52 protein-coding genes and 1 pseudogene (2 of these 53 only partly in view) are annotated in these 55,749 nt (G+C 66.8%); 21 read left to right on the forward strand and 32 right to left on the reverse strand.

Features of this window, described 5'->3' with window-relative positions; genetic code table 11:
- The 12 genes and pseudogenes from DSD28_RS19360 to DSD28_RS19415 form a co-directional block, all read right to left on the reverse strand.
- Positions 1-758 carry the 5' portion of a putative 2-aminoethylphosphonate ABC transporter ATP-binding protein gene (locus DSD28_RS19360; RefSeq protein ID WP_119258076.1) on the reverse strand. The gene continues 331 nt to the left of window position 1, outside the view, so the window shows 758 of its 1,089 coding nt (coding positions 1-758); it begins with the start codon at positions 756-758; its stop codon lies off the left edge, out of view.
- A 178-nt stretch (positions 759-936) separates the two neighbouring features.
- Positions 937-1,956: a putative 2-aminoethylphosphonate ABC transporter substrate-binding protein gene (locus tag DSD28_RS19365; RefSeq protein ID WP_119258077.1), complete on the reverse strand. Its 1,020-nt coding sequence runs from the start codon at positions 1,954-1,956 to the stop codon at positions 937-939.
- Between the two features lie 81 nt (positions 1,957-2,037).
- Positions 2,038-2,964, reverse strand: a complete 927-nt coding sequence (locus DSD28_RS19370) for a LysR family transcriptional regulator (protein ID WP_119258078.1) — start codon at positions 2,962-2,964, stop codon at positions 2,038-2,040.
- Positions 2,965-3,040: 76 nt separating this feature from the next.
- Positions 3,041-3,535, reverse strand: coding sequence for a group III truncated hemoglobin (locus DSD28_RS19375; protein ID WP_119258079.1), 495 nt, complete (start codon positions 3,533-3,535; stop codon positions 3,041-3,043).
- The gene (locus DSD28_RS19380) at positions 3,532-4,317 is read right to left on the reverse strand and encodes a DUF2189 domain-containing protein (protein ID WP_119258080.1); all 786 of its coding nucleotides are present in this window, start codon (positions 4,315-4,317) and stop codon (positions 3,532-3,534) included. The genes DSD28_RS19375 and DSD28_RS19380 overlap by 4 nt, the downstream gene beginning before the upstream one ends.
- Positions 4,318-4,331: 14 nt before the next feature.
- Positions 4,332-4,529, reverse strand: coding sequence for a hypothetical protein (locus tag DSD28_RS19385; RefSeq protein WP_119258081.1), 198 nt, complete (start codon positions 4,527-4,529; stop codon positions 4,332-4,334).
- The gene (ccoP, locus tag DSD28_RS19390) at positions 4,526-5,404 is read right to left on the reverse strand and encodes a cytochrome-c oxidase, cbb3-type subunit III (RefSeq protein ID WP_119258082.1); all 879 of its coding nucleotides are present in this window, start codon (positions 5,402-5,404) and stop codon (positions 4,526-4,528) included. The genes DSD28_RS19385 and ccoP overlap by 4 nt, the downstream gene beginning before the upstream one ends.
- A gap of 3 nt (positions 5,405-5,407) precedes the next feature.
- The gene (locus DSD28_RS19395) at positions 5,408-5,578 is read right to left on the reverse strand and encodes a cbb3-type cytochrome c oxidase subunit 3 (RefSeq protein WP_119258083.1); all 171 of its coding nucleotides are present in this window, start codon (positions 5,576-5,578) and stop codon (positions 5,408-5,410) included.
- 1 nt (position 5,579) lies between these two features.
- The gene (gene ccoO / locus DSD28_RS19400) at positions 5,580-6,314 is read right to left on the reverse strand and encodes a cytochrome-c oxidase, cbb3-type subunit II (RefSeq protein WP_119258084.1); all 735 of its coding nucleotides are present in this window, start codon (positions 6,312-6,314) and stop codon (positions 5,580-5,582) included.
- A 2-nt stretch (positions 6,315-6,316) separates the two neighbouring features.
- On the reverse strand, positions 6,317-7,960 hold the full coding sequence (gene ccoN / locus DSD28_RS19405) for a cytochrome-c oxidase, cbb3-type subunit I (protein ID WP_119258085.1): 1,644 nt from the start codon (positions 7,958-7,960) through the stop codon (positions 6,317-6,319).
- A 242-nt stretch (positions 7,961-8,202) separates the two neighbouring features.
- Positions 8,203-8,424, reverse strand: a pseudogene (locus DSD28_RS26440) (Rrf2 family transcriptional regulator); the annotation flags it as partial.
- 152 nt (positions 8,425-8,576) lie between these two features.
- Positions 8,577-9,683 (reverse strand): hypothetical protein, encoded by a 1,107-nt coding sequence (locus tag DSD28_RS19415; RefSeq protein ID WP_119258222.1) that lies wholly within the window; start codon positions 9,681-9,683, stop codon positions 8,577-8,579.
- Between DSD28_RS19415 and DSD28_RS26005 the strand changes: the two genes are divergently transcribed.
- The 10 genes from DSD28_RS26005 (at position 9,682) to DSD28_RS19460 (ending at position 21,262) form a co-directional block, all read left to right on the forward strand.
- Entirely contained in the window at positions 9,682-9,858 is a 177-nt protein-coding gene (locus DSD28_RS26005) for a hypothetical protein (protein WP_162911471.1), read from the forward strand. The genes DSD28_RS19415 and DSD28_RS26005 overlap by 2 nt on opposite strands.
- Entirely contained in the window at positions 9,855-10,679 is an 825-nt protein-coding gene (locus DSD28_RS19420; protein ID WP_119258223.1) for a hypothetical protein, read from the forward strand. The genes DSD28_RS26005 and DSD28_RS19420 overlap by 4 nt, the downstream gene beginning before the upstream one ends.
- A 139-nt stretch (positions 10,680-10,818) precedes the next feature.
- Positions 10,819-12,975 (forward strand): NosR/NirI family protein, encoded by a 2,157-nt coding sequence (locus DSD28_RS19425; protein WP_119258086.1) that lies wholly within the window; start codon positions 10,819-10,821, stop codon positions 12,973-12,975.
- Between the two features lie 19 nt (positions 12,976-12,994).
- A complete protein-coding gene (gene nosZ / locus DSD28_RS19430) occupies positions 12,995-14,923 on the forward strand; it encodes a TAT-dependent nitrous-oxide reductase (RefSeq protein WP_119258087.1) in 1,929 nt (642 codons plus the stop codon).
- 3 nt (positions 14,924-14,926) lie between these two features.
- The gene (locus DSD28_RS19435) at positions 14,927-16,255 is read left to right on the forward strand and encodes a nitrous oxide reductase family maturation protein NosD (protein WP_119258088.1); all 1,329 of its coding nucleotides are present in this window, start codon (positions 14,927-14,929) and stop codon (positions 16,253-16,255) included.
- Entirely contained in the window at positions 16,221-17,120 is a 900-nt protein-coding gene (locus tag DSD28_RS19440) for an ABC transporter ATP-binding protein (protein WP_119258089.1), read from the forward strand. The genes DSD28_RS19435 and DSD28_RS19440 overlap by 35 nt, the downstream gene beginning before the upstream one ends.
- Entirely contained in the window at positions 17,117-17,938 is an 822-nt protein-coding gene (locus DSD28_RS19445; RefSeq protein ID WP_119258090.1) for an ABC transporter permease, read from the forward strand. Before DSD28_RS19440 ends, DSD28_RS19445 begins: the two co-directional genes overlap by 4 nt.
- Entirely contained in the window at positions 17,935-18,516 is a 582-nt protein-coding gene (locus tag DSD28_RS19450; RefSeq protein WP_119258091.1) for a nitrous oxide reductase accessory protein NosL, read from the forward strand. Before DSD28_RS19445 ends, DSD28_RS19450 begins: the two co-directional genes overlap by 4 nt.
- Before the next feature lie 4 nt (positions 18,517-18,520).
- Positions 18,521-19,438, forward strand: a complete 918-nt coding sequence (locus DSD28_RS19455) for an FAD:protein FMN transferase (protein ID WP_205536220.1) — start codon at positions 18,521-18,523, stop codon at positions 19,436-19,438.
- A gap of 315 nt (positions 19,439-19,753) precedes the next feature.
- Entirely contained in the window at positions 19,754-21,262 is a 1,509-nt protein-coding gene (locus DSD28_RS19460) for a methyl-accepting chemotaxis protein (RefSeq protein WP_119258092.1), read from the forward strand.
- A gap of 22 nt (positions 21,263-21,284) precedes the next feature.
- Here the strand turns inward: DSD28_RS19460 and DSD28_RS19465 are convergent, their stop codons facing one another.
- On the reverse strand, positions 21,285-22,100 hold the full coding sequence (locus tag DSD28_RS19465) for a hypothetical protein (RefSeq protein ID WP_432430872.1): 816 nt from the start codon (positions 22,098-22,100) through the stop codon (positions 21,285-21,287).
- An 11-nt stretch (positions 22,101-22,111) separates the two neighbouring features.
- Entirely contained in the window at positions 22,112-23,563 is a 1,452-nt protein-coding gene (locus DSD28_RS19470; protein WP_348627933.1) for a metal-dependent hydrolase family protein, read from the reverse strand.
- Between the two features lie 204 nt (positions 23,564-23,767).
- Here DSD28_RS19470 and DSD28_RS19475 point away from each other — a divergent pair, with 204 nt between their 5' ends.
- A complete protein-coding gene (locus DSD28_RS19475; protein ID WP_245424882.1) occupies positions 23,768-24,031 on the forward strand; it encodes a hypothetical protein in 264 nt (87 codons plus the stop codon).
- Between the two features lie 2 nt (positions 24,032-24,033).
- Positions 24,034-24,726 carry a DUF899 domain-containing protein gene (locus tag DSD28_RS19480; protein ID WP_119258095.1) on the forward strand — a complete coding sequence of 231 codons (693 nt, stop codon included), beginning with the start codon at positions 24,034-24,036 and terminating at the stop codon, positions 24,724-24,726.
- A gap of 49 nt (positions 24,727-24,775) precedes the next feature.
- Here DSD28_RS19480 and DSD28_RS19485 read toward each other — a convergent pair whose 3' ends face one another.
- From DSD28_RS19485 to DSD28_RS19495, 3 genes are read right to left on the reverse strand one after another with little or no spacing between them, the layout of a single operon-like run.
- Positions 24,776-25,642: a sulfurtransferase gene (locus DSD28_RS19485; protein ID WP_119258096.1), complete on the reverse strand. Its 867-nt coding sequence runs from the start codon at positions 25,640-25,642 to the stop codon at positions 24,776-24,778.
- A gap of 15 nt (positions 25,643-25,657) precedes the next feature.
- The gene (locus DSD28_RS19490) at positions 25,658-27,376 is read right to left on the reverse strand and encodes an NADPH-dependent assimilatory sulfite reductase hemoprotein subunit (protein WP_119258097.1); all 1,719 of its coding nucleotides are present in this window, start codon (positions 27,374-27,376) and stop codon (positions 25,658-25,660) included.
- Between the two features lie 10 nt (positions 27,377-27,386).
- Positions 27,387-29,180: an assimilatory sulfite reductase (NADPH) flavoprotein subunit gene (locus DSD28_RS19495; RefSeq protein WP_119258098.1), complete on the reverse strand. Its 1,794-nt coding sequence runs from the start codon at positions 29,178-29,180 to the stop codon at positions 27,387-27,389.
- A 481-nt stretch (positions 29,181-29,661) separates the two neighbouring features.
- On the opposite strand from DSD28_RS19495, the gene DSD28_RS19500 reads away from it, so the two are divergent.
- The 4 genes from DSD28_RS19500 (at position 29,662) to dhaL (ending at position 34,937) form a co-directional block, all read left to right on the forward strand.
- Positions 29,662-30,609, forward strand: a complete 948-nt coding sequence (locus tag DSD28_RS19500) for a substrate-binding domain-containing protein (protein WP_119258099.1) — start codon at positions 29,662-29,664, stop codon at positions 30,607-30,609.
- Between the two features lie 77 nt (positions 30,610-30,686).
- On the forward strand, positions 30,687-32,186 hold the full coding sequence (locus DSD28_RS19505; RefSeq protein WP_119258100.1) for a sugar ABC transporter ATP-binding protein: 1,500 nt from the start codon (positions 30,687-30,689) through the stop codon (positions 32,184-32,186).
- The gene (locus DSD28_RS19510) at positions 32,176-33,138 is read left to right on the forward strand and encodes an ABC transporter permease (RefSeq protein WP_119258101.1); all 963 of its coding nucleotides are present in this window, start codon (positions 32,176-32,178) and stop codon (positions 33,136-33,138) included. Before DSD28_RS19505 ends, DSD28_RS19510 begins: the two co-directional genes overlap by 11 nt.
- Before the next feature lie 35 nt (positions 33,139-33,173).
- On the forward strand, positions 33,174-34,937 hold the full coding sequence (dhaL, locus tag DSD28_RS19515) for a dihydroxyacetone kinase subunit DhaL (protein ID WP_119258102.1): 1,764 nt from the start codon (positions 33,174-33,176) through the stop codon (positions 34,935-34,937).
- 6 nt (positions 34,938-34,943) lie between these two features.
- On the opposite strand, the gene DSD28_RS19520 is transcribed toward dhaL, so the two are convergent.
- The 15 genes from DSD28_RS19520 to DSD28_RS19590 all read right to left on the reverse strand — a co-directional run bounded on the left by DSD28_RS19520 (position 34,944) and on the right by DSD28_RS19590 (position 51,755).
- Positions 34,944-35,900: a sugar-binding transcriptional regulator gene (locus DSD28_RS19520; protein ID WP_119258103.1), complete on the reverse strand. Its 957-nt coding sequence runs from the start codon at positions 35,898-35,900 to the stop codon at positions 34,944-34,946.
- Between the two features lie 79 nt (positions 35,901-35,979).
- Positions 35,980-37,317 carry an NAD(P)/FAD-dependent oxidoreductase gene (locus tag DSD28_RS19525; protein ID WP_119258104.1) on the reverse strand — a complete coding sequence of 446 codons (1,338 nt, stop codon included), beginning with the start codon at positions 37,315-37,317 and terminating at the stop codon, positions 35,980-35,982.
- 64 nt (positions 37,318-37,381) lie between these two features.
- Complete coding sequence (locus tag DSD28_RS19530) at positions 37,382-38,593, reverse strand: MFS transporter (RefSeq protein WP_119258226.1); 1,212 nt, start codon at positions 38,591-38,593, stop codon at positions 37,382-37,384.
- Between the two features lie 186 nt (positions 38,594-38,779).
- Complete coding sequence (locus DSD28_RS19535) at positions 38,780-38,983, reverse strand: cold-shock protein (protein WP_119258105.1); 204 nt, start codon at positions 38,981-38,983, stop codon at positions 38,780-38,782.
- Positions 38,984-39,085: 102 nt separating this feature from the next.
- Positions 39,086-40,246 carry an acetylornithine deacetylase gene (gene argE / locus DSD28_RS19540; RefSeq protein WP_119258106.1) on the reverse strand — a complete coding sequence of 387 codons (1,161 nt, stop codon included), beginning with the start codon at positions 40,244-40,246 and terminating at the stop codon, positions 39,086-39,088.
- Positions 40,247-40,496: 250 nt separating this feature from the next.
- Positions 40,497-41,174 (reverse strand): DUF1028 domain-containing protein, encoded by a 678-nt coding sequence (locus DSD28_RS19545; RefSeq protein WP_119258107.1) that lies wholly within the window; start codon positions 41,172-41,174, stop codon positions 40,497-40,499.
- Between the two features lie 11 nt (positions 41,175-41,185).
- Positions 41,186-41,608 carry a RidA family protein gene (locus tag DSD28_RS19550; protein ID WP_119258108.1) on the reverse strand — a complete coding sequence of 141 codons (423 nt, stop codon included), beginning with the start codon at positions 41,606-41,608 and terminating at the stop codon, positions 41,186-41,188.
- A 58-nt stretch (positions 41,609-41,666) separates the two neighbouring features.
- A complete protein-coding gene (locus DSD28_RS19555; RefSeq protein WP_119258109.1) occupies positions 41,667-42,683 on the reverse strand; it encodes an extracellular solute-binding protein in 1,017 nt (338 codons plus the stop codon).
- A 33-nt stretch (positions 42,684-42,716) separates the two neighbouring features.
- Entirely contained in the window at positions 42,717-43,526 is an 810-nt protein-coding gene (locus DSD28_RS19560) for an ABC transporter permease (RefSeq protein ID WP_119258110.1), read from the reverse strand.
- Positions 43,523-44,452, reverse strand: coding sequence for an ABC transporter permease (locus DSD28_RS19565; RefSeq protein WP_119258111.1), 930 nt, complete (start codon positions 44,450-44,452; stop codon positions 43,523-43,525). Before DSD28_RS19565 ends, DSD28_RS19560 begins: the two co-directional genes overlap by 4 nt.
- Positions 44,449-45,522: an ABC transporter ATP-binding protein gene (locus tag DSD28_RS19570; RefSeq protein ID WP_119258112.1), complete on the reverse strand. Its 1,074-nt coding sequence runs from the start codon at positions 45,520-45,522 to the stop codon at positions 44,449-44,451. The genes DSD28_RS19565 and DSD28_RS19570 overlap by 4 nt, the downstream gene beginning before the upstream one ends.
- Positions 45,523-45,532: 10 nt before the next feature.
- Positions 45,533-47,614, reverse strand: coding sequence for an FAD-dependent oxidoreductase (locus tag DSD28_RS19575; protein ID WP_119258113.1), 2,082 nt, complete (start codon positions 47,612-47,614; stop codon positions 45,533-45,535).
- A gap of 288 nt (positions 47,615-47,902) precedes the next feature.
- Positions 47,903-49,384 (reverse strand): aldehyde dehydrogenase, encoded by a 1,482-nt coding sequence (locus DSD28_RS19580; RefSeq protein ID WP_119258114.1) that lies wholly within the window; start codon positions 49,382-49,384, stop codon positions 47,903-47,905.
- Entirely contained in the window at positions 49,381-50,340 is a 960-nt protein-coding gene (locus tag DSD28_RS19585) for a LysR family transcriptional regulator (RefSeq protein WP_119258115.1), read from the reverse strand. The genes DSD28_RS19580 and DSD28_RS19585 overlap by 4 nt, the downstream gene beginning before the upstream one ends.
- A 158-nt stretch (positions 50,341-50,498) precedes the next feature.
- Complete coding sequence (locus DSD28_RS19590; RefSeq protein ID WP_119258116.1) at positions 50,499-51,755, reverse strand: flavin-containing monooxygenase; 1,257 nt, start codon at positions 51,753-51,755, stop codon at positions 50,499-50,501.
- A gap of 247 nt (positions 51,756-52,002) precedes the next feature.
- Between DSD28_RS19590 and DSD28_RS19595 the strand changes: the two genes are divergently transcribed.
- The 5 genes from DSD28_RS19595 to DSD28_RS19615 all read left to right on the forward strand — a co-directional run.
- Entirely contained in the window at positions 52,003-53,004 is a 1,002-nt protein-coding gene (locus DSD28_RS19595; protein WP_119258117.1) for a LacI family DNA-binding transcriptional regulator, read from the forward strand.
- A 128-nt stretch (positions 53,005-53,132) separates the two neighbouring features.
- Positions 53,133-54,167 (forward strand): sterol desaturase family protein, encoded by a 1,035-nt coding sequence (locus DSD28_RS19600; protein WP_119258118.1) that lies wholly within the window; start codon positions 53,133-53,135, stop codon positions 54,165-54,167.
- Complete coding sequence (locus tag DSD28_RS19605) at positions 54,164-54,475, forward strand: MocE family 2Fe-2S type ferredoxin (protein ID WP_119258119.1); 312 nt, start codon at positions 54,164-54,166, stop codon at positions 54,473-54,475. The genes DSD28_RS19600 and DSD28_RS19605 overlap by 4 nt, the downstream gene beginning before the upstream one ends.
- A gap of 77 nt (positions 54,476-54,552) precedes the next feature.
- The gene (locus DSD28_RS19610; protein ID WP_119258120.1) at positions 54,553-55,497 is read left to right on the forward strand and encodes a substrate-binding domain-containing protein; all 945 of its coding nucleotides are present in this window, start codon (positions 54,553-54,555) and stop codon (positions 55,495-55,497) included.
- Between the two features lie 56 nt (positions 55,498-55,553).
- On the forward strand, positions 55,554-55,749 hold the 5' end (the start) of the coding sequence (locus tag DSD28_RS19615; protein ID WP_119258121.1) for an NAD(P)/FAD-dependent oxidoreductase. The gene runs 1,010 nt beyond the window's last position; the window shows 196 of its 1,206 coding nt (coding positions 1-196); it begins with the start codon at positions 55,554-55,556; the stop codon falls past the right edge of the window.

Genomic DNA, 55,749 nt, shown 5'->3' on the forward strand with positions numbered 1-55,749 from the left:
ACGATCTCGGCGGGGATGAAGTTCATCTCGCCGACGAAATCGGCGACGAAGGCGCTGGCCGGGTTCTGGTAGATCTCCTCGGGCGTGCCGACCTGCTCGATCTGGCCGCCGCTCATGACGACGATGCGGTCGGCCATGGTCAGCGCCTCGTGCTGGTCGTGCGTGACCATGATGGTGGTGACGCCGAGATTGCGCTGGAGGTCCTTCATCTCGCGGCGCAGGTGGTTGCGGACCTTGGCGTCGAGCGCGGAAAGCGGCTCGTCGAGGAGGAGGAGCTTCGGCTCGGTCGCCAGTGCGCGGGCGAGCGCCACGCGCTGCTGCTGGCCGCCGGAAAGCTTCGTCGGATGTTTCCTGCCCTGGTCGGGCAGGCCGACGGTGTCGAGCAGCGAAGCGACGCGCCTGTCCATCTCGGCGCGCTTCAGGCCGCGCCCGACGAGGCCATAGGCGACGTTCTGGTTGACCGTGAGATTGGGGAACAACGCATAGGACTGGAAGACGATGCCGAAATCGCGCTGAGAGGGCGGCAGGGCCGAGACGTCGCGGCCGTTCATGAAGATCTGCCCTTCGCTCTGGATGTCGAGGCCGGCAATGGCGCGCAAAAGCGTGGTCTTGCCGCAGCCGGACGGGCCGAGGAAGCAGATGAACTCGCCCGGCCAGATATCGAGCGAGACGTCCCGCAGCGCGGAGAAATCGCCGAAGGATTTCGTGACGTGGTCGATCCGCACATGCGGCTGGTGCTTCAGGTTGTCGGTCTGCATGAGTTGCCTCTGCCTGTGGAAATGGAAATACGGGGAAAGACCCCCTCTGCCTGCCGGCATCTCCCCCACAAGGGGGGAGAAGGATAGAGGCTTGCTCACTGCTCGAAATCGAATGCAAACGGAGCGGCGAGGTAAGCCCCTCCCCCTTGTGGGGAGGGGTTGGGGAGGGGTTTCGCGATCAGCCCTTCGGCTCGTTCTTGCTGCCGTAGCGCTTTTCCCATTCGGTCAGGATGCGCTCGCGGTTGGAGGCCGACCACTGGAAGTCGTTCTTGATCATCTTCTTGTCGACGTCGGCCGGGAAGTTCTCCACCGGCTGGGCGATGCCCGGAACGGCGAGGATCGCGTAGTTCTGGTTATAGAGCTTCATCGCGTCCTCGGAGATCGAGAAGTCGAGGAGCTTCTTGGCTGCGTCCAGCTTGTCCGTGTCGGCGACGATGGCGGCGGCTTCCGCATCCCAGCCGATGCCTTCTTCCGGAACCACCACCTCGACCGGCGCGCCGCGGGTCTTTTCCTGCGCGCCGCGGAAGTCGAAGGAGATGCCGATGGTCACTTCACCGCGGGCGGCGTCCTTGCAGGGCTTGGAGCCGGAATGCATGTAGCTGGAGATGTTGGCGTCGAGCGCGTCCATGTAGGACCAGCCCTTTTCCTCGCCCATCATCTGCAGCCAGGCGGCGACATCGAGGAAGCCGGTGCCGGAGGAGGCCGGATTCGGCATGGCGATCATGCCCTTGTATTCCGGCTTGGTGAGGTCGGCCCAGCTCTTCGGCATAGCGGCGCCGGCCTTTTCAAGCTCGACGGTGTTCACGCAGAGCGCCGCAGACCAGGCATCGAGGCCGACCCAGGCCGGCGGATTGGCTTCGTCCCGGAAGCGCGGGTCCAGCTTGTCGGCGCCGGCCGGGGCATAGGCTTCCAGCATGCCTTCCTGCTTGAGCAGCAGCAGCGAGGTGGCGGCAAGGCCCCAGACCACGTCGGCCTGCGGGTTTTCCTTCTCGGCGAGCAGCTTGGCGGTGACGACGCCGGTGGAATCGCGGATCCAGTCGATCTTGATGTCCGGGTTCGCCTTCTCGAAGGCGGCCTTGTAGGCCTCGAGCTGCTCGGCCTCGAAGGCGGTGTAGACGGTCAGCCTCGTCTCGGCGAAAGCCGAGCCGGCGGCAAGCGCGGCCAGCGAAAGCGTGGCGGCGAAAAGGTGGTTCTTCATCGGGAGCCCTCTCGAATATGGGGATTAAGTTCGAGGGAACAGCTAGCCCTGTTATATGACAGGCATATGAAACGCGCTAAATCATAGATTTTGTCTATGATCGATTGACCCGTCGCCGGGAACCGGGCCGCCGGCCAGCCCGTAATGGGCGCGGGCAATGCCGAAAAACGCTTCGACGGCGGCATGTTCGCGGCATTCCGGCAGGCAGACGAGATAATGGCCGATGGAAAGTTCCGGATCGGCCAGCGGCACGACGTCGATATTGCTGTCCGCCTGCACCTCGCCCTCGATGGCGCAGCCGAGCCCGATGCCGGCGGCCGCCGATGCATAGGCGACGTCGAGCGTGGCGACTTCCAGCACGCAGTTGAGCGTGACGCCCGCCTGCCGCGCGGCAAGGTCGAGCGTCGAGCGCGTGCCGGACATCCGGTTCCACAGGACGAGCTTTTCGGGGGCGAGCTGCCGTAGCGTCAGCGCGCTGCCCTGCAGCGCCGAATGGCTCTTGGGGCCGTAGATGACGATGCGGCTGCGCAGGATCTCCTCGCAGAACAGCCGCTCGTCGGCGAGCGGCATGGAGACGGCGGCAAGGTCGAGATCGCCGTTCAGCACGTCGCCGAGCAGGGAAAGCGAGGGGCCCCCTTGCGTGTTGATATGGATCGCCGGATAGCGCCGCACGAAGGCGGTCAGCGCCGGCATGATCAGGCGATGGGCGGAAAAGCCGACGCCGAGCGTGCCGCGCTCCATGCGCGCTTCGGAATAGAGCGCCTCGTTGACGTCGGCGAGGCATTTCAGCGTGACGCGGATCTTCGCGATCAGCTCCTGCGCCCCGGCCGCGACCTTCACCGTATGCCCCTTGCGCTGGAAGATGCGCCGCTTGCAGAGCTGCTCGAAGGCCTGCACCTGCGAGGAGACGGTCGGCTGGCTGATGCCCAGTTCCTCGGCCGCGGCGGAAAACTTCCCCGTGCGCGACAGCGCCTCCACGGCCTTCATCTGGGCAAGGGTGACACTCATGCTGCGGCTCCTGCGAATGCGTCGATCACAATCGCATTAGTCTAGCACCGCTCTGTGACGATTGGCTGATGCCGGTTCAACCCTTGCCGTCCGGCGGCGCATCCTTGGAAAGCATGTCCCGGGAGATCGGCGCGATCGCCATGGAATCCTCGCCGCGGTGGAAGGCGATGGCGAGGCGGAAGGAATGGGCGATGCGCAATGCCCGGTTGAGGAAGAGATCGGCGACCTCCGGCGGGCAGAGCCGCTCGACCGTCGCCCGGAAGAGCGAGAGCCAGCGGCGGAAATGCGCTTCCTGAAGCTCCGGGATGGCAAGATGCGGCGGCAGCGGGCGGCCCTCGTAGCGGTCGGTGCGCAGCAGCGTCGCCGACCAGAAATTGCACATCCTGGCAAGATGCGCCGGCCAGTCATCCGGCGCGATATGGCCGTTGAAGATCGGGCCGAGCAGGTCGTCCCTGCGGATCTCGTCGTAGAAGCCGTGCACCACGGCATGGACCATCGCCTCGTCCAGCACTTCCGGCAGGGGCTTGCCGTCGATGACGATGGTGCGCTGCGGCGCAGGCCGGCCCCTCATCGGATCGCCCTGTAGCTGTGCCAGGTGCCGTGGCCGAGCAGTGGGAAGATGACGATGAGGCCGAGGAAGCCCGTGGCGATGCCGAGCGCGGTGAGGACGAGCACGATGGCGCCCCAGGCGAGCATGACCGGCAGGTTGCGGAAGACCAGCGAGATGCTGGTGCCCATGGCCGTGAAGGCATCCGTCTTCTCGGCGAGCAGCATGGGGATGGCGAAGGTGCTGATGGCGAAGGAGAAGGCGGCGAAGAGCCCGCCCACCGCCGTGCCGACGGCGAGCATGCCGAGCCCCTCGGGCGTCGAGAACAGCATGGCGACGACACCGTCGAGGCCGGGGAAGGGGCGAAGCCCCACGAAGAGCGCATAGATGATGACCGCGGCGCGCATCCAGACGACCATCAGCAGGCAGAGGATCGCGCCGGTATACCAGACCTGCCCGCCCGAAGCGGCCTTGACGAAGATCATGCGCGACAGGCTCGGCGCGATGCCGTCCTCCAGGTCCCGGCTCTTGCGGTAGAGGCCGATCGCCACCAGCGGGCCGACCACCATGAAGCCGGCGAGCGCCGGGAAGAGGATATAGTCCAGCTCCCAGCGGAAGAGGCACCAGACCACCGCGATGGAGATAAGGAAGACGGCAAGCCCGTAGAGGAGGCTCGGCAGCGGCGTGTGCCAGAGGTCACGCCAGCCGGCGGAAAGCCAGCCGAGGGCGGCGCTGGCGGGAAGGCGGCGGCGGCGCTGCTCGGCGAGCGGCAGGGGCGCGTTGCCGGTCTTTTCGGTCGTTCCCATGGGGTCTCCTCCGTTCAGCAGGCCGGGCCGGCGGCGCGGTATGCGCCGTCCCGGCCTTGCGTCTTCAGGTGCTCCACGCAGTCGGGCTGCGAGGAGAGGGCGACATGGACGAGATGCGCATTGGCGCCGATGAAGACCAGCACGCCCGCCCCGACGATCAGGAAGGAGACGAGCCGCCAGTTGAGGCGCGGCTTTTCCGCAAGCGTGTTCATCGGGCGGCCTCCCCGAGCGTGCCGACATAGAGCGCCAGGATCTTGATGTCGACCGGCGAGAGCCGGCCCTCCCAGTGCGGCATGTGGCCCTGCCGCCCGGAATAGATCGTGGTGTAGACCGTCTGCGCGTCGCTGCCGTATATCCATGTCGCGTCGGTAAGGTTCGGCGCACCGACATCCGTGCTGCCATGCCCGTCCTCGCCGTGGCAGGCGACGCAATTGTCGGCGAAGACCTGCTTGCCGTCCTCGACCAGCGCCTTGTCGCTTGCCCCCATCGGCAGGTCCGAGAGCGAGCGCACATAGGCGGCGACCGCGCGGACCTGGCCGTCGTCGAGCACGCCGTCGCGGCCGAAGGCCATCATCTGCGAGACGCGCGTCTCATCGTTGGTGGCGTTGATGCCGATGCGGATCGTCTCGGCGATGGTGTCCGGCTCGCCGCCCCACAGCCAGGCCCTGGCGGCAAGGTTGGGAAAGCCCGGCCCGCCGGTGCCGCGCGTGCCGTGGCAGGCGGCGCAATTGTCGATGAAGAGCGTGCGGCCCGTCTCGCGCACATGGTTCATCAGGTCGGGATCGGCGGCGATGTCCTCGAGGCTCGCCTCGGCGATGCGGCCGGTCCAGGCCGCGCGGGTGGCGGCGGCGTCCTCGACCTGCTTCGTCACGACGGCGCGCTGGTCGATGCCGAGCAGGCCCTTCGTATAGGTGACGCCGAGCGGCCAGGCCGGCATCAGGATCCAGTAGCCGATGGCGAACAGCGTGGTGACCGTCAGGAAGAAGATGACGACGCGCGGGATCGGCGTCTCCAGCTCCTCGATGCCGTTCCATTCATGCCCGGTGGTCAGCCGCCCGGTGGCGGGATCTTTTCTTTCCGTTGCCATCGTCTAGTCCCCCGGCCGGTCGTCTTTGTCGAGAATGCTCTTCTTCGCGCGGTTGAAGCGCTTCCGGTTGCCCGGCCAGAGGGCGTAGATCAGCACGCCCACGGCCATTGCGATGAGGTAGAACAGGCCCCAGCTCTTGGCGAAGGCGACGATGGTGCCGTGATCCGCGTCCATGTCATTCCTCCTTCACTGCTGCTTCCTGGTGGGCGGCCCCGGTGAGCTGGCCGACGATCTGGAGATAGGCGACGAGCGCGTCCATCTCCGTCAGGAGGCCCGGATTGCCGTCGAAGGCACGCACATTCGTCTTCTCGCCGTAGCGCTCGCTGACGCCGGCGGCCTCGTTGCCGTCCGGGTTCGCCTGGCCGCGGGCGTCCGCCACCGCATGTTCGATCATCTCGTCCGTATAGGGCACGCCGACCGTGCGCTGGGCGGAAAGGTGCTCGCCGAGATCGTCGATCCTCAGCGCGTTGGTCTTCAGCCAGCCGTAGCGCGGCATCACCGATTCCGGCACCACGTCGCGCGGGTTCATCAGGTGGGCGACATGCCAGGCGTCGGAATACTTGCCGCCGAGGCGGGCAAGGTCCGGTCCGGTGCGCTTGGAGCCCCAGAGCATCGGGTGGTCGTATTTCGATTCCACGGCGAGCGAATAGGGGCCGTAGCGCTCCACCTCGTCGCGCAGCGTGCGGATCATCTGCGAATGGCAGGCGTAACAGCCCTCGCGGATGTAGATGTTGCGGCCGGCCAGCTCCAGCGGCGTGTAGAGCCGCATGTCCGGCGCGTCCTCCACCGTCTCGTGGATGGTGAAGAGCGGGGCGATCTCGACGAGGCCGCCGATGGAGGCGACGCCGACGATGGCGAGCACGAAGCCGATGGCGTTGCGCTCGATCCTGCGGTGGAAGAATTCCTTCATGGTCATTCTCCCGCCGGTGCGAGGACGGGAACGTCGCCGCCCGCCCCGGTCTTCAGCGCATGGCGCGCCATGCGGATCGTCATGCCGACATTAATGCAGCAGACCACCGCGCCGGCAAGGAAGAGCAGGCCGCCGAAGGCGCGGGCGATATAGTAGGGATGCATGGCGACCAGGCTGTCGATGAAGGAATAGGCGAGCGTGCCGCTGTCATTGTAGGTGCGCCACATCAGGCCCTGGATGATGCCCGAATTCCACATGGCGAAGACGTAGACGACGGTGCCGGCCAGCGCGAGCCAGAAGTGGACCTCGATCAGCCTGGGTGAATACATGCGCTCCGTCTTCCACATCCACGGCACGAGGGCGTAGAGCGAGCCGAAGGTGATCATCGCCACCCAGCCGAGCGCGCCGGCATGGACATGGCCGACGGTCCAGTCGGTATAGTGCGAGAGCGAGTTGACGGCGCGGATCGCCATGAACGAGCCCTCGAAGGTCGAAAGCCCGTAGAAGACGGCGGCGACCATCATGAAGCGCAGCGTCGCGTCGTCGCGCACCTTGTGCCAGGCGCCGTTGAGCGTGGCGAGCGCGTTGCCGGCAGACGCCCAGGAGGGCACCAGCAGCACGATGGAGAAGGTCATGCCGAGCGTCTGCACCCATTGCGGCAGGGCGGTGTAGTGCAGGTGGTGGGCGCCCGCCCACATATACATGAAGGTGATGCCCCAGAAGCTGATGATGGAGAGCCGGTAGGAGAAGATCGGCCGCTCCGCGCGCTTCGGCAGGTAGTAGTACATCATGCCGAGGAAGCCGGATGTCAGGAAGAAGGCGACGGCGTTGTGGCCGTACCACCATTGCGTCATGGCGTCCTGAACGCCGGAAAACAGCGAATAGCTCTTCGCATGGCCGAAGGAGACCGGCACGGCGAGGTTGTTGACGATGTGCAGCACCGCCACGACCAGGATGAAGGCCATGTAGTACCAGTTTGCCACGTAGATATGCGGCTCCTTGCGGCGCTGGAGCGTGCGGATGTAGATCAGGAAATAGACGACCCAGACGATGACAAGCCAGATGTCGGCATACCATTCCGGCTCGGCATATTCCTTGGACTGGGTGAGGCCCATCAGGTAGCCGGTCGCGGCGACAAGACAGAAGAGGTTGTAGCCGATCAGCACGAACCACGGGCTGAACTGGTCGGGCAGCCGCGCGCGACAGGTGCGCTGGAGGACATGGAAGGAGGTGGCGATCAGCGCATTGCCGCCGAAGCCGAAGATGACGCCGGACGTGTGCACGGGCCTCAGCCGCCCGAAGCTCGCCCAGGCCGAATCCACGAAGGTCAGCTCCGGCCATGCCAGGAGCGCCGCCACCCAGACACCGACGAACATGCCGGCGACCGCCCAGGCGAGCGACAGGATGATGCCGACCCGCGTCGGGTCGTCGTAATATTCCGAAAGCCGGCTTTCCGGCGGCTCGGGGGAGAAGAGGACGGACAGGACCGCAAAGCCGAAGGCGAGGCTGAAGGCGAGCACGATATAGCCGTGCACGGCGAGCGGATCGCCCTGGCCGGCCACCGCCATGGCAAGCCCCACCAGCGCCAGCGCGCCGAGCACGAAGAGCGCGGCATGGCGCTCCGAAACCGTCAATCCGGATAGCATTGCGTTCCCCTTTCCTTCACGCCGCCGCGAGATCGATGCCGAGCAGCGGGCCGAGCGAGGCCCTGTCGCGTACGATATCCGCAAGCGTGTATTTGTCGAGCACGGACAGGAAGGCGCCGAGCGCCTCGTGCAGCATGCCCTTCAGCCGGCAGGCGGGCGAGATGGCGCAGGCGCCCCCCCCCGGCCTGCATGCATTCGGCCAGCGAGAATTCCTCTTCCGTCGCCCTGACCATTGCCCCGATGCCGATCTCGCGCGGCGCCCGCGCAAGGCGGATGCCGCCGGCCCGCCCGCGCGTCGTCTCGACGAGGCCGAGATCGCGCAGCGTCTGCGCGACTTTCAGGAGATGGTTGCGCGAAAGCCCGTAGGCCTCGGCGACGTCGTTCACCGTGCACGCCCCGTCCCGCCGTGTGGCGACGTAGATCAGCATGCGCAGGGCATAGTCGGTATGAAGCGTCATCCGCATCCGTGATATCCGGCCACCGGTGGATAAAAGGTATTGTGGATACCACTTTTAGCGCAAGGATTCCCGCGATGGAAGCGCAATAGCGTCGCAGGGGAAAGCGCGCGCCCCTTCGGTATCGGGGCGCGCGCCGGATCGGGGTTTCTGCCCCGGAATTACTTCCAGCTCTGGTAGTCCGCGGCCGTGCATCCGAAGGGGGCGAGGCCGTCGCCGAAGCGGGCCTTGAGCTGGTCGCAGCCCCATCGGTTGAGCGCTTCCGGCATCATGTCGTTGATGTCCATGCCCGGCGAATTGTACTGCGAGGGCGCGCTGGTCACGTACCAGAGCCAGTAGCCGAAAATGCCGCCGACGATGAGCAGCACGACGAGGAGCGCAAGCCCCAGCCGCTGCGCGAGCGACAGGCCCTTCCTTGCCGGCGCGGGGGCGAGGGCGGTTGCCGTCGTCCCGTGGCCGGCCGCGGCCGCCGATGCGTAAAGCGGCTCCAGCGCCTCTCTGCGCTCCTCGGGCGTCATATCGATCCGCTCCAGCCGGTCGTCGACGAGGACGGGCAGCGACGTGGCGCCGTGCCAGACGGCAAGGGCGACCGGGTGGCTGCCGGCATCGCCGACGATGATAGGCTCGTGCCCGCTCTCGAAATGGGTATGGGCGACCCGCTTGGTCTTCCGCTCGCTCAGCCGGTCCGCATAGGTGACAGCAAGGCGGCCGCGCTTCGTCTCCATGCCGGTGATCTCGACCGGGATGACGGTGAGGGGTGCCGGGTGCTGCAACTGGGCGCGGGCGCGGACGATGCGAAGGGCGAAGAAGATCATCGCAAGGCCGCCGCCGCCGAGGAGGAGGGTGAAGACCGCCAGCGTGATGATCCGGTTCCAGAGCATGTCCAGCCCCAGCGTGATCGTGGCGAGCTCGGGGTGATCGGCCGAAACGACGAGGCCCGTCTCGTAGTCGCCGCTGTGGAGGTCGACGAACATGACCTCGACATTCTTGTCGTAGCGCTGGCCGTTCTGCTCGTAGGAGAGGTCCACCTCGCAGGTGGTGAAGAAGGCTTTCCGCGTCCTGCAGCTCCCGTCGATATTGCCTTCGACGATGAGCGGATTCTGGCTGATCGTGTAGTCGCGCAGGATGCCAGGCCCTTCCATCACCATCATGAAGACGGCGATCGCCAGCAGGACCGGCGTGGAAAAGTAATAGGCGAGCGGGATGGAGATCGCCCCGCGCTGCAGGGCGAGGGGACGGGCGGGAAGCTTGATGGTGGGAAAGGTCATGGTCTGCCTGAAAATGAATTGGCCTGAAGGTATCGACGTATCGGAAACGGCACAGGGCACCGGTTCATTCGGATTGAAATGCTTTGGCAACGGCATCATCGAAAATGCGGCCCGCGCCATTGCGATCCGAGGCCTTGCAAAGCAAGTTCGGGGCAAATGCAGGAGATTTTCATGAGTCGGCAATGGGTTCGCACATTTTCCCTGGTTGGTTTTCTTCTCGGCGCGGTGGCCCCGGCCCATGCGGTGGAGCTGGCGAAGGTCGCCGGCCACACGGTCGAGATCAGGGAAAAGGACTTCGAGAAGGTACTCGTCGTCGACGGCCGCGAGCTGCACACGAACCAGATCGTCTTCCTCGATGACGTCTATGCCTTCGGCGATACCGTCGCGCTCGTCGGCACCAGTTCGGGCGGCGGCAATGCCTGCGACGGCGCGCCGTTCGTCCTGTCCTTTCCCGGCCGCGGCGCGCCGCGGATAGACGGGCCCATCGACAGTTGCGTCTCCGTATCCTGGGCCGTCGAGGGGGCGGGCCTCGTCTTTTCAACGGCGAGCGTCCCCGGCCGCGAAACGGAGCGCTGGCAATGGACCGCCGAGCGCGGCATCGCGCCGCTCGCTTCCGTCGCCTTCCAGGCGGATGCGGCGAGCGGCTGGGCCAATCTGCGCGAGCGCACCTTCACCCATCCCTCGGAAGCCTTCGGCAACGGCGAGATTGCCGCAAGCCTCAAGATGGTGCTCGGCTCGGATTTCGAGCATTTCCAGACGCTGATGACCGGGGTGGGAAGCGGCGAATTCAAGGGCGACGACTTCGTCGGCACGGCCTGCCGGCCGCATGCCTGCCTCGACGAGGCGGGGTTGATCTTCCTCTCCTCCGGCGAGCGCCGCGTCTATGCGGCCTGGAAGCCGGACGGCGGAAAGATCGCGGTCTTTCCCGCGCCCGTGAAGGACTGGCCGGAAAAGGCCAGGGCGGAATTGCGCGAATGGGCCAGGCAATGGCCGTGACGCCTCTATAGGCGAGGAGTAGATCCTCGCCCGCATCCGCCGGCAATCGGCAACTATTCGTTTTCGTTTGATATAGCGCAACGATCATTCCGCGCGAACATTCCAAAGCTCCGGCAATGGTTTGCTGGAACGCCCTGGAATGAAATTCATCCGTCTCGTCCTTCTGCTCTGCATCGGCCTGTGCCTCGCCGTTCCCGCCCATGCGGCCTCGGTGCTGCAGCAGTACCTGCCCGCCGCGACGGCCTCCGACCTGGTTCCCGGTGCGGAAGGCTTCGGGCCGATCCGCGACGACCTGGCGGTGGCGCCGGTGCTCAAGGGCGGCGAGACGGTGGCCTGGGTCTTCATGACCTCGGATTTCGTCGGCACGACGGGCTATTCCGGCAAGCCGATCCACACGCTCGTTGCCGTCGGCAAGGATGCGAAGATCGTCGGCGTGCAGCTCGTCAAGCATTCCGAGCCCATCGTCCTCATCGGCATTCCCGAGGCCAAGGTGAAGGCGCTGGTCGCGAGCTATGCCGGCCTCGACCTCGTCGCCGAGGCGAAGTCCGGCGGCACGGCGCATGAGGTGGACATCATCTCCGGCGCGACCGTGACGGTGATGGTGATCGACGATTCCATCGTCCGCTCGGGGCTGAAGGTCGCCCGCGCGCTCGGCCTCGGCGGCCTTGCCCCGGAAACCGAGAGCGCCGGCCCCCGTTTCGAGATCGATCCCGACGCCGCCGCGCCGGCCGACTGGATCGAGGCGGAAGGGGACGGCACGTTGCGCCGGCTGTCGCTCGACGTGGCGCAGGTCAACGCCGCCTTCGCCGAACATCCGGACGTGCGCGCCCGCGACCGGGCGCTGACCGAGGCGCCGCAGACCACCTTCATCGACATGCAGGCGGCGCTGGTCTCCGTGCCAGCCATCGGCAAGGCGCTGCTCGGCCCGGCCGGGGAGGCCAATCTGAAGGGCTGGCTGAAGGAGGGCGAGAACGCCATCGCCGTGGTGGGCCGCGGCCTCTATTCCTTCAAGGGCTCGGGCTATGTGCGCGGCGGCATCTTCGACCGCATCGTGCTGATCCAGGACGACGTCTCGGTGCGCTTCCGCGACCGCGACCATCACCGCCTCGGCGCCATCGCGCTTTCCGGCGCGCCGGAATTTTCCGAGATGGACCTGTTCCGCATCCCGGCCGGCGTCGGTTTCGATCCCGCAAAGCCCTTCCGCATCCAGCTTCTGGCGCAGCGCGAGGTCGGGCCGATCGAGAAGGTCTTCCACACCTTCGATCTCGGCTACCAGCTGCCGCAGAAATACCTGCGCGCCGTCGCGCCGCCGGCAAAGGAGGTCGCCGCCGTCCCCCCGCAGGAGGAAGGCTCGGCGCAGGCAGACCTCTGGAAGCGCATCTGGGGCGATTCGAAGCTGAAGATCGTCGTGCTCGCCGGCATGCTGGCGGTGCTGACCGGGGTCTTCTTCTTCCAGACCTATGCGGTCAGGAACGCCCGCGGCTTTTACATCTTCCGCATCGTCTTCCTGACCGTGACGCTGGTCTTCCTCGGCTGGTACGCCAATGCGCAGCTCTCGGTGGTCAACCTGATGGCGCTGTTCGGCAGCCTCGTCAGCGGCTTCAGCTGGCAGGCCTTCCTGCTCGATCCGCTCACCTTCATCCTGTGGTTCGCCGTCGCCGCCGCGCTGCTCTTCTGGGGGCGGGGGGCCTATTGCGGCTGGCTCTGCCCCTTCGGCGCGCTTCAGGAGCTGACCAACCAGATCGCCCGCAAGCTCCGCATCCCGCAATGGACGCTGCCATGGGGCCTGCACGAGCGGCTCTGGCCGGTGAAATACATGATCTTCCTCGGGCTTTTCGGCGTGTCGCTGATGAGCGTCGAGCAGGCCGAACACCTCGCCGAGATCGAGCCGTTCAAGACCGCGATCATCCTGAAGTTCATCCGCGCCTGGCCGTTCGTCGCCTATGCCATCGCGCTTCTCGTCGCCGGGCTCTTCGTCGAGCGGTTCTACTGCCGCTACCTCTGCCCGCTCGGCGCGGCGCTCGCCATCCCCGCGCGCATGCGCATGTTCGACTGGCTGAAGCGCTACCACGAATGCGGAAATCCCTGCCAGACCTGCGCCATCCAGTGTCCGGTGCAGGCGATCCACAAGACCGGCGAGATCAACCCGAACGAGTGCATCAACTGCCTGCACTGCCAGGTCCTCTACCAGTCCGAAACCGTGTGCCCCGTCGTGATCAAGAAGATGAAGTCGCGCGCCAGGCTCGCGGCAAGTCCCGGCGGCGCGCCGATCCACCAACCCGCAGCCAAGGTTTAACCGAAGAAGGAAATCCACCATGGAAACGAAGGAAAACAAGGGACTGAGCCGCCGCGCGCTGTTCAGCGCGACCGCGGGCTCGGCGGTTCTCGCCGGCACGATGGGGCCGGCCGCGCTCGGCCTCGGCGCAGCAAGCCTTGCGACCCCGGCCCATGCCGCCGCCGGGGCCGACGGTTCCGTCGCGCCCGGCAAGCTCGACGACTATTACGGCTTCTGGTCCTCCGGCCAGACCGGCGAGATGCGCATCCTCGGCATCCCGTCGATGCGCGAACTGATGCGCGTGCCGGTGTTCAACCGCTGCTCGGCCACCGGCTGGGGCCAGACGAACGAATCCATCCGCATCCACCAGCGCACGATGTCGGAGAAGACGAAGAAGCAGCTCGCCGCCAACGGCAAGAAGATCCACGACAACGGCGACCTGCACCACGTCCACATGTCCTTCACCGAGGGCAAGTATGACGGCCGCTATCTCTTCATGAACGACAAGGCCAATACCCGCGTCGCCCGCGTTCGCTGCGACGTGATGAAGACCGACGCGATCCTGGAAATCCCCAATGCCAAGGGCATCCATGGCCTGCGCCCGCAGAAATGGCCGCGCTCCAACTACGTCTTCTGCAACGGCGAGGACGAAGCGCCTCTGGTCAACGACGGCTCGACCATGAAGGACGTCTCGACCTATGTGAACATCTTCACCGCGGTCGATGCCGACAAGTGGGAAGTCGCCTGGCAGGTGCAGGTCTCCGGCAATCTCGACAATTGCGATGCCGACTACGAGGGCAAGTGGGCCTTCTCGACCAGCTACAATTCCGAAATGGGCACGACGCTGGAAGAGATGACCAAGTCCGAGATGGACCATGTCGTCGTCTTCAACCTCGCCGAGATCGAGAAGGCCATCGCCGCCGGCAAGTTCGAGGAGATCAACGGCGTAAAGGTGCTGGACGGCCGCAAGGAGGCGAAATCCCTCTTCACCCGCTACATCCCCATCGCCAACAACCCGCACGGCTGCAACATGGCGCCGGACAGGAAGCACCTGTGCATCAACGGCAAGCTCTCGCCGACCGTCACCGTGCTCGACGTCACGAAGTTCGACGCGATCTTCTATGACGATGCCGAGCCGCGCAGCGCCGTGGTGGCCGAGCCGGAACTCGGCCTCGGCCCGCTCCATACCGCCTTCGACGGCCGCGGCAACGCCTATACCTCGCTCTTCCTCGACAGCCAGGTGGTCAAGTGGAACATCGAGGAGGCGATCCGCGCCTATGCCGGCGAGAAGATCGACCCGATCAAGGACAAGCTCGACGTCCAGTACCAGCCCGGCCACCTGAAGACCGTGATGGGCGAGACGCTGGACGCCACCAACGACTGGCTGGTGTGCCTGTGCAAGTTCTCCAAGGACCGCTTCCTCAATGTCGGCCCGCTGAAGCCGGAGAACGACCAGCTCATCGACATTTCCGGCGACAAGATGAAGCTGGTGCACGACGGCCCGACCTTCGCCGAGCCGCATGACGCCATCGCGGTCTCCCCCTCGATCCTGCCGAACATCAAGTCGGTCTGGGACCGCCAGGATCCGCTATGGTCGGAGACGCGCAAGCAGGCCGAGGCCGACGGCGTCAATATCGACGAATGGACCGACGCCGTCATCCGCGACGGCAACAAGGTGCGCGTCTACATGACCTCCGTCGCGCCGAGCTACAGCCAGGAAAGCTTCACGGTGAAGGAGGGCGACGAGGTCACGGTCATCGTCACCAATCTCGACGAGATCGACGACCTGACGCACGGCTTCACCATGGGCAACCATGGCGTGGCCATGGAAGTCGGGCCGCAGCAGACGAGCTCTGTCACCTTCGTCGCCGCCAATCCGGGCGTCTACTGGTACTATTGCCAGTGGTTCTGCCATGCCCTGCACATGGAAATGCGCGGCCGCATGTTCGTGGAACCGAAGGACGCCTGAGAAATGCGGCTGCCCGTCCTCCTGATCGGCCTTCTGCTCGCCTCGCCGCTCGCCGCGGCGGAGCGCGCCGTCGCGCCGGGTACGAGCAGCCTCGCGGCGGCCATTGCCGGGGCGGCGCCCGGCGATGTGCTGCGGCTTTCCGACGGGGCCTATCCGGGCCCCGTCACCGTCGATAGACCCCTCACCATTACCGGCCCGCGCGGGGCGGTGGTGGATGGGCTCGGCGAGGGCAGCGTCATGACGATCGCCGCGCCCGACGTGACGCTGACGGGCTTCACCGTCACCGGTTCGGGCCGGGTGAACCAGGACCTCGACGCCGGCGTCAAGATCCTCAAGGGTGCCGACCGCGCCCGCATCGAAAAGCTGTTGGTCACCGGCAACATGCACGGCATCGACGTGCATGGCGGCCGCAACGCGACCGTCGCCGGCAACGAGATCGTCGGCACGGACAGCGCGCGCATGAACGAGCGCGGCAACGGCATCTATGTCTGGAACAGCCCCGGCACGCTCTTGGAGAACAACATCATCCGCTACGGCCGCGACGGCATCTTCTCCAATGCCAGCGCCGACAGCATCTATCGCGGCAACGTGATGCGCGACCTGCGCTTCGCCGTGCATTTCATGTATACCCGCAACACCGAGGTCTCCGGCAACGTCTCCATCGGCAACCATCTCGGCTTCGCCATCATGTTCTCCGACAGGGCGAATATCCTCAACAATCTCAGCCTCGGCGACCGCGAGCACGGGCTGATGCTGAACTATGCCAACAATGCCGACGTCACGGGAAACCTGGTGCGCGGCGGCACGAGGAAGTGCCTCTTCATCTACAACGCCCACAAGAACCTCATCTGGAACAACCGCTTTGAGGGCTGCGGCATCGGCATCCATTTCACCGCCGGCTCGGAGAAGAACGTGCTGACCGGCAACGCCTTCGTCGGCAACCGCGAGCAGGTGAGATATGTCGGCACGCGCAACATGGAATGGAGCCATGAGGGCAGGGGCAATTTCTGGTCCGACCACCCGGCCTTCGACCTCAACGGCGACGGCATCGCCGACAGTTTCTACCGGCCCAACGACCTGATGGACCAGATCCTCTGGTCGCAGCCGGCGGCAAGCCTCCTCATCGGATCGCCCGCCGTGCAGCTCGTGCGCTGGAGCCAGCGGGACTTTCCCGCGACGCTGCCCGGCGGCGTGCGCGACAGCGCGCCGCTGATGCGGCCCCTCACAATATCCGTCCCGCCCGACATTCTCGGCTACGAGGCCGAGGCCGCCGGCCGCTGGGCCGAAGGAAATGACGATGACACCGACCCTGACAATCTCCCGGCTCACTAAGCGCTTCGGCGACGTCGAGGCGCTGAAGGCCGTTTCGCTGACGCTGGAGGCGGGCAGGCGCGCGGCCCTGCTCGGCCATAACGGGGCGGGCAAGTCGACGATGATGAAGATCATCCTCGGCCTCATTCCCTATGACGGCGGCGAGGTCTCGGTCTGCGGCTCCTCGCCCGGCTCGTCCTCCGCCCGCGCCGCGGTCGCCTACCTGCCCGAGAACGTCGCCTTCCATCCGGCGCTGACGGGCGAGGAGCAGCTTCGCTATTATCTCTCGCTGCGCGGCGAAAGCCCGCGACAGGCGATGGAACTCCTGTCGCGCGTCGGCCTCGCCCATGCCGCGCGGCGGCGCATCGGCACCTATTCCAAGGGCATGCGCCAGCGCGTCGGCCTCGCCCAGACGCTGATCGGCAAGCCGCGCCTGCTCGTCCTCGACGAGCCGACCTCCGGCCTCGACCCCGTCTCGCGCCGCGATTTCTACGACCTGCTCGACGGTCTTGCCGCCGAGGGCACGGCGATCCTCCTCTCTTCGCATGCGCTGACCGAGGTGGAGGCCCGCACCGACCGCATCCTCATCCTTTCCGGCGGGGCGCTGGTGGCGGAAGGCATGCTCGCCGACCTTCGCGCCCGCGCCGCGCTGCCCGTCGCCCTGCTGGTGCGGCCCGCGCCCGGCCGCGCGCCGGCGCTTGTCTCGGCCTTTCCCGAGGCGTCCGCCGGCGGCGACGGCCTGCTGCGCCTTTCCTGCGCGCAGGCGGAGAAGCTGCCGCTGCTCGCCCGCATATCGGCGCTCGGCGGCGAGGTCGCCGATCTCGACGTGATCCCGCCGAGCCTCGAGGACATCTACAGCCATTTCAGCCGGAGGGACGGGCAATGAACCGCATCCTCGCCACGGCGGTCTCGGAATTCCGCATCGCCTTCCGCAATCGCTGGGTCTCCATCGCAACGGGCATGATGGTGCTGTTCGCGCTGGTGCTCGCCGCCGCCGGCGCCGCCCCGACCGGCGATGTCGGCGTCGACCGGCTGTCGGTGACAGTCGCCTCGCTCACCTCGCTCGCCGTCTATCTGGTGCCGCTGCTGGCGCTCCTCATGAGCTTCGACGCGGTGGCGGGCGAGGTGGAGCGCGGCACGCTGCCGCTGCTTCTCACCTATCCCGTCTCGCGCCTTGAGATCCTGCTCGGCAAGCTCCTGGCGCATCTGGCGATCCTCGCGCTCGCGGTCACGCTCGGCTATGGCGCGGCGGCGCTGGTCGCCGTCTGGTCGGATCCCGGCGCGGTGGCGGGTCTTGCCTCGCTCTGGCGGCTGGTCTGGACGTCCGTCGCGCTCGGCGCGACCTTCCTCGGGTCGGGCTATGCGCTCTCGGCCCTGGCGCGCCGGCCCTCGGGCGCGGCGGGGCTTGCCATCGCGCTCTGGCTGGCGGCCGTGGTGCTTTACGACCTTGCCCTCCTGGCGCTGATCGTCACGGACAGCGGCGGGGCCTTCACCACCCATGCGCTGCCCGTCGCGCTGCTCGCCAATCCCGCCGACGCCTTCCGCGTATTCAATCTCTCGGCGGCCGAGGCGGTCGCCGCGGCCGGCGGCATCGGCGGGGCGGCGCGGGCGATCCCGCTCTGGCAGTCGGCCGCCTCGCTCCTCGTCTGGCCGCTTGCGGCCATCGCGCTTGCGGTCGCAGCCTTCCGAAAGGTGACGCCATGAAGAACCGTCTCCGCCCCGCCGTGCTTCTGGCGGCGCTCCTCCTTCTTTCCGCCTGCAAGGAGGACGCCGCCCGGGCCATCGTGCCGCAGGAAATGACGCCCGAGACGCTCGGCCATTACTGCCAGATGAACCTTCTGGAGCATCCCGGCCCCAAGGCGCAGGTCTTCCTCGAAGGCAATGCCGCCCCGCTCTTCTTCAGCCAGGTGCGCGACGCCATCGCCTATGCCCGCGGTCCCGAGCAGGTCGCGCCCATCGTCGCGGTCTATGTCAACGACATGGGCGCGGCGGGGGCGACCTGGGACGAGCCCGGCAAGGGCAACTGGATCGCCGCCGACAAGGTCTTCTATGTCGTCGGCTCGGCCCGGCGGGGCGGCATGGGCGCGCCGGAGACCGTGCCCTTTTCCAGCCGGGAGCGCGCCGCCGCCTTCGCGCTCGCGGAGGGCGGCCGGGTGCTCGCCCTTACCGACGTGACCGACGCCATGGTGCTGACGCCGGTGGAGACCGGCGGCCGGCCCGATACCGACGACGCCGACTATCGCGACCGCCTGAACGCCCTTACCCCGTCCACCGGAGGCTGAACCCATGCTGATGACCCGCCGCCGCCTCATCGCCATTTCCGCGGCCTTCGCCGCCCTGCCGGCCGCCGCCCGCGCCGATGGAGGAACCGCGCGCCTGTGGACCGGGCAGGCGCTGGGCGCGCGCGCATCGATCCGCCTCGACCACCCGGACGGCGAGGCCATCGCCGCCCGCGTCATGGCCGAGATCGGCCGGCTGGAGGATATCCTCAGCCTCTACCGGCCGGAGAGCGCCCTGTCGCGGCTGAACCGCGAGGGGCATCTTGCCGCCCCGCCCTTCGAGCTTCTGGAATGCCTGTCGCTGGCCGGCGCGGTGCACCATGCGAGCGGCGGGCTGTTCGATCCGACGGTGCAGCCGCTCTGGGTGCTCTGGGCAGAAGCGGCCGCGAAGGGAAGGCGGCCCGATGCGAAAAGCCTCGAAGGTGTGCTGCGGAAGACCGGCTGGGAGAGGGTGGAGCTCGACGCGGCGGCGATCACGCTGCGGCCCGGCACGGCGCTGACGCTGAACGGCATCGGCCAGGGCTATGTCGCCGACCGGGTGGCCGCGCTGCTGGAGGCCGAGGGCCTCACCGACATCCTGATCGACACCGGCGAGTTCCGCGCCCTCGGCGGCCGGCCTCACGGCGGGGAATGGCCGCTGCGGCTTGAAACGGGCGGGCGCGTGGCGCTGCGCCAGCGCGCGCTGGCGACCTCCGCCCCGCTCGGCACGACCTTCGACCAGGCCGGCCGGGACGGCCATATCCTCGATCCCGAAACGGGCATGCCCGCGCCGGCGCAATGGCGGTCGGTCTCGATTTCCGCCCCCTCGGCGGCGATTGCCGATGCCCTCGCGACGGCCGCCTGCCTGATGCCCGACAGGGAGGCGGTCCTTGCCATGATCGGCCGCTTCGACGGCGCGCGGCTGGAAGCCGGGGTGACGGTTTAAGGGAGCGGTTCCCCGAGCGGAAAGACGGTTCAACGCGGGCGCATTACACCTGCCTCACGTTACGTAAGATACACGCTGCGTTGCATCGGGTATATTGGTTTTCTCTGGTATTGATTGGTATTATCCGCACAGATAAGTAATACTTACGATATAAATTCGAACGGAATTTGTTCTTCGTCAATTTTTGGCGAAGTATCGGCCTCCGATTTACAGTGTTTGTTTACTGTCCCCTGCGAAAAATCGCTACAGACCGAAGGCTGGAGTCCTGATTTGGGACTTGCGTCATTCGCCAACCCAACTGCAGAGGATTTGCCGATGTCGGCGCAGGATGCCAAGACCCAGCAACTGAACGAGCGTCTCCAGTTCGTCGAGTTCGACGCCGGCCAGCGCGCGGCGCTGAAAAGGGCGCTGCCCACCATTTCCGCCTCGCTCGACGGCGCGCTGGACATCTTCTACGGCAAGGCCCGCGCCACGCCCGAGACCGCCCGGTTCTTTTCCAACGAGGCGCATATCCAGAGCGCCAAGGGCCGGCAGGTCAAGCATTGGGAAGTGATCGGCTCGGCGAAGTTCGACGCGCACTATGTCGATGCCGTCACCACGATCGGCAGGACCCATGCCCGCCTCGGCCTGGAGCCGCGCTGGTATATCGGCGGCTATGCGCTGATCCTGGAAGCCATCGTCGAAAGCGTCGTCCGCAAGCATCTCGAAGGCTTCCTCTACCGCAGGAAGGCCGATGCGCTGAGCGAGGAGATCACCGCCATCGTCAAGGCCGCGCTGGTCGACATGGACTATGCGATCTCGGTCTATCTCGACGCCCTCCAGGAGGAGCGCGAGAAATCCGAGGCCGCGCGCCAGGCGCTGAACGCCGAGCAGGAAGAGGCGCTCGGCGCGATCGACACCTCGCTCAACCGCCTTGCCGGCGGCGACCTCACCGCCGCCATCGCCACGCCGCTCGCCCCGCAGTTCGAGCGCCTGCGCTCCAATTTCAATGCGGCGATCGAGAAGCTGGACGACACGCTCGGCGCCATCGTGACGGCGGCGGACGATGCGGCCGGCAATTCCGGCGAGCTGGTCCACGCCACCGACGACATGGCCAAGCGCACCGAGCAGCAGGCGGCCTCGCTGGAAGAGACCGCCGCCGCCGTCGAGGAGATCACCACCATTTCCCGCGAGGCCGCGCAGCGCGCCGAGGAGGCCCGCCGCGTCGTCGGCAGCGCGACGGAGGAGGCCAGGCGCTCCGGCGCCATCGTCGAGCAGGCGGTTTCCGCCATGGGCGCCATCCAGGAATCCTCCGGCAAGATCACCCAGATCATCGGCGTCATCGACCAGATTTCCTTCCAGACCAACCTGCTTGCCCTCAATGCCGGGGTCGAGGCGGCACGGGCGGGCGAGGCCGGCAAGGGCTTCGCGGTCGTCGCGCAGGAGGTGCGCGAGCTCGCGCAGAAATCCGCCGAGGCGGCCAAGGAGATCAAGGCGCTGATCGACAAGTCCTTCGAGGACGTGCAGCTCGGCGTGTCGCTGGTGCACAAGACGGGAGAGGCGCTGCATCACATCGGCGAGCAGGTCGTCAATATCAACGGCCATATCGACGCCATCGCCAGCTCCGCCCGCGAACAGTCGGCCGGCATCGCCGAGATCAACACGGCCGTCGGCAGCATGGACCAGATGACCCAGCAGAACGCCGCGATGGTCGAGGAGACCAACGCCGCCACGCACAATCTCATGCAGATCAGCACGACGCTGAAGGGACTGGTGGACAGCTTCACGGTCTCGGCCCAGCGCAGCCAGCGGGCGGCAAGGGCGGCGCAGCGGCGATACGGCTGAAAGACGCCGGGCGGGGCGCTGCTCAGAAACGCAGCGTCAGGCCCAGCACGGGGCCGCTGAGGCGCGTGTCGAAGACATGGCCGCCACGGTCGTAATCGACATCGAGCACCTTGTAGCCGGCGGAGACGGAAAGGTGGTCGGTGAAGGTATAGTTGATCGTGGCGAGCGCCGACCAGGTGATGTCGGATCCCGCGCCGAAGCCGCCGACATCCGCCTGCGCCTGCACGGAAAGCTTGTCCGTCAGGGGAAGGAAGGCGCGCAGGCCCACCACCGGATCGACCCAGCCGAAGCTTTCGCCATAGGTGCGCGACACGCCCAGCGCACTGACCGTCACGTCGTTCGAAATATGCCAGAAGCGCGCGCCGGCAAGGGCATCCAGCGTGAAGTCGTGCGTATCGACGACGCGGTAGCCGCCCTGCAGCGTGGCCATGAACTGCTTGCTGTCGACGCTCCCGTTGATGATGGTGCCGGGTGGTACCGGCAGTGCGGGCAGCGCGCCGAAGGCATGGCTGTCCGTGGTGTCGACAAACATCATGTCGCCTGACAGGACGAAGCGGTCGTAGCGCGCCCAGACATTCACGAAGCCGCCGAAGTTGAGGTCGTCCATGACGTCGGAGAAGGATTTCTCCACGCCGATGGTCGGCGCGCGCCGGAACGGCGAGATGTCGCCCTTGAGGCCCGCGGCCCACATGTACGGCGTGATCTGCAGGGCCCAGCCGGGGCCTGCATCCGTGACGGCGGCGGGCTCTTCGGACGGGCCGGCGAAGGCATCGGCGGCTGAGGCCGTCTGTGCGGTGCAGGCGGCGGCGAGGGCGAACAGGGCGGCGTATCGGATCACGAGATTGTCCTTCAGGCCGAAAGCATGTTCTTGTGAATGCGGCCATCCTTCATGATGAGCTTCATCGTGCGTTCCGGGTCGGCGATCAGGGCGATATCCTCCAGCGGATTGCCGTCGACGACGAGAATGTCCGCATAGGCGCCGGCCTCGATGCGCCCGAGCCTGCCCGGATAGGGATTGCGTGGCCCCGAGAGGCCGGCAAGCTCCGCATTGCCGCTGGTCAGGAGACGCAGGACATCCGCGGGCTCGTACCATCGGGCGAACTTCGCGAGCTGCTTGCCCTGCGTCGCCGTGCCCCTGGGGCTGAACAGGATATCCGTGCCGAGCGCCATGCGGACCTTGTGCTTGCGCCCCAGCTCGACCGCCCGGCCGGTGCCCTCGGCGATGGCCTGCTGCTGCATGCGCTGTTCCGGCGACGGATAGGTGTTGGAATCCTCGTCGGCCAGGAAGGGCTGGATGCTCCACCACGCGCCCGCATCCGCCATCCGCCGCACGGTTTCCTCGTCGGCGAGCTGGCCGTGCTCGATGGATTTCACGCCGCAGGCAAGGGCGCGCTGCACGCCGGCCGATGTATAGGTGTGGACGCAGACATAGGTGCCCCAGTCGGCGGCGGCGGAGACCGCGGCCTTCATCTCCGCCTCGGAATATTGCAGCGCGTCGATCGGGTCATAGGCCGAGGCGACACCGCCGCCGCCCATGATCTTGATCTGGCTGGCGCCCAGCATGAGCTGCTCGCGCACCCGGCGTAGCACCTCGGCCTCGCCATCCGCGATGGCCGATATGCCGGCCCGTTCGGCGACGCTGAGGTCTCCCTGCGCGGTGCGGGGCAGGTCGGTGCGCATGCGGAAGTCGCCGTGCCCCGAGGTCTGCGAGATCATGGCGCCGGATGGATAGATGCGCGGCCCCGCGACATGCCCCTCGTCGATGGCGCGCTTCAGCGCGAAGGAAGGGCCGCCGACATCGCGCACCGTCGTGAAGCCGCGCAGCACGGTGCGCTCGGCTTCCTCGGCGGCGAGCAGGTGGACATAGGGGATATCGGCGGTCATCGCCGTGAGTTGGGAAATGCCGGCGAGGATCGAATGCCAGTGGGCGTCGATCATGCCGGGCATCAGCGTGCGCCCGCCGCAGTCGATGGCATCGGCATCGGCGACCGTCTCCCCGGCCGCCACCAGCGCCTTGATGAGCCGGCCCTCGACCAGCACGTCCCGGCCCTCGGCAAGCGTGGCGTTCTTTCCGTCGAAGATCCGGACATTCGCGAGCCGCACGGCCCTTGCGGGCGCCTGCGCGAAGGCCGCGCCGCCAAGGGCGGGGGCGGCGAGGCTCGCCGCGATGCCTTTCAGGACCGAGCGGCGGGAAAGGCCCGCATCGATGCGGGAGAATAGATCCCGGGCGAGCGGGCTGTGGCACGCGCAATCCCCCTCATGCGTGAGATGCCGGTATCTCTGGCCAAGACGAAACAACAAGGCGCCCCTCCCTCTGCTCGAAGACCGACTTATGCCCAGCGGCGGAAACTTAATCAACCGGTGGCGGCGAAATGTCTCTGCCGGCAATCGACCGTTCCCGGCGCGGGATCGGAAAATCCCGACACACTTGTCACTCCCGGCAATCGGTCCTTCCGGCCTAGTCTCGGCTTTGCAGCGACCGAAGCGCAGGAGAGGAAAATGGCAATGCCGGTGACAGTCGGGAGGCCGCTCCCATGGAGCGCGCATGCGGCGGACTGGCTCTGCCTTGCCGCATCGCCCGTCTTCGCCGCCATGGCATGGGCCGCTGCCGGCGACCCGATGGCCCTCTGCGCCTCGGGCCCGCTGCCGATGAACGGCATGGCCGCGATGTACCTGCTGATGGCTCTTTTCCATCTGCCGCCCTGGCTGAGGCTCGTTTCCCGCCGGGCGCGGCGCTTCCCGCCCGACACATCAACCGAAGGAGAATGACAATGCAGCACCCCATCGTTTCGCGCGAGGACTGGCTTGCGGCCCGCAAGGCGCTCTTCGAGAAGGAGCGCGCCATGACCCACCAGCTCGACGCCCTGCGCGCCGAGCGCCGGCAACTGCCCTGGGTCAGGGTCGAGAAACCCTATGTCTTCGACGGTCCCGACGGCGACGTCACGCTCGGCGACCTCTTCGGCGACCGCAGCCAGCTTGCCGTCTACCACTTCATGCTGACGCCCGGCTCGGACCACATCTGCCCGGGATGTTCGTTCACGGTGGACCACGCCGATGCGGCACGCCGGCATTTCGAGCAGGCGGACCTCGCCTTCGCCGCGGTTTCCCGCGCGCCGGTTCGGCGGATCGAGGCGGTCAAGGAGCGGATGGGCTGGACCTTCCCCTGGGTCTCCTCGGACGACCGCGACTTCAACTACGATTTCGGCGTGTCGTTCAGGCCGGAGGACCGCGCCGCCGGCCGCGCACTCTACAATTACGGCCTGACGACGATCCGCAACGCGCCGGACATGTTCGGCCTCAGCGTCTTCGCCAAGGATGAGGAGGGCAACATCTACCACACCTACTCGACCTATCACCGCGGCACGGAGCTGCTGATGGGCGCGCTCAACTGGCTCGACCTCGTCCCCAAGGGCCGCAACGAGAACGGCACGATGAGCTGGGTGAAGCTGCACGACGAATATTGAGGCTGATAGCGGGGCGCGGGCGGCGGCATTGCGCCGCCCGCGGAAAATCCTACTTGCCGAGCCAGACCGTCCCGCTCCGGTTGACGACCGGCACGCCGACGGCATTGCCGTATTCGGTCCACGAGCCGTCATAGTTGCGGGCGTCGTAGCCGAGCAGGCGCTTCAGGGCGAACCAGGTGTGGCTCGACCGTTCGCCGATGCGGCAATAGGTGATGACCGGCTTCGTGCCGTCGATGCCCTTCTCGGCATAGATGCGGCGGATCTCGTCGAGCGGCTTGTAGGTGCCGTCCTCGTTGACGATGGTGGCCCACGGCACGTTTTCCGCGCCGGGAATGTGGCCGGCACGGATCGACAGTTCCTTGACGCCTTCCGGGGCGAAGACCTTGCCGAGATATTCGTCGGGCGAGCGGATGTCGACCAGCTTGCCGTCGATGCGGCCCTCGGCGACGTCGAGCGTGTTGGCGAGGCGGGCGCGCAGGCCGTCGTCACGCCCGGGCAGCTCCAGCGCCGTCGCCTCGTAGGCGGGCACCGCCGTCGTCAACGGCAGGCCGCGCGCCTCCCACAGCTTGCGGCCGCCGTCGAGGAGCTTTGCCCGCGTGCCGAAGCCATAGACGTCGAGGACCCAGACGCCCCAGGCGGCGAACCAGTTGTTGTGGTCGCCGTAGATAATGACGGTGGTGTCCTCGTCGACCCCCGCCCGGCGCAGCTGCGCCTGGAGCTTCTCGCGTGAGGCGATGTCGCGGTTGACGGTGTCGACGAGGTCCGTGTGCCAGTTGAGATCGACCGCGCCGGGAATGTGGCCCTTCTCGTAGACGCCGGTATCGACGCTGACCTCGAAGACCCGCACCTTCGGGTCGGTGAGGTGGTCCTTCAGCCAGTCCACGGTCACGAGGGAATCGGTTGCTGCTGTCGTCATGATGCTTTCCTTTCGTCAGTCGTTGAAATGGCGGCCTTCCGTGACCTCGGCCACGTAGCCGGCGCGGATGGCGAAATCGCCGAAATGCTCGCCCGGATGCCGCTCGCGGGCGAAATGGCCGATCACCTTGCCGAGGAGATCGAGGATCGCCGGCTCCGCCGCGTTCTCCAGCACCATCTTGTTGAGGCGCTGGCCGGCAAAGCCGCCGCCGAGATAGAGGTTGTACTTGCCCGGCGCCCGGCCGGTCAGCGCGATCTCGGCGATATAGGGCCGCGCGCAGCCGTTCGGACAACCGGTCATGCGGATGGTGATCGGCTCGTCCGAAAGGCCGTGTTCGGCGAGGATGGCGTCGATCTTGTCGATCAGCACGGGCAGGTAGCGCTCGCTCTCGGCCATGGCGAGGCCGCAGGTCGGCAGCGCCACGCAGGCCATGGAATTGCGCCGGAGGCCGCTGCCGCCGCCAAGCGTGTCGAGCCCGTGCGCCTTCAGGAGCGCCTCGATGGCCGGCCGGTCGGCCGGCCCCACCTCGGCGATGACGAGGTTCTGGTTGGGCGTGACGCGGAAGGTGCCGCGATGCGCCTCCGCGATGGCGCGCAGGCCGTCGAAGAGGGCGTTCCTCACGCGGCCGTTCTCGATGCGCAGCGTATAATGCTCGCGCCCGTCCTCGCCGCGCTGCCAGCCGAGCGTGTCGCCGTTGGTGGCGAAGGCGTAGGATCGGGCGTCTCCCAGCGCAAAGCCCAGCCGGTCCTCGATCGCCGCCTTGATCCAGTCTAGCCCCTTGTCGTCCACCGTGTATTTGAAGCGGGCGCGGCTGCGGTCGGCGCGGTCGCCATAGTCGCGCTGCACGCCCATGACGGCGTCGCAGGTCTCGATCACCCTGTCCTTCGGTATGAAGCCGATGACGCTGGCGAGCCGCGGATAGGTCTTCGGCGCCTGGTCCGTCCGCCCCATGCCGCCGCCGACCGCCACGTTGAAGCCGGTAAGCCGGCCGTCCTCGATAATGGCGATGAAGCCGAGGTCCTGCGCATAGACGTCGATGTCGTTGACCGGCGGAATGACGAAGCCGATCTTGAACTTGCGCGGCATGTAGGTGCGGCCGTACATCGGCTCTTCCGGCCCGTCGCCGCGCGTCTGGCGCTCCTCGCCGTACCAGATTTCCGGATAGGCGCCGGTCTTGGGGGTGGCGTGGTCGCTCGCTCCCTTGGCGAGCGCGTAGACCTCGGCATGCAGCGCTGAAAGCTGAGGGTTGATCGAGGCCATGACGCCGCGCGCATCGTCGCCGCAGGCCGCCTTGGTATCGAGCGCGACGTCGCGCAGCCCTTGCATGACGGCCCTCAGGTTCTTCTTGTGGAGGTGGTGGAGCTGGAAGGTCTGGCGCGTCGTCAGCCGTAGTGTGTCGCCGGCATAGGCCCGTGCGAGCGCATCGAGCTTCAGCCATTGCGAGGGCGACAGCACCCCGCCCGGCAGGCGCACGCGCGCCATGAAGCGATAGGCCGGCTCCAGCTTCTGCCGGCGGCGCTCGTCGCGGATGTCGCGGTCGTCCTGCTGGTAGAGGCCGTGGAACTTCATCAGCTTGATGTCGTCGCCGGGCACGGCGGCGGTCAGCGGGGCGGCAAGGCCTTCCGCAATGGTGCCGCGAAGCTGTTCGCTGTTCGCCTTCATCGTCTCGTCGGCGCTCAGCCTTTCGAGCGGCTGGGAGATGTCGCGGCTGCGGTCGGTTTCAAGAAGGGTCATCGTCGGGGCCTCAATAGACGTCGATCTGGTAGCGGCGGCTTTCGCGCAGCGCGGCGAGATAGTCCTCGGCGGCGGCCTTGCCGCGCCCGCCTGCCTCGGCGACGATCGCCGTGAGCGCGCGGTGCACGTCGGGCGCAAGCTTCGCCCCGTCGCCGCAGACATAGAGATGCGCGCCCTCTTCCAGCCAGGCATAAAGCTCGCGGGCCTCCTCCAGCAGCCGGTGCTGGACATAGGTCTTTTGCGCGCCGTCGCGCGAGAAGGCGACGTTCATGCGCGACAGCACGCCGTCCTTGAGGAAGCCCTGCCATTCGGTCTGGTAGAGGAAGTCGCTGTCGAAGTTGCGCTCGCCGAAGAACAGCCAGGCGCGGCCCTTGGCCCCTTGCGCCTCGCGCTCCTGCAGGAAGGCGCGGTAGGGGGCGACGCCCGTGCCGGCGCCGATCATGATGATCGGCGCGTCGCCTTCCGGCAGGCGGAAACGCGGGTTCTCCTGCACATAGACGGGAAGGACCGTCTCCGGGCCGGCGCGGCGCGAGAACTGGCCGGAGGCGACGCCGTGGCGCTCCTCGCCGTTCAGCCCGTAGCGAACGGTGCTGACCGTCAGGTGCACTTCGTCGGGAACCGCCGTCGCCGAGGAAGCGATGGAATAGAGCCGCGGCTGGAGCGGGCGAAGGCCGGCAGCGAGCGCCGCCGCATCGATGCCCTTCGCCGGGTAGCGGCGCAGGATGTCGATGACGTGGTTTTCCCGAAGGAACGCCGAGCGCGCATCGCCTGCCAGTTCCTTCAGCGCGGCAGCGCCCGTCACCTCCGCCCATTGGTCGAGGAAGCGCGGCGTGGCGGCGGTGATCTCCAGGACGCCTTCGAGCGCCTCGCCGAGCGTGGTCGCCTCGCCCTTGAGTGTCAGGGCTTCGCCGCCGGAAAGGCCGAGCGCCGAGAGGAGCCCCTCGACGAGCGCCGGATCGTTGCGCGGCATGACGCCGAGCGCGTCGCCCGGCGCGAAGACGAGGCCAGACGCCTCCAGCGAGAGCTCGACATGCCGCGTCTCCTTGCTCGATCCGCGCCCGGTAAGCGCAAGATTCTCGATGACGATGGCCGGGAAGGGGTTCTGCCTGTCATAAGCGGCTGCCGATGGCGTGGCCGATGCGGCGGCGGCCGGCACCGCTGCGGTTCGGGCCGGGGCGAGGGCGGCGAGAGCCGTCTCGATCCAGGCGGCGGCGGGGTCGTCATAGTCGACGTCGCAGTCGACACGCTCGTGCAGGCGTTCAGCGCCGAGCGCGGCGAGGCGGTCGTCGATACGCCGGCCCGCGCCGCAGAAGAACTCGTAGGTGGAATCGCCGAGCGCCAGCACCGCGTAGCGCAGCCCCTCCAGCCGCGGCGCCTTGCGGCCCTCGACGAATTCGAAGAAGCCGGCGGCGGAGGTCGGCGGCGCGCCCTCGCCATGGGTGGAGGCGACGATGAGGAGGTCCTGCTCCTCCTTCAGCCGGCGCGGCTTGTAGTCGGCCATGTCGGTGAGAACCGGGGCGAGGCCGGCGGCATGCGCCCGCTCAGCAAGGCGGGCGGCGAGGCGCTTTCCGTTGCCGGTCTCGCTGCCGTAGAGGATGGTGAGCGTGCGCGCGGCGGCGGCCGGCGCGGGGTCGAGCCCGGCGGGCACGAGATGGGCCGCCTCGGGGCGGCCGGCATCGGCCAGCCCGGCGAAATAGCCGCTCAGCCAGAGCGCCTGCTGCGGCTTCAGCGCCGTGGCGACGGCGTGCACCGTCCTCCACTGTTCCTCGCTCAGCCCGGGTCCGTTGAATTCCACGACAGTCATGCGTCCGCTCGCCTCCCGAGGCCGGAAAACCGGCATTTCCAAAGGGTTCGGCGGCACTATTGGCGGGCGTCGGCAGGCATGACAAACGAATGATATTGCCGCCTCGGTGCAAGAAAATTGCAGTCAACGCGTCTTTAGGCAGGCGTTCCAAGCGGGAAGGAAAGGGCGTTCCGGGCGTTCTGCAGCGGCCCGTTTTCTTGGGACAATCTACCCTTTGCCGGCCGGCGATTTTTTCGGGATTCAGCCGGTTGGCGCCTTCCGCGCGCCTCCAGGAACGGGTCACGGCGCAAGCGTTTTGTGCACCTGCGCGCCGACGACCCGGTCTGTGCCCGCTGAGCGGAGGCTTTTTTACTGTTGTAAAAATAAAAATACATCTGTATCAATTTGCACGCGGGCTTTGGGTTTTGGGAGCGAGCCCACGCAAAGCCCTCGTTCCATCACTCAGGCGGGAGGGATCTCGCCTGCTCCAAGGGAGGTCATCATGAAGAAACTCGTCACGTTGCTGGCATGCGCCGCCGCGTTCGCGCTGCCGGTCGTCGCCTCGGCTGAGGATGCCGCCGGCACCACCAAGAAGGACAGCTACCGCTTCGTCGTCGTGCCGAAGGTCGTCCATCCCTGGTTCGACAAGGTCAACGACGGCGCGCAGGCCGCCGCCGCCGCGATCAAGGCGCAGACCGGTTCCAGCGTCGAGGTCATCTATTCGGCGCCGCAGTCCGCCGACGTCGTCCAGCAGAACCAGATCATCGACAGCGCGCTGGCGACCCAGCCGGATGGCCTGGCGCTCGACCTGCTCGATCCTTCGGGCAACCGCGCCTCGCTCGAGGAAGCGCAGAACCAGAAGATCCCGCTGGTGATCTTCGATTCCGTGCCGCCGGAAGGCATGGCGATCCCCTATATCGGCTCGGACTTCTGCGAGCAGGCCAAGATCGCCGCACGCCGCCTCGTCGAGGTTCTCGGCGGCGAGGGCGAGGTCGCCATCATGCAGGGCGTGCCGACCGCGCCGAACCATTCGATCCGCGCCGAGTGCCACCGCCAGGTCTTCGCCGAGCATCCGGGCATCAAGGTCGTCGCCGAAGGCATCGACAATGACAGCATCGAGACGGCGCAGCAGCAGGCGGCCGCCATCATGCAGGCGAACCCCAACCTCAAGGGCTGGGTCGCGTCCGACGCCGCCGGTCCGATCGGCATCGGCCAGGCCATCGTCGAAGCCGGCAAGCAGGGCAAGGTCACGCTCGTCGGCCTCGACAACCTGCCGGAAATGCTCGACATGATCCGCGAAGGCGTCGCCGACAGCTCCTCGGCCTCGCAGCCGGAACTGCAGGGCTACTGGTCGGTCATGCTGCTGTGGGCGCAGGCGACGGGCGCCAAGGTGCCGGGCTACCTCGACACCGGCAACGCCTTCCTCACCAAGGAAAACGTGGGCGGCTGATCCGGCGCGACCGGATTGCCGTAAGGCGCGGGAATATTTCCCGCGCCTCTTCATCTCATCGTGACGCGAGGTGCCCCATGGCCTATCTCGAAACCCACGGCCTTGGCCGGGACTTTCCCGGCGTGACCGCCCTCGACAAGGTCGACCTGTCGATCGAACTCGGCCGCACGCATATTCTCGCCGGCGAGAACGGTGCCGGCAAATCCACCCTCGTCAAGATCCTCACCGGCACGGACCGGGCCTCGCGCGGCAAGGTGCTGATCGACGGCCGCGACCCGGCGGAGGACCCGAGCCTCTACAAGAACGTCGCCTATGTCCCGCAGGAGCTCAACCTCTTCCCGCAGATGAGCGTCGCCGAGAACCTCTTCATGCCGTTCAGCCGGACGGGGCATGGCGGCCTTCTCGTCGATCGCGGCGCCCTCGTCGAGGAGGCGCGGACCTATCTCGAGCGCTTCGGCATCGAGGCCGACCCGCGCGAGCTGGTGGCCAATATCTCGGTTTCCGACCAGCAATTGCTCCAGATCGCCCGCGCCTGCACCAATGCCAGCATGAAGGTCCTCATCCTCGACGAGCCGACGTCGTCGCTGACGCGCGTCGAGGTGGACCGCGTCTTCAAGGTCATCCGCGGTCTTCTCGACCGCGACCATGCCATCGTCTTCATCAGCCACAAGATGGACGAGGTCTTCGCCATCGGCGACGACTACACGGTGCTGCGCAACGGCGAGAAGGTCGAGAGCGGCCGGATCGCGGATATCACCGAGGCCGACCTGATCCGCGCCATGTCCGGCCGCGATGTCGCCTTCGAAGAGCATTTCCGGCCGAAAGGCCCCGTCACCGACACCATCATGGAGGTGCGCGGCCTTTCCGGCGCCCGCTTCCAGGATGTCGGCTTCGAGCTGCGCCGCGGCGAGATCCTCGGCTTCGCCGGTCTCGTCGGCGCCGGCCGCTCGGAGGTCATGCAGACGATCTTCGGCTTCCTCAAGGCCAAGGCCGGCACGGTTAAGGTCGATGGCAAGCCGTGGACGCTCAACGACACCGCCGCCTCGGTCGACGGCGGCATGCTGTACCTTTCCGAGGAGCGCAAGCACCACGGCATCTTCCCGCTCCTGTCGCTGCGCGAGAATATCGGCATCTCCATCCTCTCGCTGACGAAGGGGGCCTTCGGCATCAGCAGCGGGCGCGAGCGCGAGGCGGTGCAGAAGATCATCGACGACTACGGCATCCGCACCTCGGGCATGGGCAAGCGCATCTCGCAGCTTTCCGGCGGCAACCAGCAGAAGGCCATCATTGGCCGGGCGATGGCGACGCGGCCGCGCGTGCTGATCTTCGACGAGCCCACCAAGGGCATCGACATCCGCACCAAGACCGAGATCTACCGGATCATGAAGGGCCTTGCCGAGGAAGGCGTCGGCGTCATCCTCGTCTCCTCGGAGCTCGACGAACTGAAAAAATGCGCGAGCCGCATCGTCACGATGCACCACGGCCGCATCACCGGCGCGTTCGATACCGCCGAAACCAGCAATGAAACACTCGTAGGCGCCATCTTCGGCACGGAGGCGAAAGCCGATGCAAAGTAAATCCCTCGCGCTCCTGACGCGCAGCCCCCTTGCCGGCGTTTTCGTCGCGCTCGCCGTCATCTTCGTGCTGTCGGCGCTGATCTCTCCCTATTTCCTCACGCCCTACAACCTTTCGGTCATCGCGCGCGGGCTTGCCTTCGTCGGCCTCATCACCATCGCGCAGTCCATGCTGATGGTGCTCGGCGAGCTCGACCTCTCGCTTGGCGTCATCGGGGGCCTGTGCGGCGTCATCTCCGGCATCCTGATGGTCCGGCTCGGCCTGGAACCCTATTCGGCCATGCTGCTCGCCATCCTGCTCGGCGCCGGCCTCGGCCTCCTCAACGGCCTGCTGGTGACGGTGCTCAGGCTCCATTCGCTGGTGCTGACCATCGGCACGGCCGGCATCTTCGGCGGCGCCAACCTCGTGCTGACGCGCGGCGTCGCCATCACCGGCATCCCGCGCGAGGTGCAGTATCTCGGCCGCGGCGATGTCCTCGGCATGCCGGTTCCCTTCGTCATCATGCTGGTCGCGCTCGCCGTCGCCACCTTCGTCATGCTGAAGACGCCCTTCGGCCGCTACATGTACGCCATCGGCAACAACCAGGCCGGCGCCCGCATGCTGGGCATCAAGGTCGACAAGATCCGCCTTCTCGTCTTCGTCGCCGCCGGCGCCATCGCCGCGCTCGCCGGCGTCCTGATGGTCGCGCGCCTCGGCACCGCCCAGCCGTCGATCGGCGAGACCTGGGTGCTGGCGCCCATCGCCGCCTCGGTCATCGGCGGCGTCGCCACGACGGGCGGCATCGGCAGCCCCATCGGCGCGATCTTCGGTGCCGGCATCATCGCCATCATCGAGAACATCATCGTGCTCTTCGGCGTCTCGCCCTACTGGCAGGGCATCGTCTCGGGCGCCATCGTCGTGCTCGCCATCTCCTTCGACGCCGTTTCCCGCCGTTATCTGCGCCGCGACGCCTGACGGCCGGCCGCATCGATCTGACGAAAGACAAGAGAATGAACCAGGAAGTCAAAACCAAGAAGCTGATCAACGCGCCGGAGAACATCATCCCGGAGATGATCGAGGGCATGGTGGGCGCGCATCCCGACATGCTGCGCGTGGAAGGGGAGACGGGACGGGCGGTCGTCGCCGTGGACGGCCCGCGCGACGGCAAGGTCGGCATCGTCGTCGGCGGCGGCTCGGGCCATGAGCCGGCCTTTGCCGGCTATGTCGGGCGCGGCCTTGCCGATGCGGCGGCCGTCGGCAACGTCTTCGCCTCGCCTTCGCCGGCGCATATCGCCGAGGCGGCCCGCGCCGCCGATGGCGGCGTCGGCGTCGTGATGCTCTACGGCAACTACACCGGCGACGTGCTGAACTTCACCATGGCAGCCGAGGAGCTGGAGCAGGCGGGCATTCCGGTGCGCCATGTCGCCGTTGCCGATGACGTCGCCTCCGCGCCCGCCGGGCGCAAGTCCGAGCGTCGCGGCATTGCCGGCGACTTCTTCGTCTTCAAGGTCGCGGGCGCCGCTGCCGATCTCGGCGAGCCGCTTGCGCGGGTCGAGGCGCTGGCCCTTGCCGCGAACGATGCGACCCGCTCCATCGGCGTCGCGCTCAGCCCCTGCTCGCTGCCACAGACCGGCAAGCCGAACTTCACCATCGGCGACGAGGACATGGAAATCGGCATGGGCCTGCACGGCGAGCCCGGCATCCGCCGCCAGAAGCTCGCCCCCGCGGACGCGGTGACCGACGAATTGATGGACGCCATCCTCGCCGAGCTCGACCTCACGGCCGGTTCCCGCGTTGCCGTCCTCGTCAACGGCCTCGGCGCCACCTCGCAGATCGAGCTCTACGTCATCTTCCGCCGCGTCAGGCAGCGGCTTGATGCGCTCGGCATCGACATCCACGCCTCCTGGGTCGGCGAATATGCGACCTCGCTCGAAATGGCCGGCGCCTCGGTGACGCTGATGAAGCTCGACGACACGCTTCAGGCCCTGCTGGACCATCCCTGCCGCACGCCGGCCCTCGTCGTCGGCGCCTTCGAGAAGAGCGACGTTTCCGCCCGCAGCCGCAAGGCCGTCAAGGCCGCCGAAAGCACGGCGGCCGCGCCGGAAAAGCCGCGCGAACTCCTCACCGAGGGCGATGTGACGCCGACGATCTTCCGGGCGATGATGCATACGGTCGGCGAGCAGATCATCGCCGAGAAGAACTGGCTTTCCGAGCTCGACGGCGTGATCGGCGACGGCGACCACGGCGTGACGATGGAAATCGGCTGGAAGGCCGTCCAGCACGCGCTGGAGGACACGCAGGCCGATGAGACGATCGAGGGGATCTGCAAGCGCATGGCGAAGGCGTTCCTCGATGCGGTCGGCGCCTCCTCGGGTCCGCTCTATGCCACGGCCTTCCTGCGCGCCGGCACGGCTGTCAGCCACAGGCTCAACCTCGACGGCGCCGGCATGGCCGAATGGCTGGGCGCCGCCTGCCAGGGCATCCGCGACCGCGGCCGGGCCGAGCCGGGCGACAAGACGATGATCGACGCCTGGGTGCCGGCGGTCGAAGCGGCGCAGGAGATCGCCAAGGGCGGCGGCTCGGCCATCGACGTGCTGCTTGCCGCCCGCGACGGCGGCGAGGCGGGCATGAAGGCGACGGCGGCGCTGGAATCGCGTCGTGGCCGCTCGGCCAAGCTCGGCGCGCGCTCCGTCGGCCATATCGATCCCGGCGCGGCCTCGACCTATGTCACGCTGCGCGCGATGGCGGCCGCCTTGCAGAAGGCGCTTGCCTGACCGGCCTCAGCGCGGGCCCTGCAAAAGGGCCCGCGCCACGCCTTCATTGGTGACCAGCCGGTTGACATAGCCGGCGCGCAGGATCGCCCGGATGATCGGGATCTTGCGGATGCCGCCGGAGACGAGCACCGAAATCGGCTTGAGCTTCAGCTTGTCCGGTGGCAGCGCGATGATCGAATCGTTGAGGAAATGGTCGATCGTCTGACCGCGCGCGTCCAGGAACCATCCCATGAACTCGCCGACCGCGCCGCGCTTCAGCACCGTGTCGAGATTGTCCTTCACCACGCGGATCTGCGTCAGCGACGTCTCCTGCGCGAGCGCCCCGCAGGAGACGATGCCGATATCGGCGATCTCCGTGCGTGCCAGCACGTCCGTCAGCTCGTCGTTGAGGAGCAGCGCGTTGCGGCTTTCCGGATTGGCGCAGTAGATCGGCGCCGTCAGGTAGTGACATTCCACGCCGAGCGCCCGGGCGAAGGCCGTGGCGACCTCGAACGTGTTGGTGGCCGAGCCGCTGGTGACGCCGCCGGTAAGGCCGACGACCCAGCTTTGCGAGCGCGGCCGCGCCCGCAGGCTGCGCACGGCAAAGCTCAAGGTACGGCCCGAGCCGATCCCCACCCCCATGTCGCGCCCTTCGATCAGGTCGCTGGCGAGCGATCCTGCCGCCTCGCCGATCACGCGCTTCTGCTCGATATAGTCGTCGAGATCCGGCACCACCACGGCATCGACCAGCCCGTAGCGGGCGGAAACCTTTTCGGCGAGCTCGATGCAGTCGGTGAGCGGCAGGCTGACCTTGACCTGCACGCTGCCGGAATCGCGCACCTGGCCGATGATCTTGTTGACCTTCAGCCGGGTGATGTTCATGCGCTGGGCGATTTCCTGCTGGGTCTGCCCGCCGATGAAATAGAGCCACGCGACGCGCGCGCGCTCCAGTTCCTCATCGAAATGTCCCCATTCTTCGCTCATGCAACATGTTCTCCCGGCGTGCGCGTCCTCGATACGTCAATTCGCCTGTCGGGAGCAACTGCTGCTGTCCGCCGCCGTTTCAGTATCCGGCGAGCAGCTCGATCCTGGAGCCGTCGACGAAGCGTTCGAGCCGGAATTCGCGCGGGTCCACGACCGGATTGCGGCCCAGCACGAGATCGGCCATCAGCCGGCCCGCGCCGGGGCCGATGCCGAAGCCGTGGCCGGAAAAGCCGGTCGCGATGAAGAAGCCGGGGATTTTCGCCACGCCCGAAATCACCGGGATGGCATCCGGCGTGGCGTCGATATAGCCGGCCCAGCGCTGCGCGACCTTTGCCGAGGCCAGCGCCGGGAAGGCCTTCTGCGCCGAGGCCATGGCCATGTCGGCCAGCTTGCGGCTCGGCTTGGGATCGAGCACGCGGCAATATTCGAACGGGCTCGGCTCGTCGAGGCTCCAGCGGCGCGGCATGCGCGCCTCGTCGAGAAAGCGCCAGCCGGCGCGCAGCATCAGCGCGCGCCATTCGGCCTTCAGCGCCGGCACGAAATCGAGCGCATAGCGGAAGGAGGCCGGCACGATGTCGACGACGTTGCCGATGCCCGAGGCGATGGTGTAGCCGCCGTCCTGCCGCTTGCGGATGGCGAAATCGCCCGCCCACATCGCCTGGTCCGGGCCGCCGTCATGCGGCTCGGTGCGAAGGACGGAGTTCTTCACCTTCAGTTGCGGCAGGTGGATGCCGGCATCGAGGCTGCGGGTGAACATTTCCGACCATGCCCCGCCCGCCAGCACCGCCGCGCGGCAGCGGATCGTGCCGCGTTCGGTCACGACCGCCGAGATCGCCCCGCCGGAGGTCTCGATCCCGCGCACGGCGCATTCCGTCAGGATATGCGCGCCGCATTCGCGGGCGCGCTCGGCAATGGCGGGCGCCGCCTTCTGCGGCTCGGCCCGCCCGTCGTCGGCGCAGTAGAGCGCGGCGGGCGGGCGAAGGCGCGATTGCGGAAACATGGCCGAGAATTCCGCGCCCGAGAGCATCCGGCAATCGACGCCGAGCCCGTCGAGATGCTTCAGCCAGGTCTCGTAGCCGGCGCCTTCCCGCTCGTTTTCCGCGTTGAAGAGAATGCCGGCCTGCGTGAAGCCGGTGTCGCGCCCGGTCCGCGCGTTCAGCCCGCGCCAGATGCGCTGGGCTTCCAGCACCAGCGGGATTTCCCGCGGGTCGCGCTTGGCGACGCGCACCCAGCCCCAGTTGCGGCTGGACTGCTCGTGGCCGATGCTCCCTTTCTCGCACACCGCGACGCGCTGGCCGGCTTCGGCAAGCTCCAGCGCCGTCGAGACGCCGATGATGCCGCCGCCGATGACGACGACATCGACCTCCGCCGGCAAATCGGCATCGCCATGGACGGGTACGACAAAGGGACCGGGCATCGAAAGAATTCCTTGATTGGGTTCGCGGCGGATATCCGCCGCTCGGGAGAGACAGGCCGGCGGCTTATCCGCCGGTGCCTTCCTCGATCCTCGGGAGAAACCATGCGAGCAGCCCCGCCAGCGGCAGGAAGGAGCAGAGATGGTAGACCGTCTCCACGCCGTAGCTGTCGGCAAGGATGCCGAGGAGTGCGGCGGCGATGCCGCCGAGGCCGAAGTTGAGGCCGTAGAACAGCCCGCCGATCAGGCCGATGCGGTTCGGCAGAAGCTCGATGGCATAGATCAGGATCGAGGCGAAGGCGCTTGCCATGATCAGGTTGATCATGACCGTCAGCACGCCGGTCCAGAAGAGATCGGCATAGGGCAGGATCAGCGTCAGGGGAAGCGGGCCGAGCACCGAGATCCAGATGATCCGGTAGCGGCCGATCCGGTCGCCGACGATGCCGCCGATCAGTGCGCCCGCCGCCGAGGCCAGGAGGAAGATGAACAGCATCATCTGTGCCGAGGGGATGGAGAGGCCGAACTTCTCCATGAGATAGAAGGTGTAGAACGAGCGGAAGCTCTCGCCATAGGCATTCTTGGTGAACATCAGCAGCGTCAGCACCACCAGCCCCGCGGCGATCGTCGCGGGGGCATGGCGCACGGTGCCGGTCGCCGTCTTGGCCTTCGCCCGCATCGCCGAGAATTCGGCGCTGATCTGGCGCTGCTTGCTGCCGATCCAGACGAGGAGCCCCATCGCCATCAGCGCCAGCACGGCGAACCAGGCAAGGCTCGGCTGGCCCCAGGGAACGATGATCAGCGCGGCGAAGACCGGCCCGAGCGCGCCGCCGGCCTGTCCGCCGACCTGGAAGAGCCCCTGCGCCAGCCCCTGCCGCCCGCCGGCGGCATAGCGCGCCATGCGCGTCGCCTCGGGATGGAAGATCGACGAGCCGATGCCGATCAGGGCCACCGAGACGAGGATCACCGCATAGCTGTGGGCGAAGGCGAGGCTGACCAGCCCCGACAGCGTGAACATCATGCCGACGACCGGGGAATAGGGCGCGGGATGCTTGTCCGTCACCATGCCGATGGCCGGCTGCAGCAGCGAGCCGGCGATCTGGAAGGTCATGGTGATCATGCCGATCTGCACGAAGTCGAGCGCATAGGCATCCTTCAGGATCGGATAGGCCGCCGGGATCAGCGATTGCATCAGGTCGTTGAGAAGATGGCTGAAGCCCAGGACGACGAGGACCGCAAGATAGGTCCTCGGCTGCGTGGCGGTGCGGATGGCGACGGTCATATCGGATTCCATGAGCGGCCGGATGCGGCGATGGGTCTGCTGCTGCAGCCGCATCCCCGCATGGCCGTTCTCGAATGAGTGCATTTCCGGCAAGAGCGCGAAGCGGCCCTGCGTTCGAAAATGCGGAGAAGCAAAGAGCTGGAGCGTTTTCGCGATTCGGGAAAAGCGGAAATGCTCCAGGTCTTCTCAGAGCGTGCTGACGTTCTCGGCCTTCGACTTTCCGGTCTTGCGGTCCTGGCCGATGTCATAGCTGACCTTCGTGCCTTCCTGCAGCAGCCCGCCCGGCTGAACGGCCGATACGTGGACGAACACGTCCGGTCCGCCATTGTCTGGAACGATGAAGCCGAAGCCCTTGTCCTGGTTGAAAAACTTAACAGTTCCGGTTGCCATGATATCCTCGTGTGCGAAAAGCCGTCTTTCGGCCGCCGGAGCTTATGCATCGCGAGTGCATGCGGCAACAGCTTATTCGCGCCATATCGGCGGCAATACGGGTCAGGCGGAGGTTTCGAGCTCTTCCGTCAGGCGCGCGAGCATCGCATCGCACCGCGCAAGCTGCCCGGCCGCGATAAATTCGTCCGGCTTGTGGCCCTGCTCCATCGAGCCGGGACCGCAGATCGCCGTGGAGAGGCCGAGCGTCTGGTCGAACAGGCCGCCCTCGGTGCCGAACGCCACCTTCAGCGTGGTCTCGTCGCCGAGCAGGCGGGCGAGGAGGCGGCCGGCGGGCGCGTCGGGCCGGGTGGCAAGGCCCGGATAGCCGGAAACCTCCTCGATCTCGATGCAGGCCATGGGGAAGCGGCCGCGATAGGGCGCCGCGATGGCCTTCGCATCGGCGGCGATGCCGGCGAGGATGTCGGCGGGATCGTCCCCGGCGATGTTGCGGATCTCGAAGTCGATCTCGCAGCGGCCCGGCACGATGTTGAGCGCGGTGCCGCCGCGCATCATGCCGGCATGGATGGTGGAATAGGGGATGTCGTAGTCGGCATCGCGCGCGCCGTGCGCCGCCAGCGCCTCCTGTCGCGCCTCAAGGGCCTGGATGAAGGCCGCGCCGAGATGGAGGGCGTTGAGGGCCTTCGGGGCGAGGGCGGAATGGCCCTCCTGGCCGTGGCAGCAGGCCCGCAGCGCCCGTTTGCCCTTGTGGCCGGTGGCGATGCGCATCTCCGTCGGCTCGCCGACAATGCACAGCGCCGGCCGCTCCGTCCGCGCCGCCAGCGCCTCGATCATGCCGCGCACGCCGATGCAGCCGATTTCCTCGTCATAGGAAAGGGCAAGATGCAGCGGTCGCTTCAGCGGCCGGCCGGCGGCGATAAGCGCCGCGCGCAGGCTGGCCGCCACGAAGCCCTTCATGTCCGCCGTGCCGCGCCCGTAGAAGCGGCCGTCGCGCTCGGTGAGCGTGAAGGGATCGCTGCTCCAGGCCTGCCCCTCGACCGGCACGACATCCGTATGGCCCGACAGGACCACGCCGCCGGCCCCTTCCGGCCCGATGGTCGCGAAGAGATTGGCGCGGCTGCCGTCCGGGTGGGAAAATCGTTCGATGCGCGCGCCGGCGGGGCGCAGCAGGCTTTCCACATAGTCGAGCAGCGCGAGGTTGGACATGCGCGAGACGGTGGGCTCGGCGATGAGGCGGGCGAGGATTTCCGGCGTGGAGAGGATCATGGGGGTGCTGTCGTGTGGTTGGGGATGATGGTGCTTCGGGCGTATTGGAGGGTATCACCTTTGTCTTGGGATGGCGCTTGCCCCTCATCCGGCCTGCCGGCCACCTTCTCCTTGGCTGCGGGGAGAAGGGGATATGCCGGACCGGTTTCCCCAACCAATAACCGTGCGTGTGACACGTCCCCTCTCCCCGCTTGCGGGGAGAGGGCTAGGGTGAGGGGCAAGCCCCAGACGCGACGCAGATTATCACCCCTCACAAATCCCCCGGCACGCCGTAGCTCGGCGCGCCCGAGGGGTTGAGCGCGCGGGTGACATAGGCATCCATCTCGCCGTGCCAGCGCTCCCATAGGGCGGCGCATTCCTCGATCGGATCGCCGTCGGTCCAGTCGATGCGCAGGTCCGCGACATTCCAGGAGACCTTGTCGACCATGACGAGGCCCATGGAGTGGACCGGCCCTTCCTCGCCGCCAGCGGCGAGCGCCGCGCGCATGGCGGCGATCAGCCGGTCGCCGAGATGTTTTCCGGTCGCGGCCTCGAAGGCTTCCACCATCTTCCGCGGGATTTCGGTGCTGGTCAGCATGTTGCCGGCGGCGACGACGTTCGTTCCGCACGCCGTCGCATGGGTACCGAGGGTTTTCGCGCCGGAGTAGGCAGCCGTTCGCCCTGCCGAATCGACGAGGGCGAGCTGGCGGTATTCAATATGCGGGGCCTCTGCGACCAGCCGCTCCAGCGCCGCTTCCGCCGAAAGGCCGCCGGCCATCAGGTCCAGCCCCTTCGGGCCGAGGCGCGGGTCGGTGACGTTCTGCGTCGAGACCGCGCCGACGCCGGCGCGCGCATGGGCGCAGCGTGCCGCGACGCTCGGCGAGGAGGAGGAGACGGCGACGCCGAACATGCCGGTGTCGGGGCAGCGGCCGGAGACGGAAAAGGTCATGCCGGCCTCCTTCAGGCTGCGTCGGGAATGACGGCGGTCGCCTCGATCTCGACCAGCCATTCCGGCCGGGCGAGGGCGGAGACGACGAGGCCGGTCGAAACCGGGAAGACGCCCTGAAGGTACTTGCCCATCTCGGTATAGACGGCCTCACGATAACGGATATCGATGAGATAGACGACGACGCGGCAGATATGGCTGAGGTCGGAACCGGCCTCCTCCAGCAGCATCTTGATGTTCTCCATCGCCTTGCGGGCCTGCGCGCCGGCATCGCCGACATGCAGGCTCTCGCGTGTGTCGAGGTCCTGCGCGATCTGCCCGCGCACGAACACCGTCGTCCCGCGCGCCACCACGGCCTGGCAGAGATCGTTGTTCAGCTTTTGCTCGGGATAGGTCTCCTTCGTGTTGAAGGGGCGGATGCGGGTGTGCACGGGCATGGAAGTCTCCTTGAGGGTATGGGAAAGCGCCGCGGTCGCCCGCGGCGCGAAAGCGGGGCTACTGAAGAAGCTGCGTCCAGACGCGGGTCACCAGATCCTGCGCGGCGGCCGAGCAGGTGCGCGAGAAGGTGATCGGCACGTCCGGATAGAGTTCCGGCGCCGTTTCCTTCGTGTTGACGACCTTGTCCGCGATGACCTTCATCGGCGAGGAATGGGAGTAGAAGTTCATCTGCTCCGTGGCATTCTCCTGCGTCGACATGAACTCGATGAACTTCACCGCATTGTCGTGGTTCGGCGCATCCTTCGGGATGACATAGCTGTCCATCCAGCCGACGAGGCCTTCCTTGGTCATGGCGAGCTTGACCGGCGAGCCGGTCTTGCGGGCGCGCAGCGAGTCGCCGTCCCACCAGAAATGCGCCGAGACTTCGCCTGACGCGAGGCGGCTTGCGATATTGTCGGAGGAGTAGACGGCGACGGACGGCTTCTGCGCCATCAGCAGGTCCAGAACCTTCTTCATTTCCGCCTGGTCTTCCGAGCAGAAGGGCACGCCGAGATAGAGCTGGGCCGCGCCGATCACCTCGTCGGGATAGGAGAGGAGGGCGATCTTGCCCTTCAGCTCTTCCGTCGGCTCGAAGAAATACTTGAAGCTGTCGGTCGGGCCTTTGTACTGGTCGGTGTTCACCACGAAGCCGGCAGTGCCGTAGGCGAGCGGGATGGAATATTCCTGCTTCTCGTCCCACCACTGGTTACGCCACTTCTCCTCAATGTTCTCATAGGCCTTGAGTTTGTTGGCCTCGAAATTCTCGATGATACCCTGGTCGATCATCACGCGCAGGAAGTGCTGCGAGGGGGTGGCGATGTCGTAGCCGGAGGAGCCGGCCTGCAGCTTGGTCAAAAGGTCTTCGTTGGAGGTAAAGCTGTCGACATTCACCTTCACGTCGTTCTCCTTGGAGAATTTCGCGATGAGGTCCGGCGAGATGGATTCGGCCCAGGCGTAGATATTGAGTTCGCCGGCGGCCTGTGCGCTCGTGGCGAAGCAGAGGGCGAGGGCGGTGGCGGCAAGGTATTTCTTCATTTTATGTTCCTCTCTTTGATTATCGTTCTGTGATTATGGTTCTGCATTTTCGCGGGCGCCGCGCGCGGCAACGAGTAGCGCGACGGTGGCAAGGACCAGCGATGCCAGGATCAGCAGCGTCGCGATGGCGTTCAGCTCCGGCGAGGTGCCGGCGCGGATCAGCGAGAAGATGTAGACGGGCAGCGTCGTCGAGCCGCCGGTCGAAAGCAGGTTCGAGGTGATGAAGTCGTCCATCGAGATGAGGAAGGCGAGCATCGCGCCGGAGAAGACGCCGGGGAAGATGAGCGGCAGCGTCACGCGGCGGAAGGTCGTCCAGCGGTCGGCATAGAGATCGGCGCTCGCCTCTTCGAAATCCAGCGACATGCCCTGCAGGCGGGCGCGGATCGGCAGGAAGGCGAAGGGCGTGCAGAAGGCGGAATGGGCGATGACGAGCCGCAGCATGCCGTTCTGGATATCGAGCAGCGAGAAGAGAAGGAGCGTTGCGACGGCCAGCACGATTTCCGGCAGCAGCAGCGGCAGGTTGACGATGGTCTCGGAGAGCTTGCGGAAGCGCAGGTTCTTGCCGCGGATGATGGCGAGTGCGGCGGAAAGCGCGACGAGGGTGGAGACGACGGTGGCGATGGCCGCGACCGTCAGCGAGGTCTTCAACGCATTCATCAGCGCGGCATTGTTGAGCGCCGAGCCGTACCATTTCAACGAGAAGCCGGTCCAGACCCCGGCAACGCGGTTGGCGTTGAAGGAGTAGACGACGATGACCGCGAGCGGCGCATAGAGATAGAGGAAGAAGAACACGGTGAGCGGGGCAAGGCCCGGATAGCGCTTGACGTCGTGGCGAATGCTCATGGCGTCGCCTCCCGGCGGCCGGCGCGCAGCGCCGTGAAGATCAGGAAGACCATGACGAGGGCCATCAGCGCCATGGCGATGGCCGCGCCGAAGGGCCAGTTGCGGCCGCCGCCGAACTGGAGCTGGATGAGCGAGCCCATCATCATCTGCTTGCCGCCGCCCATCAGGGTCGGCTCCAGCACTGCGCCGAGCGCCGGCACGAAGACGAGGATGGCCCCGGCGGTGAGGCCCGGCGCCGTTAGCGGCAGGATCACCCGCCGCAGCGTCACCCAGCGATCACCGTAAAGGTCGTGCGAGGCCTCGATCAGGGTGCCGTCCAGCTTCTCGATGGAGGCGAAGACCGGCAGCACCATCAGGGGCATGGCGGTATAGACCATGGCGGTCAGTGTCGCGCCGTCGTTGAACATGAAGCTCATGCCGGCGGGAAAGCCTAGCGTTTCCAGCAATTTCGGCAGCGTGCCGTCCTTGCCGAGGATGATCATCCAGGCATAGACGCGCAGGATCATCGAGACCCAGAAGGGCAGCGTCACGAGATAGACGAGCGCCGCCTTGCGGCCCGGCGGCTGGCGCGAGATGAAATAGGCGACCGGTACGGCAAAGAGGAGGCAGATCAGCGTCGTCGCGCCGGCAAGCAGGAAGGTGCGGCCGATGATCAGGAGATATTGCGGGGTGAATTCCAGCTCCCCGGTCCAGCCCTCGTTGAAGAGGATCTGGCTGTAGCCGGAAAGGTTGAAGTCCCAGGTGAAGCCGCCATAGGCGCCGCGTGTCGCCACGGAGACGGCGGCGATGATGAATATCGGCAGGATCAGCGCGAAGCCCATCAGTAGGCGCGAGGGCAGGAGGCCCCAGAAGGAAAGATCGTGCCAGAAACGGGCGCGGGGCGCGCGCACCGTCTCGGCGGGGATATGGAGGGCGCTGTCCGTCATGCCGCCAGCACCCGCGCGGAACCCGCGACGAAGCCGACGGGGACCGTCGCGCCGAGCGGGATCGTGTCGCCCTCGCGGGAGGCGTTGCGGCGCGAGGCGCGCAGTTCCGTGCCCGCGACGTCGAGCGTGTAATGGGTGTAGCCGCCCATGTAGTTCTTGTTGGTGATGCGGCCCTCGAAGGTGATGCCTTCAGCCTGATTGCCGAGATTGATCTTTTCCGGGCGCACGGAGAGCGTCGCGCGGCCCTTGGCGGTCGGGCCGGTCGCCGGCACGGTGATGGAAAGGCCGAAGGGCGTGCGGATGGTCGCCTCGCCGCCGGATGTTTCCAGCACCTCGACGTCGAGGAAATTCGTCTCGCCGACGAAATCGGCGACGAAGCGGTTGACCGGCTCCTCGTAGATCTCCGCGGGCGTGCCGATCTGCTGCACCTCGCCGCCGCCGAGCACGGCGATGCGGTCCGACATGTCGAGCGCCTCTTCCTGGTCGTGCGTGACGAAGACGAAGGTGATGCCGGTGTCGCGCTGGAGCGTGCGCAGCTCGTCGCGCATCGCCTGCCGCAGCTTCAGGTCGAGGGCGGAGAGCGGCTCGTCGAGCAGCAGCACTTCCGGCTCGGGCGCGAGCGCCCGGGCAAGCGCGATGCGCTGGCGCTGGCCGCCCGAGAGCTGGGCGGGCTTGCGCCTGGCCATCGGTCCCATATGCACGCGCTCCAGCATCTCGCCGACGCGTGTCTTGATACGGCCCTGCTCCCAGCCGAGGTTTTCGAGGCCGTAGGCGACGTTCTGCTCCAGCGTCATGTGCGGGAAGAGGGCGTAGCTCTGGAAGACCGTGTTGACCCGCCGCTTGTGCGGCGGAATGGCGACCACTTCCTTGCCGTTCAAGAGGATCGAGCCTGCGTCCGGGCTTTCAAAGCCGGCGAGCATGCGCAGCAGCGTGGTCTTGCCGCAGCCCGACGGGCCGAGCATCGTGAAGAACTCGTTGCTGCCGATGTCGAAGCTGACCGATTTCAGCGCCTGATAGGCCCCGAAGTTTTTGGAAACCGACTTCACTTCGATGGCCTTGGACTCAGTCATGCGTCGTTCCTCACGCCGGTTCGAGCTGGGTGACTTCGCGGCGGAAGGGCAGGGCATCGCCGATATCGGGCGTGTCCAGTTCCCGCGCGTAGCGATGGCCCGCATAGGTCGCCCAGGCGATGGGGGCCGGGGCGCTGGCATCGCCGATGATCTTGACCGACCTGATGCCGGCATCCGCCCAGTCCGCCTGCCGGGCGAGAAGGTCGTTGTAAAGCGCATCCTCGGCAAGGCGCGAGGCGACCATGACGATGGCGTCGCAGCCGATGGCCGTCTTGCGGCCGGTATAGGTGCAGTTGGTCTCGACCTCGCCGGCGCGGATGGCGGTGACGCCGCGGTTGAGGCGGATGTCAACGCCGAGATCGTCGAGGCGCACATGGATCGCGCCCTGTTCCAGCGTGTTGCGCGTCCAGTCGGAAACATAGGCCGAGGGCGTAACGAGGATGACGTTGGCGCCGGCCTTGGCCATCACCTCGGCCATCACGCCGCCCATGTAATAGTGGTCGTCGTCATAGACGACGACGGTCTTGCCGGTAAGGTTTTCCGGATGGACCTTCGCCATCACGTCGTCGGGCGTCCAGACGGTCATGGCCGGGTCGATCGGCATGGGCACGACATGCTGGCGGGCGACGCCGTCGCGCCGCCAGTGCGAGCCAGTGGCGATGGCGACATGCTCGAAGCCGAAGCCCAGCACGTCCTCGGCCGTCAGGCGGCTGTCGAAATAGGTCTCGACATTGGTGCGCTGGGAAATCTGGTACTGGCGGTAGTCGACGACGCGGCCCCAGGCGGAAAGGCCGGGCAGCAGCCGCTCGCGGGCGACGCGGCCGCCGAGCGTCGTGGTGGCCTCGGCCAGCGTCACATCATAGCCACGCAGCGAGAGGGCGCGCGTGGCCTCGAGGCCAGCCGGGCCGGCGCCGACGACGAGCACGGTCTGGCTCTCGCCCTTCTCGTTCATGCGCTCGGGGTGCCAGCCCTTGCGCCATTCCTCCATGAAGGTCGGGTTCTGCGTGCAGCGGCTGATCGACATGGTCATGTCGCCGGTGATGCACATGTTGCAGCCGATGCATTCGCGGATGTCCTCGATGCGGCCCTCCTCGATCTTCCTCGGCAGGAAGGGATCGGCGATGGAAGGGCGGGCGCAGCCGATGAAATCGAGCACGCCCTGGCGGATCATCCGCGCCATCACGTCCGGCGAGGTGAAGCGGCCGACGCCGACGACGGGCTTCGAGGAGAGTTCCCGGATGCCCTTGACCAGCAGCTCCTGCGCGCCTTCCTCCTTGAAGCGCGAGGGGCCGGAACAGTCCTCCCAGGCGCCGTGCGCGAGGTCCCAGAGATCGGGCAGGTCGGCGTTCATCTCGACGAATTCGCGCACTTCCGCATTGGAGAAGCCGAGCTCGCCGATCGTCTCGTCGAGGCTGACGCGCATGGTGATCGCGGTCGTGTCGCCGACGGCATCGCGGATATCGGCGACGACCTCGCGGGCGAAGCGCGAGCGGTTTTCGAGGCTTCCGCCGTATTCGTCGGTCCGCTGGTTGGTGGCGCGCGACAGGAAGTGCTGGAAGATGCCGAAGCCGTGCGCGCCGTAAAGACAGATGAGGTCGAAACCGGCCACTTTCGAGCGCTTCGCCGCATTGACGAACCAGCGGCGGAGATTCTTGATATCCGTGAGGTCCAGCGCGCGGGCCTGCACCGGATCGTTGGTGAAGGTGCGGATCGGCAGCGCCGAGGGGGCGAGGGGCACCTCCTTGGTGTAGAAGTTCGGGCCGTTGATGCCGGAATAGGCGAGCTGGATGCCGGCGAGCGCGCCATGCACCTTCATGGCGTCGGACATGCGGCGAAGGCCGGGAATGTCCTTGTCCTCCCACAAGCGCAGCTCGATGAAGGGCGTGATCTCCGAGGTGTGATGCATCTCGGTCTGCTCGGTGAAGATGACGCCCCAGCCGCCTTCCGACTTGATGCCGCGCATGGCCGCGGCCGCGGACGGGTCACGGTAGCCGCCGCCGTTGCAATGCGGCACCTGGTAGAACCGGTTTTTCGCGACATGCGGGCCGATCGCGAGGGGTTCGAACAGGATATCGTATTTGGCGTCACGCATGGCGGTCCCCGGGTTTTGTGAGGCTATTGGATTGGGCGAAGTGCCTCCGGTAAATGATGCGTTCCGGAAGCATGGATTAGGTTCAGGCTAATCGAGATGCGCGGTGTGAAGGTCGCGCCTTTTCAGTTTTCGCGCGAATAAACGGCGCCTTGCAAAATATCTTTTGATTTCAGTCAATTATGAAGACGGCGGCGCCGGCTTCCGCTTGCGGGCAAAAGCGCAAGCACGTGCCGGCGCCGCCGATGATCGAAATACGGGCCGGCGCGTGCCGCCGGCCCGGGCAGATGCCTAGTATTTCACCCACACGGTTTTGAGCGCGCAATACTTGTCGAAGCTGTGGATGGAGAGGTCGCGGCCGAAACCGGACTGCTTGACCCCGCCGAAGGGCGTCATGGCGGAGAGCGCATCGACCGTGTTGACGGAGACCGTGCCGGCATTGAGCCGGTCGGAAACCGAGAGCGCGCGCGAAAGGTCCTTCGTCCAGACGGAGGCGGCAAGGCCGTATTCGCTGTCATTGGCGATGCGCAAGGCTTCTTCGTCGCTGTCGAAGGGCGTGATGGCGAGGACGGGGCCGAAGATCTCCTCCCGGGCGATGCGTGCGTCCGGCGCGACCTCGTTGAAGATGGTCGGCTGGATGTAGCAGTCCGAGCCGTCGCGCGTTTCGCGCGCGCCGCCATGGGCAAGGCGCGCCTCCCCGCGGCCGATGTCGATATAGGAAGCGACACGGTCGGCATGGCTCTTCTCGACCAGCGGGCCCATGCGCGTGGCAAGGTCGAGCGGGTCGCCGAGCGGCCATGCGGCCGTCGCGGCGATCAACTTCTGCGTGAATTCCTCCTGCACGGAGCGGTGCACGAGGAGGCGGGAATTGGCCGAGCACACCTCGCCGGAGTTGAACAGAATGCCGAAGGCCGCCATCTCGGCCGCCCTGTCGAGGTCGGCATCGGCGAAGACGAGGTTCGGTGACTTGCCGCCCGTCTCCAGCCAGACCTGCTTCATGTTGCTTGTCCCCGCATAGGTCATGAAGAGCTTGCCGACCTTGGTCGAGCCGGTGAAGACGAGGGCGTCGACATCGGGATGGAGGCCGAGCGCGCGGCCGGCATCCTCGCCGAAGCCGGGCACGACGTTGAGAACGCCGTCCGGCAGGCCCGCCTCGGAGGCGAGCTCCGCCAGCATGAGGGCGGAGAGCGGCGACTGCTCGGCCGGCTTCAGCACGACGGAATTGCCGGTGGCGAGCGCCGGCGCGAGCTTCCAGGTCGCCATGTCGAGCGGGAAGTTCCACGGCACGACGGCGCCGATGACGCCGAGCGGCACGCGGCGGATCATGGCGAGGTCACCGCGCCCGGTGGGGGCGATCTCGTCATAGAGCTTGTCGATGGCCTCGGCATGCCATTCGAAGAAGTGGGCGGAGCCGGGTGCGTCGATGGTGGAGCTGTCGCCGATCGGCTTGCCCATGTCGAGCGTGTCGAGGAGGGCGAGTTCCGGCACGTTCTCGCGGATGAGGGCGGCAAGGCGCAGCAGTACGGCCTTGCGCTCGGCCGGCGACTTGCCGGACCAGCGGCCGTCCTCGAAGGCGCGGCGGGCGGCGGCGACGGCGGCGTCGATATCCTCGGCGGTGCCGCGTGCGACGGCGGTCAGCACCTGCGCATTGGCGGGATTGACGGTCTCGAACCGGCCGCCCTTCGCGGCATCGCGGAAGCGTCCGTCGATATAGAGGCCGTTGCGGAATTTCAGGCTCGCCGCGCGGGCGCGCCAGTCGATGGTCGTCGTCATGAACTGCCTTTCTTTGCGGGTGGGGTCTCGGCGGAAACCGGCAGGTCCATGCCCATGCCGCGGATCGTCTCGCCGCAGAAGTCGATGAAGCGCCGCACGGTGAGCGCCGGATTGGCATCGGCCATCGAGAGGATGCCCATGCGCATGGGGCGCAGGTTCCCGGTCAGCGGCACGAAGACGAGGCGGCTGCCGTCCGGCGCATAGGTGGAGACCGGGCGGATATTGGCGATGGAATAGCCGAAGCGGTTGGCGACCATGGCGCGCATGACAGACATGTCGCGCGTGCGCTCCGCCACATGGGGCGTCAGGCCCGCATCGCGGAAGAGCGAGAGGAAATAGGCCGAGGAATGCGGCAGGTCGAGCAGGATCATCGGATGCGGCGCAAGGTCCTCCACTGTCACCTCGCGGCGGCCGGCGAGCGGATGGTCCTCGTCGAGCACCGCATAGGGCGGCAGCACGGCGAGCTCGTGGAAGGTCATGTCGGCGGGAATGTCGAGATCGTAGCTGAGCGCGATGTCGAAGCGCGCCATGCGCAGCCCTTCGAGGATGCGCGCCTGGTCGCGCTCGTACTGGAAGAAGTCGACATCCGGATAGCTGTCGGAGAAGGCGCGGCGCAGCGGCGGGATGACGGCCTGCGCGAAGGTGACGAGACAGGCAACATGCAGCGGCCCGCGCACCTGGCCGGTCAGCTCGTTGGAAAGCGCGTTGAGCTTTGCCGCTTCCGAGAGGATCTGCCGCGCCTGCGCGACGAAGCCGTGGCCGGCCTGCGTCAGCGACAGGCCGTGCGCGTGGCGGCGCACGAAGAGGTTGATGCCGAATTCCTTCTCGAGCTGCGAGATCGCCGCCGAGACGGACGGCGCCGAAACGTTCACCCGTTCGGCCGCCTCCGTGACGGAGCCGAATTCCCCGACCGCGACGAGATACTCCAGTTGCCGGAGCGTGAAGCGCAAGGCCATGTCTGTTCCCCTGTTGAGGCCCCAATTAAGGAACAGATTCGCCCGCGCGGAAAGGGTGCGTTCCGTCAGGCTGTGGACGGCGCGCTCGCGCCTCGGGGCGGGGGGACGGTTCATGGCATGCTCGCTTCCTCCTCGCGGGCGGCCGATGCCCTGGCCTTTCAGGAGGCCACGGCGGCGACGCCGGCGTCCTTTCCGCTGCGGTGTTCGGCGATGTAGCCGGCGAGATAATCCGCGTCGTGCCAGCAGCCCCAGATGAAGGAGGAGGCGCGGCGCGACAGCCACGGCAGGCCGACGAAGAAGAGGCCGGGCACCTTCGAGACGCCGCGCTCGTGCACGGGGCGGCCCTTCTCGTCGAGCGCGTCGAGCTTCAGCCAGCCGTAGTCCACCGCATAGCCGGTCGCCCAGATAATGGAGGTGATGCCGGCCTCCTTGAGGTCCAGCGCGAGGATCGGGTCGGTCACGCAGGCAGGGTCCGGTTCCCTGTGGCGCGCCTCGGGATCCTCCGGCAGGTCGAGGCCCTGTTCCGCCGCATAGGCGTCGGCGCGGTCGAGCAGGGAGAGATGGTTGGCGTCGCCCCGCGCGATGTTCTCCGCAAGGTCGGGCGCGACATGCAGCACGCCATCCCTGTAGGATTCGGCGCGGCCGAGCAGCGTCATGCCGCGATTGCCGAGGCGGCGGAAGTCGACCGTCTGCCCGCCATAGGCGCCGCTGACGGCGATGGTGACATGCTCGGTGTTCGGCGCCGGCACCTTGAGGTCCCAGATGCCGAGCACCCCGAGCCACCAGCAGAAATCCTTGCCGCGATAGCGGCGCGGCGGCCTGTCGTGCGGGCCGATGGAAAGGTAGACGCGCCGGCCGGAGCGCAGGAGCTCGTCGGCGATCTGCGTGCCGGAGGAGCCGGCGCCGATCACCAGCACCGCGCCCTCGGGCAGCTGGCCGGGATTGCGATAGGCGTTGGAATGGATCTGCGTCAGGCCTTTCTCTTGCGGCACCAGCGCCGGCATGACGGGGCGCTGGAAGGCGCCGGTGGCCGAGACGACGTTCCGCGCCTCGATCACGCCGTCGGAGGTCTCGACGCGGAAGATCTCGCCCTCCTTGCCGACCGACCGGACCTCCACGCCGCAGCGGATCGGCGCCTTGATCTTTTCCGCGTAAGTCACGAAATAATCCGCCACCTGCTCCTTGGGGGCGAAGGCCTCGCCGTCGAGGCCGGGGAAGGTCATGCCGGGAAAGCGGTCGTGCCAGGCGGGGCCGTTGGCGACGAGGCTGTCCCAGCGGGCGGTGCGCCAGTTCTCGGCGATGCGGGCCTTTTCCAGGACGAGATGGGAAATGCCGCGCCTGCCGAGATGCTCGCTCATCGCGACGCCCGCCTGGCCGGCGCCGATGACGAGCGTGTCCACTTTTTCCACTGCCATGCCGCTTTCCTTTCCTTCCCGGAACGCCACCTCTGTGACCGGTCCTGCCGATGTGTAAGGGAAGGGAAAAAAAGCGGACATGAGTGTTTGATTCAGCGATGCTTAGGCGGTCGCTAAGCCATGGAATCGCCGCCGCCCAATGAGGGACGGGATGGAAAAGGCGGCGGATGCGTTTTTGGAGCGCGCGTGAAGGGCAAGGTTGGGCTAGATTCGGATTCGCCCTGAAGCCATCGAAGGACGCCGCACCGTGAGCAAGCCGAACTACCGCGACATCGCCCGCCATGCCGGCGTGGGGACGGCGACGGTCGAGCGGGTGCTGAACGGGCGCGGCGGCGTGCGGCCGGACCTCGTCGCCAGGGTGGTGATCGCCGCGCGCGCCCTCAAATATCCGCGCACGCTGCCCGATACGCATCGCGGCCTGCTGCGCATCGAGGTGCTGATGGTGCGGCCGGAGACGACGTTCTACCGGCGGCTTTCCCGGGCCTTCGAGCGCATCGCCGCGACGCTCGACCCGCTGGTGGTCGTCCAGCGCAGCTTCACCGAGGAGATGAAGCCGGAAGCGATCGCAAGACGCATCCTTTCCACCGAGACGCCGCGCGCGGGCCTCATCCTCGCCGTTCCCAACAGCCCGCTGATCAGCGCGGCGGTCGAGGCGGTGGTCGCCCGGGGCATTCCGGTGGTCCATGTCGTCACGCGCGCCTCGGGCCATACGGGCGAGTTCGTCGGCATCGACAATCACGCGGCGGGCCGCACGGCCGCCTTCTTCATCGCGCGCATGGCGCGGGCGGCGGGGCCGGTCGTCGCCCTCTGTCATCCCATTTACCAGGTGCATCGCGACCGCATCCGCGGCTTTTCCGACTATTTCCTCAAGCATCCCGGCCCCATCGCCTTCGAATGGCTCGGCTTCACCCGCGACGAGGAGCATTTCAGCGCGGAAACGCTGGCGATGGTGCTCGAAAGACACCCCGATCTCGTCGGCCTCTACAATGCGGGCGGGGCGAATGCGGCGCTGATCAGCGTGCTGCAGCGCCACCCGCGCGGGCGCGACATCCTCTTCGTCGGCCATGAGCTGACGGACTACACCCGCGCGGCGCTCGGCGAGGGCATCATGGACGTGGTGCTGGACCAGGCGCCGGAGGCGCAGGCCCAGCGCGCCCTCGATCTCGTCCTGCGCCGGATCGGCCTGACCGACATCGAGCCGGACCGCAATCCCATCCGCTTCATCACCATCACGGCCGAGGGGCTTTGATCTGATTTGATCAAGGAAGCCTTCGGCGCGCCGCCCTGTTCCTGATATTTTTCAAGTCAGGAGGAGGGCCGGCGGCGCTCTCCCGTCATCCGGAAAATTGTGCGGGCGAAAGCCCGAAGGAGAGCGCAATGGACGATCTGAAATACGGCAAGCGCAACAAGCGCGGCGACTGGGCGCCGAACGATCCGGTGGAGACCGCGCCGCTGTTCGCCTTCCCGCCGAAGCTCATGGCGATCCTCAGGTGGTTGCCGCACTATTTCTTCCCATGGAACGTCATCTTCGCGCTCTCGGCGGTGGCCTACTGGGCCTGGGTGATCCCACCGGTCGAGACGATGAAGACGCTCGCCATCGGCTGGGCGCTCTGGCTCTACGCGGTGAACGCGGTCTGCGTCTTCCTGTTCTACGGCGCCTTCGAGCTTCACCTCTACGTGCTGAAGCGGCAGGAGAACCGCTTCAAGTACAATGGCAGGTTCCCCTCCGACCAGAAGAACAACGTCTTCTGGTTCGACCGCCAGAACGTCGATAACATGCTGCGCACCTTCCTGTCGGGCGTGACGATCTGGACGGCCATCGAGGTCGGCATGCTGTGGGCCTATGCCAACGGCTATGCGCCCTGGCTGACCTTCGCGGAGAATCCGTGGACGCTGGCGCTGGTCGCGCTCGTCGTGCCGATCATCCACGAGTTCCACTTCTTCTGCATTCACCGGCTCATCCACGTGCCGTTCCTCTACAAGTGGGTGCACTCGGTCCACCACAATTCGGTGAACCCGTCGCCGTGGTCGTCGCTGTCCATGCATCCGGTCGAGCATTTCCTCTATCTCGGCACGGCCTTCTATCACCTGATCCTGCCGTCCAACCCGGTGCTGATGCTCTACCAGCTCCACTATGCCGGCTTCGGCGCCATTCCCGGCCATGTCGGCTTCGACAAGGTGGAGGTTGGCGAGGACAAGCTGGTCGATAGCCATTCCTATGCGCATTACCTGCACCACAAGTATTTCGAGGTGAACTACGGCGACGCCCTGATCCCGCTCGATAAGTGGTTCGGTACCTGGCACGACGGCTCGCCGGAGGGCGAGGCCCGCATGCAGGAGCGCTACCGCAGACGCAAGGAAAAGCTCGCCGCCCGCAAGGCCCGCACCGAAGTCCGGGGAGCAGCAGAATGACCTGGGTATCCGCCTGCAGGATCGACGACATCGAGCAGGAGGGCGCCGTGCGCTTCGATCATGGTGGCCGCACCTATGCGATCTATCGCGGCCCGGACGACAGCGTCTATTGCACGGCGGGCCTGTGCACCCATGAGGCGATCCATCTTGCCGACGGGCTCGTCATGGATTTCGAGGTGGAATGTCCCAAGCATTCCGGCGCCTTCGACTATCGCACCGGCGAGGCCCTCCGCCTTCCCGCCTGCGAGAACCTGAAGACCTATCCCGCCGAGGTGATCGACGGCGAGGTGCGCGTGGCGCTCGCCTGAGTCCACGCATCATCGATCGGGCCCTTCGGGCCTCCGGTGTGCGAGCGGGTGAACCGGCACCCATTGGGAGGAATGACATGAAATCTCTATGCCTGGCGGCCGTTCTGGCCGCCTTGATGGGAAGCGCTGCTTCGGCCGAGACGATCGGTGTCTCGATGCAGAGCTTCGACAACAATTTCCAGACGCTGCTGCGCGAGGGCATCGGCGCCCGCGCCGCCGAGGTGAACGGCGTCAGCGTGCAGGTCGAGGACGCGCAGACCGACATCTCCAAGCAGCTCAACCAGGTGAACAACTTCATCGCCGCCGGCGTCGATGCGATCATCATGACGCTGACGGACACCTCCGCCGCCCCCGGCGTCAGCGAGGCGGCGTCCAAGGCCGGCATTCCGCTGGTGTTCCTCAATCTCGAGCCGGAAAACCTCGCCAGCCTTCCCGAAAAGCAGGCCTATGTCGGCTCGAAGGAGACTGATGCCGGGCGGCTTGCCGGGGAGGCGGCCTGTTCGCTGCTGAAGGAGAAGGGCAAGGCGTCGGATGCGCAGGTCTATATCCTCATGGGCGACCTTGCCCATCAGGCGTCGCGCGACCGCACCTCCTCCTTCAAGGACGCCCTGACGGGCGGCGACTGCAAGGCCGTGACGATCGCCGACGAGCAGTCCGCCGCCTGGACGCGCACCAATGCGATGGACCTGACGACGAACTGGATCACCGCCGGCCAGCCCATCGACGTGGTCTTCGCCAACAACGACGAGATGGCCATCGGCGCCATCCAGGCGCTGAAGGCGGCGGGCGTCTCCATGGACGACGTGATCGTCATCGGCATCGACGCCACGCAGGACGGCCTTGCCGCCATGGCGGCCGGCGACCTCGACGCGACCGTGTTCCAGAACGCCAGGGGCCAGTCCGGCAGCGCGCTGGACGCCGCCGTGGCGCTCGCCCGTGGCGAGGCCGTCGACAGGCAGGTCTGGGTGCCCTTCGAGCTCGTCACGCCGAAGAACATGGCGGACTATTCCACGCGGAACTGATCCTCCCCGCCGGTGCGTTTCCGAACGCGCCGGCAACACTTTCCATGGAGAGCCTCATGAACGGGATCGTCATCATCGGCGCGGGCGAAGCGGGCACCCGCGCGGCCTTCGCGCTCCGCGAGACAGGGTTTTCCGGGCCGGTCACGCTGGCCGGCACGGAGCCGCATCTTCCCTATGAGCGCCCGCCGCTCTCCAAGCCGCTGGACGGCGCCGTCCAGATGAAACCGATCTGCTCGGCCGAGGCTCTCGAAG

Origin of the sequence: Shinella zoogloeoides, from assembly GCF_003574625.1 — a bacterium.
Taxonomy (GTDB): domain Bacteria; phylum Pseudomonadota; class Alphaproteobacteria; order Rhizobiales; family Rhizobiaceae; genus Shinella; species Shinella zoogloeoides_A.

Excerpts from the sequence above, each read along its gene's own strand:
- DSD28_RS19365 (WP_119258077.1), bottom strand. The coding sequence starts at position 1,956 with ATGAAGAACCACCTTTTCGCCGCCACGCTTTCGCTGGCCGCGCTTGCC.
- DSD28_RS19370 (WP_119258078.1), bottom strand. The coding sequence starts at position 2,964 with ATGAGTGTCACCCTTGCCCAGATGAAGGCCGTGGAGGCGCTGTCGCGC.
- DSD28_RS19375 (WP_119258079.1), bottom strand. The coding sequence starts at position 3,535 with ATGAGGGGCCGGCCTGCGCCGCAGCGCACCATCGTCATCGACGGCAAG.
- DSD28_RS19380 (WP_119258080.1), bottom strand. The coding sequence starts at position 4,317 with ATGGGAACGACCGAAAAGACCGGCAACGCGCCCCTGCCGCTCGCCGAG.
- DSD28_RS19385 (WP_119258081.1), bottom strand. The coding sequence starts at position 4,529 with ATGAACACGCTTGCGGAAAAGCCGCGCCTCAACTGGCGGCTCGTCTCC.
- ccoP (WP_119258082.1), bottom strand. The coding sequence starts at position 5,404 with ATGGCAACGGAAAGAAAAGATCCCGCCACCGGGCGGCTGACCACCGGG.
- DSD28_RS19395 (WP_119258083.1), bottom strand. The coding sequence starts at position 5,578 with ATGGACGCGGATCACGGCACCATCGTCGCCTTCGCCAAGAGCTGGGGC.
- ccoO (WP_119258084.1), bottom strand. The coding sequence starts at position 6,314 with ATGAAGGAATTCTTCCACCGCAGGATCGAGCGCAACGCCATCGGCTTC.
- ccoN (WP_119258085.1), bottom strand. The coding sequence starts at position 7,960 with ATGCTATCCGGATTGACGGTTTCGGAGCGCCATGCCGCGCTCTTCGTG.
- DSD28_RS26005 (WP_162911471.1), top strand. The coding sequence starts at position 9,682 with ATGGTCTGCCTGAAAATGAATTGGCCTGAAGGTATCGACGTATCGGAA.
- DSD28_RS19415 (WP_119258222.1), bottom strand. The coding sequence starts at position 9,683 with ATGACCTTTCCCACCATCAAGCTTCCCGCCCGTCCCCTCGCCCTGCAG.
- DSD28_RS19420 (WP_119258223.1), top strand. The coding sequence starts at position 9,855 with ATGAGTCGGCAATGGGTTCGCACATTTTCCCTGGTTGGTTTTCTTCTC.
- DSD28_RS19425 (WP_119258086.1), top strand. The coding sequence starts at position 10,819 with ATGAAATTCATCCGTCTCGTCCTTCTGCTCTGCATCGGCCTGTGCCTC.
- nosZ (WP_119258087.1), top strand. The coding sequence starts at position 12,995 with ATGGAAACGAAGGAAAACAAGGGACTGAGCCGCCGCGCGCTGTTCAGC.
- DSD28_RS19435 (WP_119258088.1), top strand. The coding sequence starts at position 14,927 with ATGCGGCTGCCCGTCCTCCTGATCGGCCTTCTGCTCGCCTCGCCGCTC.
- DSD28_RS19440 (WP_119258089.1), top strand. The coding sequence starts at position 16,221 with ATGACACCGACCCTGACAATCTCCCGGCTCACTAAGCGCTTCGGCGAC.
- DSD28_RS19445 (WP_119258090.1), top strand. The coding sequence starts at position 17,117 with ATGAACCGCATCCTCGCCACGGCGGTCTCGGAATTCCGCATCGCCTTC.
- DSD28_RS19450 (WP_119258091.1), top strand. The coding sequence starts at position 17,935 with ATGAAGAACCGTCTCCGCCCCGCCGTGCTTCTGGCGGCGCTCCTCCTT.
- DSD28_RS19455 (WP_205536220.1), top strand. The coding sequence starts at position 18,521 with ATGCTGATGACCCGCCGCCGCCTCATCGCCATTTCCGCGGCCTTCGCC.
- DSD28_RS19460 (WP_119258092.1), top strand. The coding sequence starts at position 19,754 with ATGTCGGCGCAGGATGCCAAGACCCAGCAACTGAACGAGCGTCTCCAG.
- DSD28_RS19475 (WP_245424882.1), top strand. The coding sequence starts at position 23,768 with ATGCCGGTGACAGTCGGGAGGCCGCTCCCATGGAGCGCGCATGCGGCG.
- DSD28_RS19480 (WP_119258095.1), top strand. The coding sequence starts at position 24,034 with ATGCAGCACCCCATCGTTTCGCGCGAGGACTGGCTTGCGGCCCGCAAG.
- DSD28_RS19485 (WP_119258096.1), bottom strand. The coding sequence starts at position 25,642 with ATGACGACAGCAGCAACCGATTCCCTCGTGACCGTGGACTGGCTGAAG.
- DSD28_RS19490 (WP_119258097.1), bottom strand. The coding sequence starts at position 27,376 with ATGACCCTTCTTGAAACCGACCGCAGCCGCGACATCTCCCAGCCGCTC.
- DSD28_RS19495 (WP_119258098.1), bottom strand. The coding sequence starts at position 29,180 with ATGACTGTCGTGGAATTCAACGGACCCGGGCTGAGCGAGGAACAGTGG.
- DSD28_RS19500 (WP_119258099.1), top strand. The coding sequence starts at position 29,662 with ATGAAGAAACTCGTCACGTTGCTGGCATGCGCCGCCGCGTTCGCGCTG.
- DSD28_RS19505 (WP_119258100.1), top strand. The coding sequence starts at position 30,687 with ATGGCCTATCTCGAAACCCACGGCCTTGGCCGGGACTTTCCCGGCGTG.
- DSD28_RS19510 (WP_119258101.1), top strand. The coding sequence starts at position 32,176 with ATGCAAAGTAAATCCCTCGCGCTCCTGACGCGCAGCCCCCTTGCCGGC.
- dhaL (WP_119258102.1), top strand. The coding sequence starts at position 33,174 with ATGAACCAGGAAGTCAAAACCAAGAAGCTGATCAACGCGCCGGAGAAC.
- DSD28_RS19520 (WP_119258103.1), bottom strand. The coding sequence starts at position 35,900 with ATGAGCGAAGAATGGGGACATTTCGATGAGGAACTGGAGCGCGCGCGC.
- DSD28_RS19525 (WP_119258104.1), bottom strand. The coding sequence starts at position 37,317 with ATGCCCGGTCCCTTTGTCGTACCCGTCCATGGCGATGCCGATTTGCCG.
- DSD28_RS19530 (WP_119258226.1), bottom strand. The coding sequence starts at position 38,593 with ATGACCGTCGCCATCCGCACCGCCACGCAGCCGAGGACCTATCTTGCG.
- DSD28_RS19535 (WP_119258105.1), bottom strand. The coding sequence starts at position 38,983 with ATGGCAACCGGAACTGTTAAGTTTTTCAACCAGGACAAGGGCTTCGGC.
- argE (WP_119258106.1), bottom strand. The coding sequence starts at position 40,246 with ATGATCCTCTCCACGCCGGAAATCCTCGCCCGCCTCATCGCCGAGCCC.
- DSD28_RS19545 (WP_119258107.1), bottom strand. The coding sequence starts at position 41,174 with ATGACCTTTTCCGTCTCCGGCCGCTGCCCCGACACCGGCATGTTCGGC.
- DSD28_RS19550 (WP_119258108.1), bottom strand. The coding sequence starts at position 41,608 with ATGCCCGTGCACACCCGCATCCGCCCCTTCAACACGAAGGAGACCTAT.
- DSD28_RS19555 (WP_119258109.1), bottom strand. The coding sequence starts at position 42,683 with ATGAAGAAATACCTTGCCGCCACCGCCCTCGCCCTCTGCTTCGCCACG.
- DSD28_RS19560 (WP_119258110.1), bottom strand. The coding sequence starts at position 43,526 with ATGAGCATTCGCCACGACGTCAAGCGCTATCCGGGCCTTGCCCCGCTC.
- DSD28_RS19565 (WP_119258111.1), bottom strand. The coding sequence starts at position 44,452 with ATGACGGACAGCGCCCTCCATATCCCCGCCGAGACGGTGCGCGCGCCC.
- DSD28_RS19570 (WP_119258112.1), bottom strand. The coding sequence starts at position 45,522 with ATGACTGAGTCCAAGGCCATCGAAGTGAAGTCGGTTTCCAAAAACTTC.
- DSD28_RS19575 (WP_119258113.1), bottom strand. The coding sequence starts at position 47,614 with ATGCGTGACGCCAAATACGATATCCTGTTCGAACCCCTCGCGATCGGC.
- DSD28_RS19580 (WP_119258114.1), bottom strand. The coding sequence starts at position 49,384 with ATGACGACGACCATCGACTGGCGCGCCCGCGCGGCGAGCCTGAAATTC.
- DSD28_RS19585 (WP_119258115.1), bottom strand. The coding sequence starts at position 50,340 with ATGGCCTTGCGCTTCACGCTCCGGCAACTGGAGTATCTCGTCGCGGTC.
- DSD28_RS19590 (WP_119258116.1), bottom strand. The coding sequence starts at position 51,755 with ATGGCAGTGGAAAAAGTGGACACGCTCGTCATCGGCGCCGGCCAGGCG.
- DSD28_RS19600 (WP_119258118.1), top strand. The coding sequence starts at position 53,133 with ATGGACGATCTGAAATACGGCAAGCGCAACAAGCGCGGCGACTGGGCG.
- DSD28_RS19605 (WP_119258119.1), top strand. The coding sequence starts at position 54,164 with ATGACCTGGGTATCCGCCTGCAGGATCGACGACATCGAGCAGGAGGGC.
- DSD28_RS19610 (WP_119258120.1), top strand. The coding sequence starts at position 54,553 with ATGAAATCTCTATGCCTGGCGGCCGTTCTGGCCGCCTTGATGGGAAGC.